The organism is Compostibacillus humi, assembly GCF_014637175.1.
GTDB lineage: Bacteria > Bacillota > Bacilli > Bacillales > Amphibacillaceae > Oceanobacillus > Oceanobacillus humi.
Genome location: NZ_BMEV01000026.1, coordinates 1 through 41,061, shown reverse-complemented (window position 1 = coordinate 41,061; position 41,061 = coordinate 1). Strand labels below are relative to the sequence as shown.

Below are 41,061 nucleotides of genomic sequence, written 5' to 3'. Positions count from 1 at the left end.
TCCGCTAGATATGAAATTTTGCGTCATACATAATCTGGAACCGCCGTATACGGAACCGTACGTACGGTGGTGTGAGAGGGACGGAGGTTAGTCACCTCCCCCTATCTCAATTACAATCAGCGGATGTCCTAGGAAATCTGAAAAGCAATTTTTATGAACCCCGCCATTTATCCATTACGAATGATTTAGCAAGTACATAAAATAAATGCAGATAAGAGCACGAAAACAATACTTTAGAACCTTTGCAGCGTCAATTGTTGAGGATTTACGGAAAGGAGGGATCGTGCGTGTTTCCCCATCGGCCACATCCGCTTTTTCCCTCACGGTCTCCACGCAGAACACATCCGGCAGAAACATTTTTTACACCGTTTCAAAATGCGAACGGAGAATGGGATATGGGAAAAATATTAAAAACGATTGATCAAGTTAATGGAATCGTAAAACAGATTCGACCTATATTATCCGAATGGAAGAAATAAAAATTTGCATTTCTGCTGGCATCTTTTGCCGGCTTTTTTCTTTTTTCGGCAAAATCGAACAAAAAAGTGTCCGAGACATGTAAACAATAGAAACCTATGTATAATGGAAAGAGAAGATATTTTGTATAGATGAACGGAAAAATAGGAGGATAAATATGAAGGCAGAAATCAATGGGAATACGCTTGAGTTGAAGGTTGGCGATATTACGAAAGAGACAACGGAAGCGATTGTAAATGCCGCCAATGGGACGTTAATGGGCGGTGGCGGGGTCGATGGAGCGATTCATCGGGCAGCCGGTGAGGAACTTTTGGAAGAATGTAAGATGATTCGGAAAGAAAAACTTCATGGAGATTATTTGCCTACTGGGGAGGCCGTCATCACGAAAGGTTATAACTTGCCGGCAAAATATGTCATCCACACAGTCGGACCGATTTGGACGGGAAAGTCTGAAACGGAGGAAATGAAACTGCGAAATTGTTATGACAATGCGTTACAGCTGGCGAAGGAACGAGGAATTACGAGCATTTCTTTTCCGTCCATTTCTACCGGCGTATATCGTTACCCGGTCAAGCTGGCCTCCGTCGTTGCGCTAACAACAATCATCGAATTTTTAAAGCGTGAATCTTTCGGAAAAGTTGTCATGACCTTATTTTCTGAAGGGGATTATGACGTTTATAAAGCAGCGCTGGAGCGATTGCTTCAGGAAGAGAAAATGAATAAGTAAAAGGGGTTTTAACTAGAATGGCAAAAATAGACGGAAAAACTTATCCTTTCATCGAAGAAAATATTAAGCAACTGAAAAAGCTTTTTCCTGAAGCGGTAACAGAAAACAAAATAGATTTTGCGAAACTGCGTCTGCTTTTAGGGGATGAGGTAGAAACAGAAGAGGAACGGTATGAGTTTACATGGAAGGGGAAAACAGAAGCAATCCGGTTGGCACAAAAGCAAACAACCGGTACCCTCAGACCGAAAAAAGGTGACAGCGTTGATTGGGATCGGACGGAAAATTTATACATAGAAGGCGATAATTTAGAAGTGCTCCGGGTGCTGCAAACGTCATACCGAAACAAAATTAAAATGATCTACATTGACCCGCCCTATAACACAGGGAACGACTTTATTTACCGGGACGATTTCCGCGATAACATTTCCAACTATAAAGAAAAAATGCAAGAAAGCTATAAATCAAATGCGGAAACGAGCGGCCGTTTCCACACCGACTGGCTGAACATGATGTATCCGAGAATTAAATTGGCAAAAAATTTGCTGACGGAAGACGGAGTCATGTTTATTAGCATCGACGACAATGAACAGCCAAATTTACGAAAAATTTGTGATGAAATATTTGGCGAAGAATGTTTCGTCACAACCTTACACGTGGAAATGTCTGCAACCCAGGGGATGAAAGTGAAAGCAGCGCAAAAGGGCAATATCGTCAAAAATACCGAGTATATTCTCGTCTATTCAAAAAACGGTAGGAAGGATATAGCTGAAACGATCCTTTACGATTACCGGGAAAAATACGATACCCACTACTCCAAAATATTAACGGAAGACGGAGAAATCGAAAACCTTGTGCCGTACATGTTCAAAAAAGAACCGGCGATTGAGAAAGAAATTGAAGCTTTAAGCAAGCAGTTAAACAAACGGTTGAATCTGCAAGATATGTATGACTACTCCATCCTTTTCCGAAAGTTTATAGATGATTATAAGGGGCGGATTTTCCGTTTTGATAAAGTAACAGGGTTTACGTCAGAAGATGTGCCGGAAGGAGAAATCCGGGAAGTGACCCGGGACGGAAAAACGTATCTTCTTTGCAATAAACAAGGTCGAATTGAACAGTTGCTGCTGCTGAAAGATTCCTTCGGTTATTGTGATGACTTCAATCAGAGCTATGGGTTAAGAAAGATTCGCGGGGATTGGTGGAAAGAATTTTATAAAGATATGGGGAACGTCTCCAAAGAAGGAGATATGAAGTTCGAGAACGGGAAAAAGCCTGTGCGCCTCATTAAACAGCTAATTAAAATGACGACGAAACCAAACGATTATGTTCTTGACTTCTTCTCCGGATCGGCAACAACGGCCCATGCCGTAATGGAATTAAATATGGAGGAAGAAACGAAACGGAAATTTATCCTTGTCCAATTGCCGGAAGAACTGGATGAAAAGGACAGCAAGCAAAAGGATGCGGTCCAGCTTCTGAAAAAGCTTGGCAGACCGCTCAATATTTGTGAAATCGGCAAAGAAAGGATTCGCCGGGCTAGAAAACAGCTGCTGAAAAACTTTGGCGAAGCATCCGAAGGGAAAGCCGACCTCGGTTTTAAAGTGTTTTTCCTGGATTCTACCAACTTCCATCATTGGGACGAGGAGACGGAAAATGTGGAACGGGACTTATGGCAGCAGCTGGAAATCGTAAAAAACAATCGGACGAGTGATGATGTATTATTTGAGATTTTACTTAAGACAGGAATAGAACTAACAGTACCGATTGGTGAAAAGGAGATGGACGGAAAGAGGATTTACTCCGTCGGGCAAGATATCGTTATTTGCCTGGAACGGGATCTGACATTAGATTTTATGGAAAAATTGCTCCATCACTATCCAGACCGAAAACGGTTTATTTTTTATGATGAAGGATTTGCAAACGATACGGTCCGGATAAATGGGGAACAGCTATTTCATCGACATGGAGCTAAACAACTGCTAGTTATTTAAGGAGCTGGAAAGATGGAAAAAATAGACGGAAAAACGTATAACCTTACTGAGGAAAAAAAAAGGCAGCTGATGGAACTGTTTCCGGAAGCGGTATCGGAAGGAAAGATTAATGTAGAGCGGCTCCTTTTGGCGATCGGTGAGGACCGGGCATCCGAGGAGGAAAAATTTGAATTCCGCTGGAAGGGAAAGAAGGAAGCCATTCAGCTGGCACAAAAGCAGACGACTGGCACGTTACGCCCAGTGAAAGAAGAGAGCGTCAATTGGGATTCCACGAATCATTTATACATTGAAGGGGACAATCTGGAAGTGCTGCGGGTCTTGCAGCAAAGTTATCGCAATAAGATAAAAGTCATCTATATTGATCCGCCTTACAATACAGGGAAGGATTTTGTCTATAAAGATAATTTTCATGATAACGTAGAAAACTATAAGGAACGGCTGAAGGAAAGCTATAAATCCAATGCGGAGACGAGCGGAAGATATCATACGGATTGGCTCAACATGATGTACCCGCGGCTGATGCTTGCGAAAAGCTTTCTCACCGATGACGGCGTCATCTTTATTAGTATCGATGACCATGAAGTGTTTAATTTAAAAAAAATTTGTGATGAAATATTCGGGGAAAATAATTTCATCGAAATGTTCAGCTGGAAAAAAACGTCCACGCCGGCCAACCTGTCGAATAAAACAAAAAAGTCGCTGGAATACATTCTTTTATATCAAAAGAGAGATGCGAAAGAATTAAAAGGACTGACGAAATTCAGCAAAAGCACCAATGGTCTGATGAACCAGACGAACCGGGTAAGCGAACTTATTTTTCCGAAATATATAACGGAAACCTCTTTAAAAGACGGCGTATATCCGGCGGGGAAATATGGCACCAGTGCCTACGATATTGAATTGCTTGCGGATACGGAAGTGAAGGACGGCAAATTTATTAAAGATGTTTATCTTCGGGGGAAATTTAAGTGGAGCCAAAATTATTTGGACGAACAAATTAAAGCGGGAGTAAAAGTGTACATTAAAACCGCTGCTTTTTCCCCTTCTTACGAAAAGGATGAATACGAGCCGGAAAAGCCGTGGAACATCATCGACGCTTCCTTCAATGTCGGAACGAATGAAAATGCCTCCGATGAACTGGACCGGATTATGGGTCCGAATTTTTCCGACGGATTGTACCCGAAACCGACATCCTTGATTAAATATTTAATTAATATGGCGGCTGGTCCGGAAGATTATATTATGGATTTCTTTTCCGGATCGGCTACGACAGGGCATGCGGTGATGGAATTAAATGCGGAAGATGGTGGGAAACGGAAATTTATCCTTGTCCAGCTTCCAGAAGAAACAAATCAAAAATCCGAAGCCTTTCGGGCAGGATATAAAAAAATTACGGAAATCGGAAAAGAACGGCTTCGCCGGGCAGGAGCGCAGCTGAAAGAAAAAACCGATTATCCGATCGACATCGGCTTTAAAGTATTTCATCTGGACACGACGAATATAAAACAGTGGGACGAACAGGAAGAAGATTTGGAAGCTTCCTTGCTCGACCAAATCCAGCCATTAAAAGACGGAAGAAACGAAGAAGATGTGGTGTATGAAATCCTGCTTAAATATGGGCTGGAACTGACAGTTCCGGTGGAAAAGAAAACGTGGGAGAAGAAAAATTATTATTCTGTCGGCCACGGAGAAATTCTTATCGCCCTGGACAAGGATATTCAGCAGAATTTTGTGGAACACCTGGCGCAAGAACATCACCATTGTAGAATTATCGTATTTTTTGATGAAGGGTTCCATGATGACACTATGCGTTTAAACGTGGAACAACTGCTAAAACAATACGGAATTACGAATATTCATGTCATATAAAAAGACTTCAATAGTCTGGAGAGGAACGGACGAATGGAACGGATAGACGGAAAAACAGCGAATATCGTAGAAGAAAATATCAGGAAGATGAAACAATGGTTTCCGGAAGTATTTTCGGAAGGAAAAATTGACCCGGAAAAATTGCTGCTCGTTTTGGGAAAGCACATTGAAGCGGAAGCGGAAAAGTACGATTTTACGTGGCATGGGAAGACCGAGGCGATGCAGCTTGCCCAAAAGCAGTCTACTGCCACGTTAAGGCCGTGCAAAGAAGAAAGTGTTGATTGGGAAAAGACGAAGAACTTGTATATTGAAGGGGATAACCTGGAAGTTTTGCGTCTCCTGCAAACGCCTTACCGCAATAAGATTAAGGCGATTTATATCGATCCGCCATATAATACCGGCATGGATTTTATTTATGAGGACGATTTTGAAGACAATGTCAAAAATTATAAAGAAAAGATTCAGGAAAAGATGAAATCTAATGCGGAGACGTCCGGCAGGTATCATACGAACTGGCTAAACTTTATGTATCCGAGACTGAAATTGGCGAGAAATTTGCTCACCGATGACGGGATGATTTTTATTAGCATCAGTGATAAAGAACTGTATAATCTGAAAAAAATGTGTGATGAAATTTTTGGCGAAGACAATTTTGTCACCACATTTATTTGGGAGAAAAAGAAAAAGCCGTCTTTCCTTGACCGGAACGTCGGCGGAGTGACCGAATATATTGTCACTTATTCTAAAAACAATGAAAAGACCCACGCGCTTTCCATTGAACGGACGGAAAAAGGAAAAAAATATCCGTTTAATAATGCGGGAAACGGGGTCCGGATTCTTACCTTTCCCGAAGGTTCGGTTTCCTTTCAGATGGAGGACGGAACAATACCGGCGCAAGATATGTCCGGCGGGAATATTATTACCGAGCTGTTGGATGATGTCACCATTAAAGACGGAAAAAATGCCAATTCTTTTCGGCTTAAAGGGGAGTGGCGTTATTCCCAGGAAAAACTGGATGAAATTATTGCCAATAAAGAGGAAATTGTCATCAGCAAAGTACCTTTCCGCCCAAATCATATAAAGACTGGCGGGGAGATCAAGAAAATCAAAAATCTATTTTCCATCCATGGTTACGGTTTCCCGACCTATGAAGACGCGGATAAAGAGATGATTCAGCTGTTCGGCAGGAAAATCTTTGACTATTCCAAACCGGAAAAGCTGATTCGCCGCCTTCTGCAGTCCCTGCTTTATAACGATGAAGAAGCAATAATCCTCGATTTCTTCTCCGGTTCCGGAACGACCGGAGAAGCGGTGTGGAAATTAAATCAAGAATTCGGAAAAGATTATCGGTTTATTTTAGTTCAGCTACCGGAACCGCTGGAGGAGAAGTCAGAAGGGTATAAGCTCGGCTTTAAAACGATTTCCGACATTGGCAAGGAGCGGCTCCGCCGGGCAAGAAAACAATTGCTGGAGGAAAAAACAAATTACGATATCGGGTTTAAAGTGTTTCAGCTGGACGACAGCAATTTGAAAAAATGGGATGACCGGGCAGAAGAACTGGAAGAGCAGCTGCTTGAGTATTTGAATCCGTTAAAGGAAGGGCGGACCGAGGAGGATATTGTTTATGAAATTTTGCTGAAATATGGAATCGACATTACAGCTCCAATCGAAAAGAAACAGCTGGAAAACAAGAATGTGTATGTGTTAGAGAACGGGACTTTCTTGCTTTGTTTTGACCGGAATTTAAACTTATCTTTTATCGAGGCATTGCTGAAGGAATTCCCGGACTTGAAGCGGGCCGTCTTTTTTGATGAAGGCTTCCTCAATGATACGGAAAAACTAAATGCAGAGCAGCTGTTTAAACAATATGGAGTTACGGATATACGCGTCATCTAAGGGGGAAAGAAAATGAAAATTGAATTCGATGAAATGCAGTATCAGCTTGATGCGGTCAAAGCCATCACCGATATTTTTGAAGGGCAGGCGAAGCGTGTATCCCGTTTTTCTGTCAGCATGGGAGAAATTATCGGCCAGGAAGTGACGGAAACCGGTATCGGAAACAAGCTGGAATTGACGGATGAAGAACTGCTGGAAAATGTGCAAAAGATTCAAATGCGCCATCATTTGCCAAAATCGACAGATATTCAGGATCGTAATTTCACTGTAGAAATGGAAACAGGAACGGGAAAAACATACGTCTATACGAGGACTATTTTTGAATTGAACAAACAATACGGTTTTTCCAAATTTATTATTGTCGTGCCAAGTGTTGCCATTCGGGAAGGGGTTTATAAATCGCTGCAGATGACCGAAACCCATTTTCAAGAGGAATTCCCTGGCCAATATTGTCATTTCTTTAAGTATGATTCATCGAAACTTGAACAGGTGCGGGATTTTGCTACAAGCACGAATATTGAAGTTATGATTATTAATATTGACGCATTCCGGAAAAGCTTTGAAGATCCGGAAAAGGAAAGCAAAGCCAATTTAATTCACCGGGAAAGGGATTCCCTCAATGGAAAAAAGCCGATAGAATTCATTCAGGATACGAATCCAATCGTTATCATCGACGAACCCCAAAGCGTCGACAATACGGAAAAGGCAAAGGAAGCGATCGCTTCTTTAAACCCGATGTGCAAATTGCGCTATTCGGCCACCCACCGAGAGCATTATAACTTAATGTATAAATTGGATCCGGTAGATGCTTACGAAAAGAAATTGGTGAAAAAAATTGAAGTTTTATCGATTCAGTCGGAAGAAAACTTTAATGATCCGTATATTAAATTGATTAAGGTGACGAGTAAAAACGGCTATAAAGCTACGATTGAGCTGGATGAAAAAAAGAAAAACGGCATTGTGAAACGGGTGAAAAAGCAGGCTGACCCGCGACGGAATAATGATTTATATGAGCTTTCGGGCGGAAGGGATATTTATCGCGGCTATGTAATTGCAGGGATTGACGCTACTCCGGGCAACGAATCGATTGAATTTGAAAGCGGAAGAATCCTTCACGTTGGGGACGTGATCGGAGGCATGGATGACGACACATTAAAACGGGTGCAAATCCGGGAAGCAATCCGCACCCATTTGGACAAAGAACTGAAACTCATTCCTTTAGGCATTAAAGTATTAACGTTGTTCTTCATCGACAAAGTGGAAAACTACCGTATTTATCCGAAAGAAGGAGACTGGCAAAAAGGGAAATACGCTCTCATGTTTGAGGAGGAATATGACAAGCTCATCAAACTGGAGAAATATCGGCCATTGCTGGAAGTTTCCTATATCGGCGAACAAAATGCGGAGACAGTGCACGACGGCTATTTTGCAAAGGATAGAAAAGGGAAGTTTAAAGATAGCCGGGTGACAAAAGACGGCCGACTGCGTTCAACGAAAGATGACGAATCTACCTTTAAGCTGATTATGCAGGAAAAGGAAAAGCTGCTCAGCTTTTCTCATCCGCTGCGCTTTATATTCTCCCATTCCGCATTGAAAGAAGGATGGGATAATCCGAACGTCTTCCAAATTTGTACCTTGGTTGAGACGAAAGATATTTTAACAAAACGGCAAAAAATTGGCCGGGGCCTGCGCCTTGCGGTAAACCAGAAAGGAAAGCGGGTTTATGATGAAAATGTGAACATACTTACCGTCGTAGCCAACGAATCTTATGAAGAATTTGCCGCAACACTGCAATCGGAAATGGAAGAAGAAACCGGAGTTAAATTCGGTTATCTGGAAGAACATTTCTTTGCAGAAATTTGGCAAGACACCGATGAAGATCAAGATATCGGATACGAAAAATCAGCACAGTTGTTCCAATTCTTGAAAGAGGAAAAATATATTGACGGAACCGGGAAAGTAGCGGAAAAGCTGAAGGAAGCAATCGCTGAAAATAAACTGGTACTTCCGGAAGATTTTGCTGAAGAGCAAAAGGAAATTGAAAGCTTTATTAAGCGGGTCATCAAGAAACTGCCCGTGTTTAATAAAAAGGATAAAGTTCATGTCAAACTTAATAAACAAGTGCTTTTAAGTCCAGAATTTGAACAGTTATGGAACCAAATTAAGTTTAAAACGACGTATTCAGTCGAGCTGGATAGCGAAACGCTGATTAAGCGATCAATTAAAGGCATTCAACAATTGCCGCCTTTTAAGCCAAGAAGGGTTGTGCGGGAAAATGCGTTAGTAAAAATGGACCGTTCCGGTGTCACCGGAGAAGGTAAGACGTTCCGCACCCATGAAGTGGAAGAGGAGCAAAGCAGACTGCCGGATATATTACGCTATTTGCAAGACCATACGAAATTAAAACGCCGCACTCTTGTGGAAATTCTGATCGGTTCCAAGCGGCTGGACGATTTCAAGAAAAATCCGCAGCGGTTTATGGAAGAAGTAATGAAAATCATTAACCGGGAGAAGCGGAAACTTATTGTCGATGGAATAAAATATGAACGAATTGGTGACCACGAATATTATGAACAGTCTCTGTTTGAACAGGAAGAGCTTGTCGGTTATATGAAGGCGAACGCCGTGAAAGTATCCGAAGAAAAATCTGTCTTTGATCATATCCGTTACGATTCAAAGGTAGAGAGGGAATTTGCTGAGAAACTGAATAACGACGAAGATGTGAAATTATTTGTGAAGCTCCCGTCTTCTTTCTCTATCGATACACCTCTTGGCAATTACAATCCGGATTGGGCTATTTTAATGAAAAAAGACAACGAAGAGAAATTATATTTTGTTGTGGAAACGAAAGGCAGCACAGACAAGGAAGACCTTCGGGAAGTGGAGCAGGATAAGATTGAATGCGGCAAGAAGCATTTTGAAGCATTGAACACAAAGGCAAAATATAAACTCGCCAATTCTTTTGAGAAATTAAAAGAGGAAGTCTATTAATCCTTCCAATCAAACTCTGTTCTGCTATCCGGCTTATTTCACTTAAGTGAATAATTCATATCATGAATTCCCCCCTTGTGACATACATTGTTGCTAGGGGGGATGTCCATGGCTGGAAGAATATGGTTAGGACTGATTTTCCTGTTCTTTGGAATCGGTTTGCTTTTACATCAAATGGAAATCATTCATCTTGGGCAAGTTTTGTCGAACTGGTGGCCGGTAATCTTCATTATAATTGGCGTTATCCAGTTTAATCATCGCACATCATTATCTGCGATTACCGGAGTCATCTTTGTGTTAATTGGCCTATTCTTCTTTGCACAACAATGGTTTAACATGAATTTGATTGCCTATTTCTGGCCGATTATTTTCATTGTTTTCGGATTTTCATTAATATTGACGCGGGTAAAACAAAAGCCGTCAACCCATCGGAAGGGGAAATTAAACTCTTTTGTCCTCTTTTCTGGAACGGATGTAAAAAGTTATTCCCAGCCCTTTCCAGGGGGTAATGTGACGGCTGTATTCGGCCATGCAGAGATTGACCTGCGAGATGCGGTGATTGCTGAAGGTGCAGTGCTGGATGTTTCAATCATCTTTGGCGGGGTTACGGTACGTGTTCCCAAAAATGTTCGCGTCGAAATAATGGGCACTCCCATTTTTGGCGGGTGGGAAGATAGTACCGAAATCTCAAGTAATGACGGGGAGATTCCCGTGCTAAAAATTAATTGTCTTACTATTTTTGGCGGGGCAGAGATTAAAAATTAGCAATTTCTAATAGCAGATAAAAAGGCATTTGCATTTTAAGCAGTTCCATATTTCCATAGGAACTGCTTATTATTTTTTATATTACAGAGGTAAATAATAAAATATTTACAAATATGTCGTTAAATGATAAAATGAAAAAGCTGCTTGCTGAATCTTTTTTGGCTGTAAAGCCTTATATATAAAGAGCGGGGGACCCAAGGTTGATGCGGATATTTCCGCTATAGGTGAATTCGTAATAGAAGGGGCTGTTTAGTTTCCCATAGTCCTAACCTGAAAGCTAACCTCGTAAGCTATTGAAGTGGAAACGGAGAATAAAAGCAAATATAGTGAGAGCAGTTTCAAAAGAAACAACTCAGTCCAAAACTAAGGCATTTGTCATGAAAGGCTAGCCTTAGTTTTCTATTGGCCAAAATATTCTTCATGTTTCCCTTGCCTGAGAACTGCATAAAAAATTTTCATCAGAAGGTGAGGAAATAAGATGAAAAGATTTAAGTTAAGTTTGGCTAGCCAAATCTTTATCGGTTTAATTTTAGGTATTATCGTCGGCGGTATATTCTACGGAAATGAAACGGCTCAAAGTGTTTTACAGCCGTTTGGGGACTTGTTTATCCGCTTAATTAAAATGATTGTTGTGCCAATTGTCCTTTCTAGTATCATTGTTGCCATTGCCGGCGTCGGCGATCTGAAATCTGTCGGCAAGTTAGGCGGAAAATCGTTATCCTATTTTATTGGCATGACGATGGTTGCCGTATTTGTCGGGTTGGTTTCGGCAAATGTTTTTCAGCCTGGCGCTGGTTTAAATATGGACGAGCTTCAGCAAAGCGATATTTCTACTTACGTTGAAACGAATGAAGAACAGGAAGGAAAAACATTAGTCGATACACTTCTTCATATCGTTCCGACGAATCCATTGCAAGCGATGGTAGAAGGGGACATGCTGTCGATTATTTTCTTTGCTGTCGTATTCGGTCTCGGAATCGCAGCCATTGGAGAAAAGGGAAAAACGATTTTAAGGTTTTTCGAAGGTATGGCAAATGCCATGTTTTACGTGACAAATTTATTTATGAAATATGCACCGATAGGAGTATTTGCATTAATCGGTGTGACGATTTCCAAGTATGGTTTTGAATCGCTTATTCCGCTTGGGAAACTGGCAATAACCGTTTACGGAACGATGGTTTTCTTTGTAATTGTCGTATTAGGCTTAACGGCCAAGCTCGTCGGTTTCAGCATTTTTAAATTATTAAAGATGATTAAAGAGGAGTTAATTTTAGCTTTTTCCACTTCCAGCTCGGAAACAGTCCTTCCAAGAATTATGGACAAAATGGAAAAAGCAGGCAGCCCGAAACATATTGCATCCTTTGTTATTCCAACGGGCTATTCCTTTAATTTGGACGGTTCAATTCTTTATCAGGCAATTGCCGCCATGTTCGTTGCACAAATGTATGGCATCGATTTGAGCATCGGGCAGCAGATTATGCTTATGCTAGTATTAATGGTGACATCAAAAGGAATGGCAGGAGTTCCAGGTGTATCCTTTGTCGTCCTGCTGGCTACGTTTAGCACGATTGGACTTCCTGCTGCGGGGCTGGCATTTATCGCCGGAATTGACCGGATTCTCGATATGGGGCGGACGGCTGTAAACGTAGTCGGCAACTCCTTAGCTGCCATCATTATTGCCAAATGGGAAGGACAGTTTCAGCCTCCAGCTGAAAATGACGGTAAACAACTTGTCATTGAACCCGTCTACGAGAAACAGATGGAAAAACAATATGAAACATTATCATAGTGTGAAAGCACATTTCTGTCACAGGAATGTGCTTTTTATTTTAGTAGTATATTACCGTTTTAAATGATTAAAAACTATGCTTAAAATTTAAAATTTACCTTGACATAACTTTCAATTTTCGTTAAATTATAAATAATTAAATATTGGAAAAGCTGCTTAATCTAATTGACTCTATTGATGAAGTAGAGCAAGTTCTTAGATTAAAACCAGTATAAATGCCAGGAGATTTATTCCCTGTATGCTAATGGCTTCTCCTGGTAGTTGTGCTGGTTTTTTAATTTATTTCAAACAGGAGGTATTGGAAATGAACATGGAAAAGCTTATTGAACTGGACAAAAAACATTTTATCCACCCGACTTCATCGATTCAGCAGCAGCAGGAACAAGGTCCAAAAATGATTGTTGAAAAAGGGGAAGGCATCTATCTTACTGATACAAATGGAAACGTTTACATCGATGCTATGTCCTCCCTTTGGAACGTCAATATCGGCCATGGCCGGGAAGAACTTGCTGAAGTAGCTGCAGAACAAATGAAAAAACTTGCCTTTAGCTCGACATTCTCTACTTTCAGTCATAAACCGGCGATTCTGTTAGCAGAGAAAATTGCTTCCCTTGCTCCAGAAGGGTTAAATGCCGTCTTCTTTACTTCTGGCGGGTCTGAGTCAAATGATACAGCGATTAAGCTGGTGAGACACTATTGGAGAATTCAAGGAAAACCAGAAAAACGGAAAATAATCGGTCTTGGCCGGGCGTATCACGGGGTTGCAGCTGCTTCTACCAGTGCGACCGGTATTCCGGAATTTTGGAATATGGCAGGAAAAATGATGGTAGACATATATCATGCGGATAATCCTTATGGCAACGGGAAAGAGAAAGCGATTGCTTCTTTGCGGGCTGTCATTGAAAGGGAAGGACCGGAAACAGTTGCTGCCTTTATCGCCGAGCCAATTCAAGGAGCGGGCGGTGTGCTGATTCCGCCAAAAGAATATTTGCAGGAAGTACGAGCCATTTGTGACGAATACGGAATTTTATACATTGCCGACGAGGTAATCACCGGGTTTGGACGAACAGGCAAATGGTTTGGTATAGAAAACTTTGGGGTCACACCAGATGTCATTTCCTTTGCAAAAGGAGTAACGAGCGGCTATATCCAGCTTGGCGGCGTAATTGTGTCTGACGAAATCCATAACGTGTTAAAAGAAAAATCAAAAGGAACCCTTTTCCACGGGTATACTTATAGCGGCCATCCGACAGCAACAGCGGTAGGACTTAAGAATATAGAAATTATGGAAAAAGAGGGCCTCGTCGAAAACTCAAGAAAAATGGGCGAAGTAATGCTGGAAGGGTTTAAGAAAATCAAAAAAGAATTGGACATCGTCGGTGAGGTAAGGGCATTAGGGCTGCTTGGAGCGGTAGAGCTTGTTGCGGATCCGGAAACAAATAAACGGTTTGCACCTGAGCTGCAAGTTGCACCAAAAGTTATTGAAGCGCTCCATCAGCGGGGAGTAATTTGCCGGGCCGTTACGTATGAAGGAACAGATATTATTTGCTTTGCTCCGCCATTAATCATGAATGAAGAACAAGTAAATACAATGGTAGAACGGCTCCATGACGCAATAAAAGAAGTCAGGGAGAGCTTGTCCCGCGTTCTGCAGTAGCAAAAGTTAGGAATCCAATCAGCAAATGGATACTGATTGGATTCCTGTCCCTAAAATAGACGGAATTTTTAAAAAAGGAGGAAAAGTGATGAACAAAGACCAAAATTTACTGAAAGTCCTTGGGAACAAAGACGTCCTAGCTTTAGCCTTTGGGGCAATGATCGGCTGGGGCTGGGTAGTTACTACCGGCATTTGGATTACGGAAGCCGGTTCGCTAGGAGCTATCTTAGCTTTCTTAATAGGCGGCATTTTAGTTGTGTTTGTCGGTTTAACTTATTCTGAATTGGCTGCAGCCATGCCCCTTGTCGGCGGAGAGTTTGTCTATACATATAAGGCAATGGGAAGAGTTGTTTCCTTTATTACGACGTGGGCGATTATTTTTGGCTATGTATCCGTTGTCGCATTTGAAGCCGTTGCGCTGCCGACGGTATTTGAATATTTAGTTCCGAATTTCAGCCAAGGCTACTTGTACACGATTCAAGGCTGGGACGTCACGATTACCTGGGCTGGAACCGGTATTATCGGTTCAATCATTATTGCCTGGATTAACTACCGCGGAATCAAATTGACATCCGTTATCAACATAATTTTAACATTACTAATTATTGTTGCAGGTATATTATTAATTACAGGTACGACCATCTCCGGTTCATCGGAAAATATGCAGCCTCTTTTTGAAAATGGAATGGCAGGACTGTTAACCGTTGTTATTATGACTCCGTTTATGTTTGTTGGATTTGACGTCATTCCGCAAGCATCAGAAGAAATTAACTTGCCAAAAAGACGGATTGGGCAGCTGCTTATCTTTTCTGTCATTTTGGCAGTTGTTTGGTACGTTTCGATTATTTTGGGAGTTTCTTTAATGATGACACCTTCAGAGTTAAGCGCTTCCAACTTGGTAACCGCAGATGCGATGGGCAAAGCCTTTGGAGGAAGCCAAATCATGGCCAATGTTCTTGTACTTGGAGGAATTGGCGGGATCTTAACGAGCTGGCTTGGATTCTATGTCGGCGGAAGCAGGGCTATTTATGCTCTGGCTAAGGCAGGAATGCTGCCAAAATTTTTAGGGGAGCTCCATCCGAAATACCGGACACCCCATAGAGCAATTATCCTTATCGCCATACTGTCTACGTTAGCTCCGTTATTAGGCCGGCCAGCCCTCGTCTGGTTCGTTAACTCCGGCGGTCTCGGACTTGTAATTGGATGGACAATGGTAGCTGTTTCCTTCATAATTTTGCGGAAAAAGGCACCAGATATGGAACGGCCGTTTAAACTTCCGGGTGGAACGCTCCTCGGCTGGATTGCTGCAATTTTAGCCATCGGGATAACATTCCTATATTTTCCTGGAATGCCTTCCGCATTAACTTTGCCTGAGTGGATTATTGCCGGTTTCTGGTTCTTGTTGGGCGCGTTATTCTATAACTATTCTATGAAGAAGTATGGCAAAGCGTATGCGGATGAACATATGAAGAAGGAAATTGACCGGATTGCATAAATGTTAAATAGACATGCAGCAGCTTAGCGAAAGGCTAGGCTGCTTTTCTTTTGCATTCGCCTCCATACTCGTTTCCTCTTGATTAGCCCTATTTCTCTCCCTATAAAACGATGAAAAAGTTTGCGTTTTTGTTTACTTGATAAGCATATTCTATTATCCCTCCCATATATTGTACTAACAATTAAATCCAAATCATCAGGCAGAAATAAACAAGATGCCTATTTGAATTTTGTGGATTGAAAAAAATCAAAAAGGATGTGAGTGGATGTTTCAAAATTTTGACGGAAGGACGGTTGTCGTTACTGGTGGAAGTATCGGTATCGGGAAAGGAATTGCAAGGGTGTTTGCCAAATCCGGTGCGAATGTAGCAATTATAGCGAGAAATAAAGAAACGGCTGAGCAATGTGCGGAAGAAATCAGCTCTTTTCCTGGACAAGCAAAAGCATTTCCCGCAGATGTAACGGATTTGCCGTCAATGGAAAGGGCGATGGAGAATATAGCGGAACAATTTGGCGGAATTGACGTCGTTTGTGCCAATGCAGGGATATTTCCGTCGGCAACGTTAGAGGAAATGACGGATGAAAAATGGGATCACGTTCTTAATACGAATACAAAGGGAACATATCATACCGTCAAGGCAAGTCTTCCATATTTAAAGAAGGCTGATGCAGGGCGGATTATTATCACTTCATCCATTACCGGTCCGGTAACCGGATATGCAGGCTGGTCCCATTATGCCGCAAGCAAAGCAGCACAGCTTGGTTTTATGCGCTCGGCAGCATTGGAATTGGCCGATCAAGGGATAACCGTTAATGCAGTATTGCCAGGCAATATTTTAACTGAAGGACTGGAAGGCATGGGAGAAGATTACTTGCAAGCGATGGCAAACGCCATTCCGACGAAAAAATTAGGCACGGTGGAAGATATTGGCTACGCCGCCCTCTTTCTTGCATCGAAAGAAGCAGGCTTTATTACCGGTCAAACAATCATTGTCGATGGAGGACAAACCTTGCCGGAAGATTAATTCGTAATGCTCATTTTATTTTAGGTGGTTAGTTTATGTCGCTGTCTTTTGAAAAACGGAAAATAAAAATATTAGCAATGCTAAAACAGGAAGGAAGGGTTCAAGTACGAGCCATTGCAAAGGAACTGCAAGTTTCCGACGAAACGGTTCGCCGTGATTTGGAACGTCTCGATAAAGAAGGCCAACTGAAGAAAGTGTATGGCGGAGCGGTGAAAATTGAAGCAAAAACCTTTGAGTTGCCCTTTGAAGAGAAAAGAATGATGAATACAAAGGAAAAGCGGGCAATTTGCAAACAGGCTGCTGAACTCGTACAAGAGGATGACATTATTTTCATTGGCAATGGGACAACGCCATTGGAAATTGTCCGTTTTTTAGGCAATAAACCGAAAATTACTGTCATTACCCCTTCCCTTCCAGTTCTTCTTTTAGCATTGGATCATTTTCCAGGAAAAATCATCTTTATCGGGGGAGAAATCGACAATAACCAAAAATATACGAGCGGTCCCCTGTCAGAAAACATGATTCGCCAATTAAAGGCAAATAAAGCTTTTATTGCTGCCGGAGGCATTTCCGACGTGAACGGTGTGACGGATTATGATATTAACGGTTCCAGCATTTCAAGGAAAATGATGGAACGTTCCGATGAGGTCATCATTTTGGCGGATCATAGCAAATTCGGAGAAACAGCTTTCTCTTACATGTGTGAATTAACCGATGCAACGAAGCTGATCACAGATAAACACTGTCCAAAAGAATGGAGAAACATCGTGTTAAAAAAGGGAATTCAATTGTATATTGCCGAGTAAATGGGATGATTATTGAACGATGTAAAGTGAGGAGAAATTCATGTTAAAAAGAAAAAGGAAAGAAACAGTTCTCGAACAATCGATAAAATGGTGGAATCCGGGAAAGACACGGCAATGGCAGGAAGACGGCATTGATTTAGTCATCGGCGAGCGGTCCGGGTATTATTTTTACGATATGAACGGGAAGAAACTGATGGATGTTCATTTGAATGGCGGAACGTATAACTTAGGTCATCGGAATCCGGAACTGATCGCTGCCCTCAAGGAGGCGATGGAATATTTCGATATAGGCAATCATCATTTTCCTGCCATTACAAGAGCCCAGCTTGCAGAAGATTTAGCCCGCTCTACACCGGAGAACTTACGATACTCTATTTTTTCCAGCGGGGGAAGTGAAGCGGTTGACGTCGCCGTTAAATGTGCGAGATATGCGACAAAACGGAAAAAAGTCGTCTCCATTATTAACGGCTATCATGGCCATTCCGGAATTGCCGTTGCTCTAGGGAATGAAAGGTATTCCCGTCCGTTCCTCAGCGAAGGGAGTAAAGAAGAATTTGTTCACGTCCCCTTTAATGATCTGGAAGCAATGGAGAAGGCATTAAGAGAGGAAGATGTTGCTGCGGTTGTCATTGAAACGGTTCCGGCAACTTATGGTTTTCCATTGCCTGAAAAAGGATATTTATCCGATGTAAAAAAATTGTGCGAAATGTACGGGACATTATATATTGCCGATGAAGTTCAGACAGGGCTGATGCGTACAGGCAAGCTTTGGGGCTTTGAACATTATGGTATAAAGCCGGATATTTTAGTGACGTCAAAAGGGTTTGGAGGAGGAATTTATCCGATTGCAGCTACCGTCGTCAGCGAAGAAGCGGGAGCATGGATGAACGAAGACGGGTTTGCTCATATCTCAACTTTTGGTGGTTCCGAATTAGGATGTATCGTGGCGATGAAAGTGCTGGAAATTTCCCAGCGCGAAGAAGTAAGACAAAATGTAGAGTTTGTTGCTCGTTATTTGCGGACAGGCCTGGAAGAAATTAAAGAAAAGTATCCTGACTTTTTTACCGGCATTCGCCAATTAGGGGTTGTCATGGGGCTGGAATTCAACCATCCGGAAGGTGCTAAATTTGTTATGCGTTCCCTGTATAAGAACGGAGTTTGGGCGATTTATTCCATGCTCGATCCGAAAGTTTTGCAATTTAAACCAGGTTTACTTTGTGATAAATCCTACTGCGACGAATTGCTTTCTCGCTGTGAGGAGAGCATTCGGGAAGCGGCAAGAAAAGTAAGTTACCAATACATTTAAAAGAAAGGAGCAGAAAAATGGTGAATCCATGGCAAGAACAGCTGGATAAATTTCAGAATATTGCCAATATCGGGCTGCGATATTATTCATTTTTATCCCCTGCGTCGCTAAAACTTCTTAATTATTCGGAAAATGCAACGTATCTCGTGTATGACAGAGAGCAAAAGGAAAAATTTATTTTGCGGGTATGCAGGCCGGGATATCATACGAAAAAAGAAATTGAAAGTGAATTAATTTGGATGGATTCCATCGCAAAAAACTCAGATCTTATCGTTCCTTTATCTATAAAAGGAGATAACGGAGAAGCGATTCAAGAAGTAAATTTTGCAGGGAATATGTACTACTGTACTGTATTTGAGTTTTTGGAAGGCGATGCTCCAGATGAAGATAAGGAAGAAGAGTTAATTGAACAGTTCGAAACCCTTGGAGAAATTACGGCCCGGCTGCACGAACATAGTATTAGCCATCGAGATGAGCTGAACAGTTTGCCAAGGCTTTCTTGGGATTTTGCCGCGATACTTGGCGAAAAGCCAAAATGGGCCAGATGGCAGGATGGGGTTGGCTTGACCCCGGAAAGGAAACAATTGCTTCAGCGAGTTTCCGACAAAATCGAAGAAAGATTGGAAGCTTTTGGCAAAGGGCCAGAAAGATACGGATTGATTCATGGAGATTTAAGATTAGCTAATTTGCTCGTTGACGGAAAGACTATAAAAATTATCGATTTCGATGATTGCGGATTCGGCTGGTATTTATATGATCTTGCCACGGCCTTAAGTTTTATTGAGCATAAAGACTATGTACCCGAATTAGTCGAAAAATGGGTGAAAGGCTATCGGAAAGTCCGGCCGTTATCGGAAGAAGAGGAGCAGGAAATCCCTACTTTTATCATGATGCGGAGATTACAATTAATATCCTGGATCGGCAGCCGGGACAATGAAACATCGAGGGCGATGGGAGCACAATATTCGATCGATACGGATCCGTTAGCAAAGGCATATTTGGAAAAATTTTAGGCAGGTGTTTTCATGGATGCCCATTTAATAGAAAAGATTACAAGACTGGTAATGGCCAAATTAGAAGAAGAAAAGAAAACTATTTATGACTGCTCAAAAACAGAGTGGGAACGGGTGCCGCTAACCGATAAGGAGTTAATGCAGTGGGAAAGAATCACGAACAGTTTAATGTACATGGACGACTCAAATCAACAGACGATTGGTTTTGAGCCATTGTCTGAAGAGGAAATAAGGAAATGGAAACAATTAAGCAGCAGATTGAATACCGAGACAAAGAGTAAAGTGACGTTTCGTTCCTATTACTAGAATTATAAATAGTAAGCGTACAAGGGTAATTGTGATAATGCGTTAATGTTCTTAAGGTAAGATATTGCGGTAGCGGTTTGGCAAAGATACGAGATTCATAGAAAAACTGGTCAAATCAACAGAAGTAGGGGGAAAGAAAAATGACAAATGAAGTAAACGGGGCCCTGGGAATGATCGAAACACGCGGACTTGTTGCGTCTTTAGAAGCGGCAGATGCGATGGTGAAGGCAGCGAACGTGAATATTATAGGCAAAGTTCATGTCGGCGGGGGGATTGTGACGGTATTAGTTACCGGTGATGTTGGTGCAGTAAAAGCAGCTACCGATGCCGGAAGTGCTGCAGCACAAAGGGTGGGAGAACTGCTCTCAGTCCATGTCATTCCACGGCCCCATCAAGAATTAAACCTGATTATGCCAAAGTTTGATGTTTAAACTAAATTGGTTAACAAAGACGGCAGCCAACCTATTAGTGCGGGCTCTTAAGTTTTCTCCAGGATGCTGGGAGATTTTCCTGTTGATGCAGTACGTTGGAATCATGGATATATTTGCAAAGAAGGTGGATAGGGGATGGGGAACGCCTGGGGCTTTATCGAAACAAGAGGGCTGGCAGCATCTCTGGAAATTACGGATCGCATGTTAAAGTGTGCACCGGTAATGATAAAAATGAAGACAAGCGGAGATTCGGCATTGACAACAATAATTATTGAAGGAGAAACTGCAGCAGTACAAATGGCAATCACCGAAGGAATTAAACAGGCAAAAATGAAGGAGAATATCGTCGCTTATACGGTAATGCATCGTCCCGTCCTGGAAGAAACCGGATTGTTAAAGTAACATGTTCTTGCGAAAAGGAGAACCTTGAGCTAAACTAAGAACTGCTTCATCAACGTAGTAAAAGAGAAAAATTTTCCGCAATGCATTTTTATAAAGAAAGTTCGCTTCCGTTTAGGGAACGCAAATAGATGCATACCATTACAGAATGTAATATTAGTGGAGGAATTACATCAATTTCTCCAACAAGTAAAATAGCATATATACAGTAAGCCCTTTTATAGGGTCGCGGAAGAGGGGGCGACGGACTCCGAAGCTCAACATCGGCAGGATTCCGAGTTTGATGCGGGAAGGATTGTGGACTATTAATGGAAGTAAATATGCATCGTTTTTTGCCATCTACAAATTCGGAAGGTCCTGGATTGAGAGCCTGCATATGGGTGCAAGGCTGCCCTATCCATTGTAAAGGCTGCGGTGTCCCATGGACGTGGAATCCAAACAAAGGAAATGTGACTTCCGTTGGACCGGTACCGATACTTGGAAGGGAAATTTGCCGAAATTCCTGACCGGCTGGAAATTTACATAAACTCTGACGGAACGTTAGAAGCAAATGGAATGGTCCCGTCGGATATATGGAAACGGCTATTTAAGAAACTGTAGCAGTACCCCGGTGCCAGGCAGCCGCAATGCTTCGACGCAATTCGATAAGTGTATGGTACAGGTGGAAAAAAATATGTTATACTTGTGTTGTGTGGGGGAACCAGTGTTGCTGGTTGAGATAGTATCCGTAAGATACTGACTCCTTGAACCTGATCTGGCTAAGACCAGCGTAGGGAACATACACATAGTTTATAATGTGTTCATGTGCCCTAGGCTTGTGCCTGGGGCATTTATTATATGTGTATACATACAGGTTTCAAGCCCCAAATAAAAACTAAAGGGGAGAATACAGGATGAAAAAAATTATTTTCATAGCTTTGTTCGTTATGTTGCTTAGCGCATGTGGGAATGACAGCAGTGAGAACAGCGGAGAAAATGGAGCAGAAGAAGCAAACGGTACAGAAAATGAGGATATTACGGTAGTCTTAGATTGGACACCAAATACGAACCATACCGGGCTTTATGTTGCAAGGGATAAAGGATACTTTGAAGAAGAAGGGCTAAATGTGGAAATTGTGATGCCTGGGGAAGCCGGAGCAGATCAAATGGTTGCTTCTGGCCAGGCTGATTTTGGCGTAAGTTACCAGGAAGGGATTACGGAAGCCCGTATTCAAGGAGTACCAATTGTATCTATAGCTGCGATTATTCAACATAATACTTCCGGATTTGCTTCGCTCAAAGAGAAGGACATTACATCGCCGAAAGATTTTGAAGGAAAAAGCTATGGCGGATGGGGCGCTCCATTGGAAAAAGCCGTGCTCGATTCTTTAATGCAGCAGGAAAATGCTGACGTAGAAAAAGTAGAAATCGTTAACATTGGCGATACCGACTTTTTCACCGCAATGCATCAAGGAATTGATTTTGCCTGGATTTACTATGGATGGACGGGAGTGGAAGCGGAACTCCGGAATGAAGAATTAAACATCGTGTATTTGACGGATTATAGCGAGAAACTGGATTATTATACTCCAGTATTATCCACTAATGAAAAGATGATTGAAGAAAACCCGGAAACGATTGAAAAATTCCTTCGGGCAGTGTCGAAAGGCTATGAACTGGCGATAAACGAGCCGGAACAAGCAGCAAATATTTTAATTGAAGCGGTACCGGATTTAGATCCGGACTTAGTAAAGGCAAGTCAGGAATGGCTCGCTCCGAAATACAAGGATGATGCACCGCGCTGGGGCGAGCAAAAGCTGGAAGTTTGGGAAAACTATGCCGAATGGATGTATGAAAATGGGTTATTAGAAGAAAAGCTTGATGCTGAAAAAGCCTTTACAAATGAATTTTTGCCTGAATAATTTTCGAGGAGGAACTTGAATATGGCCAATGCTTTAGTCAGTGTACAAATCATTCCAAAAACACGACATGGCGAGGATACGATTCCCTTTGTCGATGAAGCCATTTCTGTCATTGAAGCGTCCGGGGTAAAATTTGAAGTACATCCACTGGAAACGACGATGGAAGGGGATTTGTCCGAACTGCTTCAAATTATAGAAAAAATGAATGAAAAAATGGTGGAGAAGGGCTGCCCTAGTGTCATTTCGCAAGTAAAAATCTTCTATAAGCCGGACGGTGCCAGCATGGAGCAATTAACGGAGAAGTATCGTCCATGAATGTTGTGTTGAAAGGATGGAGACCAATTCTGGTCCTCATCCTTCTTATCATTGCTTGGGAAATAAGCTGCCGTCTGTGTAACATTCCAGGCTGGCTTTTACCGGCACCGACAGAAATAGTCCAGGAAATGGTTTCTGGCTGGTCCAATTATAATGGTCACCTATTGGCGACGATAAAGCTAATTATTATTGGCTTTCTTATCGGGAGCAGTGTCGGCATTTTCATCGCCGTCTGCCTCCACCTTGTCCCTTTTTTGCGGCAAGCCTTTTATCCGATATTGATTATTTCGCAAAACATACCGATTATTGTCCTTGCCCCATTGCTTGTCATTTGGTTCGGTTTTGGCATGTTGCCGAAAATTATCGTCATTACCCTTGTTTGCTTTTTCCCTATTACCGTTTCCCTGTTGGACGGTTTCCGGCAGACGGACCGGGATTTATTGCATTACATGCAAATGGCCGGGGCAACAAAAAGGCAAATTTTTTGGAAATTGGAGTGGCCGTACGCCTTGCCTTCGCTGTTTTCCGGACTTAAAATTTCCGCCACGTATAGCGTCATGGGGGCGGTTATATCCGAATGGCTTGGTGCCAGCAAAGGAATTGGCGTGTATATGACCCTTGCTTCCTCCTCCTTCCGAACGGACCGGGTTTTTGTCGCCATTATGGTCATTATTATATTAAGTTTGCTGTTCTTTTTGTTCATTTTGTTTTTGGAAAAACGCATCATCCGCTGGAAACCTGGGGAAGAAGGAAATGCCTATGAATCAGCTTGAAATTCATAACCTTGCAAAATTTTACGGAACGAAAAAAGTGTTAAAAGATATTTCTTTTACTGTCCGTGACGGGGAGTTTGTCTCAATTCTTGGCCCGTCTGGAAGCGGGAAGAGCACCCTTTTTCAAATGATCGGCGGTATTACGAAACCGAGTTCCGGCACAATTTATTTAAATGGTAAAAACATTAACGGCAAGCGGGGGCACATTAGTTACACGCCCCAATCTGCTTCGCTTCTTCCTTGGCGGACAGTATTAGAAAATGTCGTATTAGGTCAGGAAATTGCGGGAAAGAAAGACTTGGAAAAGGCGAGGAAAATGATCAAAAGGGCTGGACTGGAAGGGTTTGAAGAAGCCTATCCCCACGAATTATCCGGCGGTATGAAACAGAGGGTTTCTTTTATCCGAAGCATGATGAGTCCCCAGTCGCTTATTTTGCTGGACGAACCATTTTCAGCCCTTGATGAATTTACCCGTCTCGATATGCAGCAATGGCTTCTCTCCATTTGGGAAGAACATAAAAAATCTATATTGTTTGTTACTCACAATATTGAGGAAGCTTTATTTTTATCTGATCGGATTATCGTCTTTTCCTCAAGTCCGACAACGATAAAGCAGGAATTTTCCCTTCCATTTCCGCGGCCGCGGGACAGAAAAATATTGCTGACAGATGAATTTTTGCATTGGAAGAGGAAAATTTACCAAAGTTTAAGCGGAGATGAGAGTGAACAATTGTCTAAATAGAAAAGGGGAAATAACTTGCAGAGGAATATTATCGATGCCCATATTCATTTCGATCATTATAAAGAAAACGAGCAGCAGATGATCGTACAGTCGATGGACCGATGGAACATTAAAGGGCTGATTACCGTTTCCCAAGATTTACCGTCGGCTGAGAAAAATTTGCTGCTGGCAAAAACTTACAGCGGGATTTACCCTGCATTTGGCTATCATCCAGAGCAATCTTTGCCGGATGAAACGGAATTGGCTGCATTTTTCGATTGGATTGCGGAGCACGAAAAAGAGATGGTGGCCATAGGGGAAGTTGGTTTGCCGTATTATATGCGCCGGGATAATAAACAGATAAAGCTGGAGAAGTATATCGAATTATTGGAGCAATTTATTTTGCTGGCAAAACGGTACGATAAACCGATTATTCTTCATGCTGTTTATGAAGATACATCGATCGTCTGTGACCTTCTGGAAAAACATTCCGTACGAAAAGCCCATTTTCATTGGTTTAAAGGGGACGAAAAAACGGTAGAGCGAATGCTGGAAAACGGCTACTATATTTCCTTTACGCCGGATATCGTCTATGAAAAGGAAATTCAAGCTTTAGCTGCCCGCTATCCGCTGGAGCAAATCATGGTTGAAACCGATGGTCCATGGCCTTTTGCAGGACTTTTTGAGGGAAAATTGACCGAGCCGAAAATGATTCATGAATCATTGAAGATGATTGCTTTAATAAAGAAGATGGAATTGCAGCAAGTTTATCATGAAATATACGAAAACACGTTGACGTTTTTTAAACTTAAACTGAAATAGGGACCGGAATAGCCGGTCCCTTTTATTTATAATTTTGCAACTGCATTTTTGATTGTTTCGACAACCATCTGCAATTCGTCCTTACTGATCGAAAGCGGCGGGGAGAGTGTAATTATGTTGTTATAGCCGTTAACCGTGTCACTCGTTTTTCCGACGATTACACCGTTTTCTTTGCAGTCTGCGACGATTTGCGCCACTTTTCCTTCTTCCAACGGTTCTTTCGATTCTTTATCCTTCACAAATTCAATGCCTGCAAGCAATCCTTTTCCGCGCACATCCCCGACATTCGGATGGGCGAGCAGCTGCTTCAGCTCCTCGAATAGCCATTCTCCCAAGTTCCGTGAGTTATCAATTAATTTTTCTTCTTCCATAATTTCCAAATTGCGAATTGCCAAGGCACAGGCAGCAGGATTTCCGCCAAAGGTGTTAACATGCCGGAAATGGCCGTATGTTTCCTCAGATTTAAAGGCTTCGTAGATTTCCCGTTTTACAGCGGTTGCGGATAATGGCAGATAGCCGCTCGTAATTCCCTTCGCCATCGTAATAATATCCGGCTGTACATCGTAATTCATAAAGCCAAAAGGTTTCCCGGTCCGGCCAAAACCGTTGATTACTTCGTCGGAAATCAATAAAACTCCATGCTTTTGACAAATTTCCTGAACTTTTTTCATATAGTTGTCATGGGGCACTAAAATACCGCCGCCGGTAATAATCGGTTCCATAATGACCGCAGCAACCGTTTCCGGAATTTCCCAATTGATGAGGCGGTCAAATTCTGCTGCCGCTTCCTCGCAACACGTACCATCATCAGGAAAAGGGCTGCGGTAACAGTCTGGAGGCGAAACGTGCAAAAAGCCGGTTGCCAACGGTTCATATTTGTAGGAGCGCTGATTTTGTCCTCCTGCCGCCATCGTTGCTATCGTGCTGCCATGATAAGCCCGGTAGCGGGAAATAATTTTGTAGCGATTTGGCTCGCCAATTTGCTGATAGTACTGTCTGGCGATTTTAAAGGCTGTTTCATTTGCTTCCGATCCGCTGTTGGAATAAAAAATAACGTAATCTCCGCCAAGCCATTCATTCAGCTTTTCACTTAACTCGATGGCGGGAATATGGCTATGGCTTAATGGATAATACGGCATTTCCATCAGCTGTTTGTAGGCGATTTCCGCCAATTCCTTCCGTCCGTACCCTGCATTTACACACCATAAACCTGCCTGCCCATCAATATATTTTTTCCCGTCAATGTCCGTAATCCACACCCCATCCGCTTTCTCCGTAATCATCGTTGCATCCGGATTATACTTTCTCATCGCATGCCAAACGTATTTTTCATCCTTTTCTTTCAAAGAAGACGTTACATTTGTCGTCAATTTACTATCTCCCTTCCAAATAATTAATGTCGTTTGTCGACAATATCAAGTTATACTTATTAAACATGAAAAATAACGATAAGTCAATATATTATAAATAAACAGAAAAATAATGTAACAAAATGGTGATAGAATTTAGTTCATTGTCCTTGTGAGTTTAAAGTAATCCCATTTTTTGCTTAAATATAATTAAAAAGATACAAAAAACAATTGACATTAAATATATTCTGAATTATTATTTTATTAAATAAATGCCGACAATCGACAGCAAGACAAGTTGTAAAAATAAATTTTGACGGGAGGGATGCCTAAAAGTCATGTAAACGTTATCAAAACCCTTCATCAATTAATATACTAGTAAACCATACATAAAATCATTCGGCAAGAGACATAGCATTTGTTCAGAAATCATCTTTAAAATTTTGATTGTAAAAAAGAAAGGGAGGGTCCAAATGGCGGTTTTTCCCAATTCGGAGTACATGGAGAGGTTGATTAAGACAAAGGAGCGCATGGCCCAGGAAGGAATAGATGTACTGTTAGTAACTGATCCTGCAAACATGAATTATTTGAGCGGCTATGACGCATGGAGCTTTTACGTACATCAGCTGTTAATAATTTTTATTGATGAAGACCAGCCTTACTGGATTGGCCGCGGCCAGGACCGAAATGCGGCATTGCATACAACATGGCTGGACCAAGAACATTTATATGCTTATTCCGATGACTATGTTCAATCGGAAGTCAAACATCCGATGGATTATGTAAGTGATTTTATCAAAGCGAAGAAAAGGGATAAAGCAACAATTGGAGCAGAATTCGATGCTTATTATTTTTCTGCTAAAAACTATATTCAACTGACAAAAAATCTGCCGAATGCAACATTTAAAGATGCGACTAATTTAGTGAATTGGATAAGGATTATTAAATCGGATAAAGAAATTGAATTTATTAAAAAGGCAGGAAAAATTGCCGAAAAAGCGATGCAAGCTGCCTTTGACAATATTGAAGTCGGGGTAAAACAGTCAGATGCCGTTGCAGCAATCGCCCACACGCAAATCGCTGGGACGGACGACTTTGGCGGAGATTATCCGGCAATTGTTCCGCTGCTTCCGACTGGAGAAAAAACTTCAGCCTGTCATCTGACATGGACCGACGATACATTCAAACAAGGAGATCCGGTCATTATTGAGCTTGCCGGCTGCTATCAACGATATCATTCTCCGCTTGCAAGAACGATTATTTTAGGTATCCCTGATGAGAAAACCCAATACATTGCGGATGTCGTAATAGAAGGAATCAATACTACTTTACAGTCAATAAAACCGGGGATAACTTGTGAAGAGGTGGAATTAACCTGGAGAAAAGTTATCGAGAAAAGCGGCATTAAAAAAGAACATCGCATCGGCTATTCCATGGGGCTGAATTACCCGCCGGATTGGGGAGAGCATACTGCGAGCCTCAGACCAGGAGATAAGACAGTACTGCAGCCAAATATGACATTTCATATGATTCCAGGAATTTGGCTTGACAATATGGGGGTAGAAATCAGTGAATCTTTTGTCGTTACGGAATCGGGATGTGAAATTTTAGCTGAATTTCCGCGGGAGCTGCTTGTTAAACCGAATATCCGATTAGCTTAGAAATAGCTCCAGCGCACAAAGGCCGTGGTAAGCTTTCAATTTTTATAAAGATGATAAACAGCAAGGGGTGACACAAGGAATAAAGGGAGGGAAAATATTATTGAAAAAAATTTTCGTATTGTTGGTAGTGGGATTTGCAATTCTCTTAGCAGCATGCGGTTCCGGCAGTGATGATGAGGGAAGCAGTAATGGAGGAGAAAGCAGTGAAGGCGGCGGCAAGCTGGCAGAACTGCAGGAGAAAGGTTCAGTTACAATTGGCTTTGCCAATGAAAAACCTTATGCCTACGAAGAAAATGGCGAGATTAAAGGTGCGGCTGTTGATATTGCCATTGCAGTATTTAAAGAATTGGGAATTGAAAAGGTGGAATCGAAGTTAGCAGATTTTAGCCAATTAATCCCAGGCGTTCAAGCAGGTCAATTTGATGTCATTACTGCGGGAATGGCAATTTTGCCAGAACGATGCGAAAATGCACTATTTGCAGAGCCGGAAATGAAGTACGGGGAAGGCTTAATTGTGCCAGCAGGAAACCCATTGGGATTGGAAAGCTATAAAGATATAGCCGCCAATCCGGATGTTACGGTAGTTGTAATGGAAGGTACGACAGAAATTGGGTTTTTAGAAGAAGAAGGAGTAAGTCCTGATCAGATTGTAACTGCCCCTGATATTCCTGCAACGTTCTCTGCGGTTCAGTCTGGCCGTGCCGACGCTACAACAGGTACAGAAATGACTGTAAAAATGGCGCTGGAATCCCTTGGAACCGATGATTTGGAATTTGTGGAAACTTTTGAGCAGCCGGATGTAGAAGGGGTACCTAGTTATGGCGCTGCGGCATTCAATTTGGAACATGAAGATTTAAGAGACGCTTATAACGAAGTGTTGGAAAAGTTAAAAGAAGATGGTACAGTGGCAGAACTGTTGGAGAAAAATAGTTTTAGTGCTGAACGAAATATGGTGGAAATTGGCGAGGTAACGACAGAACAGCTATGTAATGGGGAATTATGATGTTTACGGGTCACCTGCATCTTTAAACCGTATACTTGCAAATAGAAATGGGTCCGGTTCCACCCAGGAGCCTGACCCTTTTTCAATAAAAAGGAGTGATTAAAATTAGTGCGATTGCAGAAATATTCCCCCAATTAATGCGGGGTTTCAATATAACGATTACAGTACTAATCGCATCTGCCATTTTTTCTTATCTGTTTGCATTTATTGCAGGGTTATGTCGGATTTCAGAAAATCCGATTATTCGGCATGTAACAGCGGTATATGTTGAAGTATTCCGGGGTACTTCCTTAATTGTTCAGCTGTTTTGGCTATATTATGCGATTCCTATGTTATTCGGGATTCAACTTGGAAGCAATTGGTGGACAGGCGTTATTGCCATCGCACTTAATTATGGAGCATACATGTCGGAAGTAGTACGCGGGTCCATTTTAGCTATTTCAAAAGGACAAACAGAAGCTGCCATTGCACTTAATATGTCTAAATTTCAACGGATGAGACTTATCATCTTGCCGCAAGCAGTCCGCATGATGCTGCCGGAATTTGGCAATTATACGATTCAAATGCTGAAAGCAACTTCATTAGTTTCGCTGATTGGAATGACCGATATTTTATATTACGGAGATATTATACGAAGTTCCAATTTGTCTCAAGCCCCTATTGTCTACTTTTTGGTACTGATTTTCTATTTCCTTCTTGCTCTACCTTTAATATGGTTAACGAGAAAAGCGGAAAGCATTTCTAAGAAAGGGGTGGCTAGCGGATGAAATGGAATTGGGAAACTTTCTTCGATGCTTTGCCGTTTATCCTTCCAGGTCTCGGTGTTACCGTAGGATTAACTTTCGCCTGCTACCTTTTTGCATTAGTATTTGGGTTTTTTTGGACATTTTTAAGAAGAATACCAATTCGAACTATTAATTGGACTGTGACTTGGGTAATGGAATTTATTCGTTCCACCCCGCCGCTTGTGCAATTATTTTTCATCTATTATGCATGGCCGATGATTCCGGGAATTGGTGTCGCTTTAAGCCCTTTTACAAGTGCAATTTTAGGTTTAGGAATCCATTTTAGTACGTACATTGGTGAAATCTACCGTTCCGGAATTGAAAGTGTAGAGAAGGGTCAGTGGGAGGCAGCAAAAGCACTTAACTTTTCTACTGTCGACAAATGGAGAAAAATTATTTTGCCTCAAGCAATCCCTCCGACAATTCCGATGTTAGGAAACTATTTAATTATTATGTTTAAGGAAGTGCCGTTAGCTTCAACGATTGGGGTTGCGGGAATATTGCTAATGGCAAATACTTATGGGGCCAGGAATTGGGCTTATTTAGAACCTTTAACGATTGTCGGCATTATTTTCCTTTTGCTGAGCTATCCGTCTGCCATTTTAATCAACAAGCTTGAAAAAAGGATGAATCGTCGTTTCGATAAAGAGATGGCCTTTGTAAAAGAAGAAGTGAAAAATGCGTAGGAGGTTGAAAAATGGAAGAAGTCGCAGTGAAGAAAACTTCGGAAATAGAGGAAAAGGAAGATCCGATCGTCGTCTATAAAGATGTTCACAAATCGTTTGGAGATATAGAAGTATTGAAAGGGATCAATTTGGAGATTAAACCAGCGGAAAAGCTGGCATTAATTGGCCCGAGTGGATCTGGTAAAACAACAATTATCCGTCTATTAATGACATTGGAAGAGCCAACTTCAGGAGACATCATCGTTAACGGGAAAAATTTATGGAAAATGGAGAAAAACGGGAAGCTTGTTCGGGCAAATGAACATCATTTAAGAAATGTCCGCGGGGAGATCGGCATGGTTTTTCAGCATTTTAATTTATTCCCGCATATGACGATTTTGGAAAACTGTACTGTCGCCCCAATTCATGTCAAAAAGGAAAGTAAAGAGAAAGCTAGAGAAAGGGCCATTGAAATGCTGGAAAGGGTTGGCCTTAAGGATAAATTGCATAATTACCCTAGTCAATTATCCGGCGGACAGAAGCAGCGGGTAGCGATGGCCAGAGCGTTAGTGATGCAGCCGAAAATTATGCTTTTTGATGAAGTTACTTCTGCCCTTGACCCGGAACTTGTCGGGGAAGTGCTGGAAGTGATTCGTGATATTGCCAATACAGGGAAAACAGCGATGGTACTCGTTACCCATGAAATGGACTTTGCAAAAGACGTAGCTGACCGAGTGTTATTTTTAGATAAAGGAGTTATTGCTGAAGAAGGAACACCGGAGGAAGTTTTGCAAAACTCAAAAAACGAACGTTTACAATCATTCTTGCGCCGCTTCAGAGGTTAAGAAGCCAAAATAAATAATGGCAGTTCATAAACTGCCATTATTTATTATGCAACCAGTATCCTTTTATTTTGCCGTTTCCCACACGGAAGGATTAATTAAGTTTTTCGGTCGCTGACCATTTAGTGCAGCTTCTAAGTTTTCCGCAGCAAGCCGGGACATGGCAAGCTCGGTTTCGTAAGTGGAAGAACCGATATGTGGCAAGGTGACGACATTAGGCAAGTCCAATAACTCGTTGTCTGGCTCAATAGGTTCCTTTGTAAATACATCGAGTCCGGCGGCTTTAATTTGTCCTTCCTTTAATGCGGCAATCAAATCAGATTCGACAACGGTTTTCCCGCGGGACGCATTGATAAAAATTGCCGAAGGCTTCATTAATTGGAATTCTCTTTTTCCAATCATTCCTTCCGTTTCTTTCGTTAATGGGGTGATTAAACAAACAAAATCAGACTGCTGCAAGAGCTCGTCTAACGTACAATAGGTTGCATCATATTTTGCTTCTGCTTCCGGTTTTGGCGTCCTGCTATGGTAAAGGATTTCCATATCAAATCCAAACCGTGCGCGTTGGGCGATTGCCTGACCGATTCTGCCCATACCGATTATGCCTAACACTTTATGGTGAACATCGGTTCCGTATTGCTCTTCCGTTAACGACTGGGTCCATTGCCGGCTTTTTACAAATTGATCCAATTCGGGTATTCGCCGCGCCACAGCAAGCATCAATCCCATCGCCATGTCGGCGACAGTATCGGTCAATACTCCCGGGGTGTTGGTTGCCATAATGTTGCGTTTTGTCAGCTCTTCAATGTCAAGATTGTTATAGCCGACAGATACGTTGCTGACTACTTTTAAATTCGGCGCATGATCGAGCAATGTTTTATTTACTTCTAATTCGAGCCCGATAATTCCATCGGCTTCTTGCAGGAAGCTGACGAATTCCCGATTGGATAACGGGTTCGGGTCATTAAAAAAACGCACATCATATTTTATCTGCAGCTCTTGCAAAACCGGTCTTTCCAACCGCTGGTAGACAAGTATTTTTTTCATCATTTCTCCTCCATTCTAAAGATATTGTCGGCAGTCGACTGTTTTACATTAAACATAACGATTAATAAAAAGGAAGTCAAGAAAAATTATAAATTTTAGATAATTCATTAGTTATTGACAATTAAAATAACATTAATTAAAATAAGGATAAGTTAGTTGTCGATTGTCGACAACTAACTATAGTAAAGGAGTGTCACAAGTTGAACGATAATGATCAATTATTAATAAAACCGTTGGGAGAGCTAATTGCCGATAAGTTAAAAGAAGATATTTATCAAAGGAAAATAAAATTTGGCAGCCGCCTGATTGAAACGGATTTAGCCGTTCGGTTTGATGTGAGCCGAAGTACGATACGGGAAGCTTTAAGAATACTGGAACAGGAAGAGCTCGTCATTAGCAAAGCGCGAAAAGGGACATTCGTCGCCAAGTTTACGAATAAAGATTTAAAAGAGCTGACGGAAGTGCGAAAGTTAATCGAAGTAAAAGCTTTCCTCAATGCTTTGGATCATTTGCAAAAAAATCATTATGAAGATTTGCAGCATATTCTTTTTCAGATGGAACAAGCAGCGAAAGATAATGACTGGAACACGTTAGTTGAATTAGATATGTCTTTCCATCAATACGTAATTCAATTATGCGGCAATTCGCGAATTATAAAAATATATGAATCGATTCAAACCCAAGTTCGGGTATATATGGCCCATTTGGATCAGTATTATTCCAGTCCGACGTCTTATTATAGGGAACATAAGGATCTCTATGACATTTTACTGCAAAAAGATCGGGAGCTTGTGAAAAAACAGCTGGAAAATCATATTGAATATGTGGAAGAAAGGGTATTGCATTTGCCCGATGACGAGGAATTCCAGTAAATTTGCTGGTTTTCCGTCAAGTTAACACCGGAGTCAGACATCATCACATGTTAGCAATCTCAAAATCTATATAATTTAAATATTACGAAAGGAGAATTTGTGATGAAAGAAAAAATTGTTACGAATCTGGCACCGGAGGCTACGGGTCCATATTCCCAAGGGATTAAAATGGGACCGTTTGTCTTTGTCTCAGGGCAGGATGGGGTTCATCCGAATGGGGAAATCGCCGGAGAAACATTGGAGGAACAGACGGAAGCATGTCTGAAAAATATCGAAAATATATTAAAAGCTGCAGGGGCTACATTGGAAAATATCGTTTATGTTACGGCACATCTTGCGGATTTAAGCGAAGAAAACGTGAAGGCATTTAATTCCGCTTATGCAGAGTATTTCCGGGATGTCGATGCCAAACCGGCCAGGATTACTGTTGGCAGCCAGCTCATGGAGACGGATGTAGAAATTAGTGCCATCGCTTATATTCCATCCTAGGAGGTGGAAGGATTGCTTGCAAAGGCATTAACGATTCAAGAAAAGTTGAAAGAATGGCGCCGGCATTTGCATATGCATCCTGAACTGAGTTTTCAGGAAGCGGAGACGGCGAAATATGTCGAAAGTATTTTGCGAAACTATAAAAATGTGAAAGTGGAAAAAGGTGTCGGATATCCAACGGCAATCGTTGCTTCTATCCATGCAGGTAACGGTCCTGTATTTGCCATCCGGGCAGATATGGATGCGCTGCCAATCCAAGAAGAAAATGAAGTAGATTATAAATCAATAGTTCCGGGTGTCATGCACGCCTGTGGCCATGATGCCCATACCGCAATTTTGCTTGGAGCTGTTCATCTTTTAAGTGAATATTTTGAGCAAAACCAAATCCAGGGAACGGTTAAATTTCTTTTTCAGCCAGCGGAAGAACACGTGGATGAACACGGTTTAAGCGGTGCGGCTTATATGGTTCGCGCCGGTGTCTTAGATGATAGCGACGGAGTAATTGCACTGCACATGAATCCGGAAAGTCCCTATGGAGAAGTATGGATTCATGACGGGTATTCCATGTCCAACGTCGACGTATTCCGCGGAGAAATTAAAGCGTCCGGCGGCCATGGTGCGTATCCGCATTTAGGGACCGATCCGATTTATATGCTCAGCCTAGTGCTGCAGCATATTTACAGTTTAACAGGAAGACGTCTTTCACCGTTAGATGCTGGTGTAGTCAGTGTCGGGAAAATTCAGTCAGGCGCTACAAGCAATGTCATCCCATCTTCAGTCAACATTGAAGGGACAATCAGAAGCTTTAAGCCGGAAGTAAGGAAAAAATTGTTTTCGGAAGTGGAGAACGCTTTTTCAATCGTAAAAAACTTCGGAGGAGAATATGATCTTCAATTTATCCAGGAAGATCCAGCCTTATACAACGATCCGGAAATAAACCGTTTGTTAAAAGAGGTTATTCATTCGCTCCAGCCCGACATTGACATAACCGATAAACCTTTTGGTCTGGGCGGTGAAGATTTTGCCCATATGACGAGAAAGAAGCCTGGGGCAATGTTTTTCCTTGGGTGTTCCCTAATGGACGATAAGGTGCGAAATTTGCATACGCCTCACTTTAATATTGATGAACGGGTGCTACCCCTCGGGGCAGCAATCTTTGCTGAGACGGCGATTCGCTTTTTAACACGGAAAAATGCGGAAAATAGGGGGGGAGTTGGTTGCGCAGCATCACAGTCCAACAAGTTTGGAAAGCACGAAAACGGATTGATTCCATCGCTAGGAAGACACCGCTAATCTATTCGGAGGAATTATCAGAAGCTGCAAGGAGAAACGTTTATTTAAAGCTGGAAAATTTAAATACGACAAACTCTTTCAAAATTAGAGGTGCGGCGAATAAAATTTTAAGTTTAACTGAGGAGGAAAAGAATAGGGGAATCACCACTTTTTCTACCGGAAATTTTGGCAGGAGTGTTGCCTATGTCGCCAAACGATTAGGTATAAAAGCAGTTATTTGTATTTCCAATCGGGTCCCGCAGGCAAAAGTCGATGCATTAACGCGTTTAGGAGCAACGGTAGAGATCGTCGGGATGTCGCAAGACGATGCCGAAAAGCGCAGCTATCAATTACAGGAGGAAGAAGGTTTAGCCGTCATTCATCCTTTTGATGATGCGGATGTCATTGCCGGGCAAGGGACAATCGCCTTAGAAATTTTAGAACAGCTGCCGGAAACCGATACCGTGTTGACTGGTTTATCGGGGGGAGGGCTTGCATCAGGACTTGGGGTTGTATTTAAGCAGACGAATCCAGACATAAAAGTATACGGATTATCGACGGAAAAGGGTGCGGCAATGTATGAAAGCATCCAAGCACAAAAAATCGTTACCGTAGAGGAACAGGATACCCTAGCAGACAGCTTGCTCGGCGGAATTGGCATGAACAACCAATATACTTTTCAACTTGTACAGCGGTATGTGGATGACATTATTCTGTTAAAAGAAAATGAATTTGCCGCCGGGATGCTGTTTATGCTGGACCATCACCGAATGATTATTGAAGGAGCGGCTGCCGGCGGGATTGGCGCCTTATTGTCTGAAAGGTTTTCTGAATTAGGGGAAAATATTGTCATTATTATTAGCGGGGCCAGTGTTGATCCGCAGACAGTTTATAACTTAAAAAAGGAGTATGCAATTGCTTCGGGGAATAATGAACCTTCGCAGTTTCAAGGGGGAAGCTTAGGATGAAAATGTTATTAAATGACTCGATGATTGAGAGAACGAATATCGTTGACATCGAGGATCGGGGTTATCAGTTTGGTGATGGAATTTATGAAGTAATCGGTGTTTATGAAGGAAGAACCTTTTTATTGGATGAACATTTGCAAAGACTCCAGCGCAGCGCATCGGAATTGCGAATTTCCCTGCCATATACTTTAGAAAATTTAAAGGCAAAATTAAATGAATTAGTAAAGGTCAATGAATTAAATGAAGGGGTTATTTACTTGCAAGTTACAAGAGGCACAGCAGAGAGGTGGCACCAATTTCCTGAGAATACAAGACCAAATCTCGTTGCTTATACAAAAGAAGAAGAAGTTATGACGGAATTAGAGGAGTCGGGAGCAAAGGCGGTTTTAACGGAAGATATTCGCTGGCTCCGCTGTGATATTAAAACGTTGAATTTATTGCCAAATGTGCTTGCAAAACAAAAGGCGATAGAGAATGGAGCGGTTGAAGCAATTATGCACCGCGGAAATATTGTTACCGAAGGCAGCGCCTCCAATGTATTTATCGTAAAGGACGGAACCGTTTATACCCATCCGGCAAACAATTATATTTTAAATGGCATAACAAGGCAAAAAGTTTTGGAAATTTGCAGGAAAAACAAAATTGCCGTTCATGAAGAAACTTTTACAGTGGATGATTTATTCCAGGCCGATGAAGTGTTCATTACCGCAACAAAGTTAGATATTATTCCAATCATTCAAGTGAATGAACGAATAATAGGCAATGGGAAACGAGGTAAAGTTGCAGAAACCTTACTCCAGGATTTCCGGGCATCCATTCATCATCTTGTTGAAAACTAGTTTAGTTTGAGAGCAAATTTATTTATGGAGGTGGGGATTGTGATAGTGAATAGAGGAATCGTTACAGATAATCCAACTGTTGCCGAAATCCACCTCCCTTCCTTTCGGGAAAATGTGCGAAAGATCAAATCCCAAATCGGGAAATGCCGGCTGCTTGCGGTTATCAAAACAAATGCCTATGGCCATGGAACCGGAAAAATGGCAATGGAAGCAGTAAAAGCTGGGGCAGACCGGCTTGGTGTGACAACGGTGCAAGAAGGAATTCATCTTCGCCAGCAAGGCATAACATTACCGATTCATATTTTAAGTTCCGTACCGATAGAACAAGCAGATTTAATCGTAAAATATGATTTCATTCCTTCCGTAAGCACAGCATCGTTTGTCATTGCCCTCGATGATGCTGCAAGAAATCAAAGGAAGAAAGTTATTGTACATGCGAAGTTAAATACTGGGTTAAACCGATTCGGGATAGAACCAAAAGATGCATTATCTTTTTTTCAAGCTTACTATCATTTGCCGCATATCGAATGGGAAGGGATCTATACCCATTTTTCTCATGCCGATGAAGGTGACTGGAAAAGAACAGAGGACCAATTCAATTTGTTTATTGATACTGTAAACAACCTGGAAACAAACGGTTTTTTCTTTCCCCTTAAACATGCAGGAGCATCAACGATTACGCTGGAAAGACCGGATATGTATTTGGATATGGTCCGGCCGGGAATTGCCTTATTCGGATACACTCCGGACGAAAGGCAAGAAAGGATTTTCCCTTTGCAGCCGGTGCTGACCTTAAAAACCAAATTAACGCTTATAAGAAATATCCCACCAGGAAGTCCGGTCGGTTACGGGGGAAAATATGTATCTGCCAAAAATGAAAAAATCGGAATTTTGCCGATTGGCCATGGAGACGGATTTAAGAGAAGCTTGTCCAATCGGGGAGAGGTTTTGATTCATGGGAAAAGGGCACCGATTATCGGAACGATTGCCTTAGATCAAACCTTTGTCAATATAACCGACATCATCGGAGCGAAAGAAGGCGATGAGGTCATCTTAATCGGTTCACAAGGAAAAGAAAGGATAACTGCAAGAGAATTGGCGAACAGTATAGGTTCCAATGTAGATGAAGTATTAGCAAGCCTTATGCAGCGTATACCAAGAAAATACATACTTAATTAGGAGGAGAAGATGAAAACCTTTCATATTGCACTAATTCCAGGAGACGGAATTGGACCGGAAGTTGTCGCTCAAGGGGTAAAAGTATTTAAAGCCATTGAAAAAATGGATGACAGCGTATCCTTTACCTTCGAGGAGTTTCCGTGGGGATGCGAATACTATTTGCAGCACGGGAAGATGATGGATGAAGATGGAATGGAACAGCTGAAACAATTTGATGCTATCTATTTAGGGGCGGTTGGATACCCGGGAGTTCCAGACCATATTTCATTACGCGAATTACTGATAAAAATCCGCCGGGGGTTTGATCAGTATGTCAATTTGCGGCCTGTCACCTTATTGCATCGAAAACTTACCCCGCTAAAAAATAAAACAGAAAAAGACATTGATATGCTCGTCATTCGGGAAAATAGCGAAGGGGAATATGCTGGGGCCGGCGAATGGCTATTTAAAGGAAAGCCGGAAGAAGTCGTACTGCAAACCGGAGTTTTTTCCAGGAAGGGGACGGAAAGAATTATACGCTATGCTTATGAGGAAGCACGGCGGACAAATAGAACGTTAACGAGCATCAGTAAAGGAAACGCTCTCAATTATTCCATGGTATTCTGGGATCAAGTATTCGAAGAAGTAGGAAGGGAATTTCCTGATGTAAACACTTATTCCTATCTTGTTGATGCAGCAAGCTTATATTTTGTGGAGCAGCCAGAGCGATTTGAAGTGGTTGTGACGTCCAACTTGTTTGGCGATATAGTTACCGATATCGGTGCAGCAATTACAGGCGGAATGGGTCTGGCAACAGGAGCGAATATTAACCCGGAAAAAACATATCCTTCCATGTTTGAACCGGTTCATGGCTCTGCCCCGGATATAGCCGGGAAAGGAATTGCTAATCCCCTTGCAGCCATCTGGTCCGTAAGTCAAATGCTGGATTTCTTTGGTTTGGAAGAATGGGGGAAGCGGGTATTTTGCACGATCAAAGAAATTATCAATCATGAAGAACATTTAACGCCGGATTTAGGCGGAAAAGCTTCAACAGAAGAAGTGGGAGATTATTTTGTAAATTTATTGATGCAAACAAAGGAGCTTGACGTGTAAGCTCCTTTTTATATTTTCAATGAAAGGTGAACAACGAAAGAATAATATTCATTTCATTGTATAATGGAAGCGGAAGGAGGAATTTCATTGCAATTGCCGATATATCAAGTAGATGCCTTTACAGATCAGCTTTTTAAAGGAAACCCGGCTGCGGTTGTTCCGCTGAAAACGTGGCTCGATGATGCCACAATGCAAAAAATTGCCAGTGAAAATAATTTATCGGAAACAGCTTTTTTCGCAGAAAAAGAAGGCATGTATGAATTACGCTGGTTTACACCGGCAGAAGAAGTAGATTTATGCGGCCATGCAACGCTGGCAGCGGCATTTGTTATTCATCATTTTATTAATCACGGGCAAAGGAATATAGAGTTCCAAACGAGAAGCGGAGTATTAAGCGTTACAGCAGAAAATGGCCTATTTACTTTAACCTTCCCCGCAAAGAAAGCGGTGAAAACGGAATGTCCGGATGTGCTGGCGAAAGGTTTAGGAAAAATTCCGCTGGAAGTATATAAAGCAGATGATTATTTAGCTGTATTTGAAACAGAAGAGGATATTCGGTCCTTAATGCCGAATTTTGAGGTGCTTAAGAAAGTGGACAGCCGTGGCGTTATTGTTACATCAGCAGGGAAAGATGCAGATTTTGTCTCCCGTTTTTTTGCGCCGAATATTGGCATTCCCGAAGATTCTGTTACAGGTTCTGCCCATTGCACTTTAGTACCCTTTTGGTGCGAGAAACTAAATAAAAAAGAATTGCTTGCCAAGCAATTATCCGCAAGAGGGGGGACCCTTTATTGCACCGATATGGGAAGAAAAGTAAACATTGCAGGGAAAGCAGTTCTATATTTTGAAGGAAAAATCTATTTAAAATGTGGGATTCCATCTTTAAATATCTCCCTGACCCGTTAGGATGGCTCTGTACCTTTTTAGCATTTTTTATTCCTTATATAACGTATAAAATTAATCAGAACATACATAAAAATATGATCCGCCATGGAAAAAGGAAGAGGAAAAAGGTACTGCAAAAGGGAAGCAATAAATGAAATGAGCAAAATCAAACATTTGTCATTAGAGGAGGAAAAACGCCATTACGATAACTGATATGCTCCCAATACAGTAGACAGAGAAATAATAAAAATTCTCTATTACTGTATGGGGGGCTTTTTCTATGTCGAAAAGGAGTAGTAAACATACTTTAAATGAAAGGATAGAGGTAGTATTACGTGTCATGGAGGGGAGCGCATCTGTAAGCAGGATTGCTGAAGAATACGCTGTTGACAGGACGACGATTAACTTATGGGTTCGTAAGTATAAAGCAGATGGGGTCGATGGTTTAAAGGATTCGAGGGCATGGAAGGGGTATTCCAGCGAGCTGAAAAGGGAAGCTGTTGAATATTATTTAAATGGAGAAGGTAGTTTAAGAACGACTTGTGAAAAGTTCAATATTTCATCTCATTCGGTTTTACGTCACTGGATAAATCAGTATACTAGTGGGAAGAAGATAAAATCTACTAGTAAAGGAAGAGG

At 41.8% G+C, this 41,061-nt stretch carries 40 protein-coding genes and 2 riboswitches; of the genes, 38 read left to right on the top strand and 2 right to left on the bottom strand.

All coding sequences use genetic code 11. The features are described 5' to 3' along the window. Nucleotides 1–287: 287 nt before the first annotated feature. The 24 genes from IEV18_RS17580 to IEV18_RS08305 all read left to right on the top strand — a co-directional run bounded on the left by IEV18_RS17580 (nucleotide 288) and on the right by IEV18_RS08305 (nucleotide 25,474). Complete coding sequence (locus IEV18_RS17580) at nucleotides 288–479, top strand: YppG family protein (protein ID WP_188391944.1); 192 nt, start codon at nucleotides 288–290, stop codon at nucleotides 477–479. Nucleotides 480–634: 155 nt separating this feature from the next. After that, the gene (locus IEV18_RS08415; protein WP_188391943.1) at nucleotides 635–1,204 is read left to right on the top strand and encodes an O-acetyl-ADP-ribose deacetylase; all 570 of its coding nucleotides are present in this window, start codon (nucleotides 635–637) and stop codon (nucleotides 1,202–1,204) included. Between the two features lie 17 nt (nucleotides 1,205–1,221). After that, nucleotides 1,222–3,195, top strand: coding sequence for a site-specific DNA-methyltransferase (locus IEV18_RS08410; protein WP_188391942.1), 1,974 nt, complete (start codon nucleotides 1,222–1,224; stop codon nucleotides 3,193–3,195). A 12-nt stretch (nucleotides 3,196–3,207) separates the two neighbouring features. After that, nucleotides 3,208–5,064, top strand: coding sequence for a site-specific DNA-methyltransferase (locus IEV18_RS08405; protein ID WP_188391941.1), 1,857 nt, complete (start codon nucleotides 3,208–3,210; stop codon nucleotides 5,062–5,064). A gap of 33 nt (nucleotides 5,065–5,097) precedes the next feature. Next, nucleotides 5,098–6,960, top strand: a complete 1,863-nt coding sequence (locus IEV18_RS08400) for a site-specific DNA-methyltransferase (RefSeq protein WP_188391940.1) — start codon at nucleotides 5,098–5,100, stop codon at nucleotides 6,958–6,960. 12 nt (nucleotides 6,961–6,972) lie between these two features. Further along, nucleotides 6,973–9,951, top strand: a complete 2,979-nt coding sequence (locus tag IEV18_RS08395; protein ID WP_188391939.1) for a type III restriction-modification system endonuclease — start codon at nucleotides 6,973–6,975, stop codon at nucleotides 9,949–9,951. Between the two features lie 108 nt (nucleotides 9,952–10,059). Beyond that, nucleotides 10,060–10,716, top strand: coding sequence for a LiaF transmembrane domain-containing protein (locus IEV18_RS08390; protein WP_188391938.1), 657 nt, complete (start codon nucleotides 10,060–10,062; stop codon nucleotides 10,714–10,716). A 135-nt stretch (nucleotides 10,717–10,851) separates the two neighbouring features. Continuing rightward, nucleotides 10,852–11,023, top strand: a riboswitch (cyclic di-AMP (ydaO/yuaA leader). 171 nt (nucleotides 11,024–11,194) lie between these two features. Continuing rightward, the gene (locus IEV18_RS08385; protein ID WP_188391937.1) at nucleotides 11,195–12,505 is read left to right on the top strand and encodes a cation:dicarboxylate symporter family transporter; all 1,311 of its coding nucleotides are present in this window, start codon (nucleotides 11,195–11,197) and stop codon (nucleotides 12,503–12,505) included. Between the two features lie 310 nt (nucleotides 12,506–12,815). After that, a complete protein-coding gene (locus IEV18_RS08380; RefSeq protein WP_188391948.1) occupies nucleotides 12,816–14,162 on the top strand; it encodes an aminotransferase family protein in 1,347 nt (448 codons plus the stop codon). A gap of 88 nt (nucleotides 14,163–14,250) precedes the next feature. Further along, nucleotides 14,251–15,657, top strand: a complete 1,407-nt coding sequence (locus tag IEV18_RS08375; protein WP_188391936.1) for an APC family permease — start codon at nucleotides 14,251–14,253, stop codon at nucleotides 15,655–15,657. Nucleotides 15,658–15,922: 265 nt separating this feature from the next. Next, the gene (gene fabG / locus IEV18_RS08370; RefSeq protein ID WP_188391935.1) at nucleotides 15,923–16,681 is read left to right on the top strand and encodes a 3-oxoacyl-ACP reductase FabG; all 759 of its coding nucleotides are present in this window, start codon (nucleotides 15,923–15,925) and stop codon (nucleotides 16,679–16,681) included. 35 nt (nucleotides 16,682–16,716) lie between these two features. Next, entirely contained in the window at nucleotides 16,717–17,487 is a 771-nt protein-coding gene (locus IEV18_RS08365; protein ID WP_188391934.1) for a DeoR/GlpR family DNA-binding transcription regulator, read from the top strand. Nucleotides 17,488–17,527: 40 nt separating this feature from the next. Then, nucleotides 17,528–18,793: a class-III pyridoxal-phosphate-dependent aminotransferase gene (locus IEV18_RS08360; protein WP_188391933.1), complete on the top strand. Its 1,266-nt coding sequence runs from the start codon at nucleotides 17,528–17,530 to the stop codon at nucleotides 18,791–18,793. A gap of 17 nt (nucleotides 18,794–18,810) precedes the next feature. Beyond that, nucleotides 18,811–19,806 carry a phosphotransferase enzyme family protein gene (locus tag IEV18_RS08355; protein ID WP_188391932.1) on the top strand — a complete coding sequence of 332 codons (996 nt, stop codon included), beginning with the start codon at nucleotides 18,811–18,813 and terminating at the stop codon, nucleotides 19,804–19,806. 12 nt (nucleotides 19,807–19,818) lie between these two features. Further along, nucleotides 19,819–20,112 (top strand): hypothetical protein, encoded by a 294-nt coding sequence (locus IEV18_RS08350; protein WP_188391931.1) that lies wholly within the window; start codon nucleotides 19,819–19,821, stop codon nucleotides 20,110–20,112. Nucleotides 20,113–20,252: 140 nt separating this feature from the next. Next, nucleotides 20,253–20,543, top strand: a complete 291-nt coding sequence (locus IEV18_RS08345; protein ID WP_188391930.1) for a BMC domain-containing protein — start codon at nucleotides 20,253–20,255, stop codon at nucleotides 20,541–20,543. A 135-nt stretch (nucleotides 20,544–20,678) separates the two neighbouring features. Then, nucleotides 20,679–20,945: a BMC domain-containing protein gene (locus tag IEV18_RS08340; protein ID WP_188391929.1), complete on the top strand. Its 267-nt coding sequence runs from the start codon at nucleotides 20,679–20,681 to the stop codon at nucleotides 20,943–20,945. A gap of 305 nt (nucleotides 20,946–21,250) precedes the next feature. Next, on the top strand, nucleotides 21,251–21,448 hold the full coding sequence (locus IEV18_RS08335) for a 4Fe-4S cluster-binding domain-containing protein (RefSeq protein ID WP_188391928.1): 198 nt from the start codon (nucleotides 21,251–21,253) through the stop codon (nucleotides 21,446–21,448). Next, nucleotides 21,402–21,542, top strand: a complete 141-nt coding sequence (locus tag IEV18_RS08330; RefSeq protein WP_188391949.1) for a hypothetical protein — start codon at nucleotides 21,402–21,404, stop codon at nucleotides 21,540–21,542. Before IEV18_RS08335 ends, IEV18_RS08330 begins: the two co-directional genes overlap by 47 nt. A gap of 83 nt (nucleotides 21,543–21,625) precedes the next feature. After that, nucleotides 21,626–21,735: riboswitch (TPP riboswitch) on the top strand. Nucleotides 21,736–21,835: 100 nt separating this feature from the next. Then, nucleotides 21,836–22,843 (top strand): ABC transporter substrate-binding protein, encoded by a 1,008-nt coding sequence (locus IEV18_RS08325; protein ID WP_188391927.1) that lies wholly within the window; start codon nucleotides 21,836–21,838, stop codon nucleotides 22,841–22,843. A 21-nt stretch (nucleotides 22,844–22,864) separates the two neighbouring features. Beyond that, complete coding sequence (locus IEV18_RS08320; RefSeq protein WP_188391926.1) at nucleotides 22,865–23,158, top strand: thiamine-binding protein; 294 nt, start codon at nucleotides 22,865–22,867, stop codon at nucleotides 23,156–23,158. After that, a complete protein-coding gene (locus tag IEV18_RS08315) occupies nucleotides 23,155–23,931 on the top strand; it encodes an ABC transporter permease (protein WP_188391925.1) in 777 nt (258 codons plus the stop codon). The genes IEV18_RS08320 and IEV18_RS08315 overlap by 4 nt, the downstream gene beginning before the upstream one ends. Beyond that, nucleotides 23,918–24,673, top strand: a complete 756-nt coding sequence (locus tag IEV18_RS08310; RefSeq protein ID WP_188391924.1) for an ABC transporter ATP-binding protein — start codon at nucleotides 23,918–23,920, stop codon at nucleotides 24,671–24,673. Before IEV18_RS08315 ends, IEV18_RS08310 begins: the two co-directional genes overlap by 14 nt. 15 nt (nucleotides 24,674–24,688) lie before the next feature. Then, nucleotides 24,689–25,474, top strand: a complete 786-nt coding sequence (locus IEV18_RS08305) for a TatD family hydrolase (RefSeq protein ID WP_188391923.1) — start codon at nucleotides 24,689–24,691, stop codon at nucleotides 25,472–25,474. A gap of 26 nt (nucleotides 25,475–25,500) precedes the next feature. On the opposite strand, the gene IEV18_RS08300 is transcribed toward IEV18_RS08305, so the two are convergent. Then, nucleotides 25,501–26,844, bottom strand: coding sequence for an aspartate aminotransferase family protein (locus IEV18_RS08300; protein ID WP_188391922.1), 1,344 nt, complete (start codon nucleotides 26,842–26,844; stop codon nucleotides 25,501–25,503). A 452-nt stretch (nucleotides 26,845–27,296) separates the two neighbouring features. Between IEV18_RS08300 and IEV18_RS08295 the strand changes: the two genes are divergently transcribed. From IEV18_RS08295 to ehuA, 5 genes are all read left to right on the top strand, one after another. Continuing rightward, entirely contained in the window at nucleotides 27,297–28,484 is a 1,188-nt protein-coding gene (locus IEV18_RS08295) for a M24 family metallopeptidase (protein WP_188391921.1), read from the top strand. 100 nt (nucleotides 28,485–28,584) lie between these two features. Beyond that, nucleotides 28,585–29,487, top strand: coding sequence for an ectoine/hydroxyectoine ABC transporter substrate-binding protein EhuB (ehuB, locus tag IEV18_RS08290; RefSeq protein WP_188391920.1), 903 nt, complete (start codon nucleotides 28,585–28,587; stop codon nucleotides 29,485–29,487). Nucleotides 29,488–29,591: 104 nt separating this feature from the next. Next, entirely contained in the window at nucleotides 29,592–30,254 is a 663-nt protein-coding gene (ehuC, locus tag IEV18_RS08285; protein WP_188391947.1) for an ectoine/hydroxyectoine ABC transporter permease subunit EhuC, read from the top strand. Next, the gene (gene ehuD, locus IEV18_RS08280; protein WP_188391919.1) at nucleotides 30,251–30,958 is read left to right on the top strand and encodes an ectoine/hydroxyectoine ABC transporter permease subunit EhuD; all 708 of its coding nucleotides are present in this window, start codon (nucleotides 30,251–30,253) and stop codon (nucleotides 30,956–30,958) included. The genes ehuC and ehuD overlap by 4 nt, the downstream gene beginning before the upstream one ends. An 11-nt stretch (nucleotides 30,959–30,969) precedes the next feature. Beyond that, the gene (gene ehuA, locus IEV18_RS08275; RefSeq protein WP_188391918.1) at nucleotides 30,970–31,782 is read left to right on the top strand and encodes an ectoine/hydroxyectoine ABC transporter ATP-binding protein EhuA; all 813 of its coding nucleotides are present in this window, start codon (nucleotides 30,970–30,972) and stop codon (nucleotides 31,780–31,782) included. Between the two features lie 63 nt (nucleotides 31,783–31,845). On the opposite strand, the gene IEV18_RS08270 is transcribed toward ehuA, so the two are convergent. After that, nucleotides 31,846–32,829: a 2-hydroxyacid dehydrogenase gene (locus IEV18_RS08270; RefSeq protein ID WP_188391917.1), complete on the bottom strand. Its 984-nt coding sequence runs from the start codon at nucleotides 32,827–32,829 to the stop codon at nucleotides 31,846–31,848. 197 nt (nucleotides 32,830–33,026) lie between these two features. On the opposite strand from IEV18_RS08270, the gene IEV18_RS08265 reads away from it, so the two are divergent. The 9 genes from IEV18_RS08265 to IEV18_RS08225 all read left to right on the top strand — a co-directional run. Next, nucleotides 33,027–33,698 (top strand): GntR family transcriptional regulator, encoded by a 672-nt coding sequence (locus IEV18_RS08265; RefSeq protein ID WP_188391916.1) that lies wholly within the window; start codon nucleotides 33,027–33,029, stop codon nucleotides 33,696–33,698. Between the two features lie 102 nt (nucleotides 33,699–33,800). After that, nucleotides 33,801–34,187: a RidA family protein gene (locus IEV18_RS08260; protein ID WP_188391915.1), complete on the top strand. Its 387-nt coding sequence runs from the start codon at nucleotides 33,801–33,803 to the stop codon at nucleotides 34,185–34,187. 3 nt (nucleotides 34,188–34,190) lie between these two features. Next, nucleotides 34,191–35,480 carry a M20 metallopeptidase family protein gene (locus IEV18_RS08255; protein WP_373281899.1) on the top strand — a complete coding sequence of 430 codons (1,290 nt, stop codon included), beginning with the start codon at nucleotides 34,191–34,193 and terminating at the stop codon, nucleotides 35,478–35,480. Next, the gene (gene eutB, locus IEV18_RS08250) at nucleotides 35,405–36,427 is read left to right on the top strand and encodes a hydroxyectoine utilization dehydratase EutB (RefSeq protein WP_188391914.1); all 1,023 of its coding nucleotides are present in this window, start codon (nucleotides 35,405–35,407) and stop codon (nucleotides 36,425–36,427) included. The genes IEV18_RS08255 and eutB overlap by 76 nt, the downstream gene beginning before the upstream one ends. Then, nucleotides 36,424–37,266 (top strand): D-amino-acid transaminase, encoded by an 843-nt coding sequence (gene dat, locus IEV18_RS08245; RefSeq protein ID WP_188391913.1) that lies wholly within the window; start codon nucleotides 36,424–36,426, stop codon nucleotides 37,264–37,266. The genes eutB and dat overlap by 4 nt, the downstream gene beginning before the upstream one ends. A gap of 39 nt (nucleotides 37,267–37,305) precedes the next feature. Further along, nucleotides 37,306–38,445, top strand: coding sequence for an alanine racemase (gene alr, locus IEV18_RS08240; RefSeq protein WP_229733598.1), 1,140 nt, complete (start codon nucleotides 37,306–37,308; stop codon nucleotides 38,443–38,445). Between the two features lie 9 nt (nucleotides 38,446–38,454). Beyond that, entirely contained in the window at nucleotides 38,455–39,537 is a 1,083-nt protein-coding gene (locus tag IEV18_RS08235) for a tartrate dehydrogenase (RefSeq protein ID WP_188391912.1), read from the top strand. 87 nt (nucleotides 39,538–39,624) lie between these two features. Beyond that, nucleotides 39,625–40,443 carry a PhzF family phenazine biosynthesis protein gene (locus IEV18_RS08230; RefSeq protein WP_188391911.1) on the top strand — a complete coding sequence of 273 codons (819 nt, stop codon included), beginning with the start codon at nucleotides 39,625–39,627 and terminating at the stop codon, nucleotides 40,441–40,443. A gap of 259 nt (nucleotides 40,444–40,702) precedes the next feature. Continuing rightward, the coding region (locus IEV18_RS08225) for a helix-turn-helix domain-containing protein (protein ID WP_188391910.1) at nucleotides 40,703–41,061 on the top strand (359 nt) is incomplete at its 3' end.

Coding starts and splice junctions, on each gene's coding strand:
- IEV18_RS08415 (WP_188391943.1), top strand. CDS start 635: ATGAAGGCAGAAATCAATGGGAATACGCTTGAGTTGAAGGTTGGCGAT.
- IEV18_RS08410 (WP_188391942.1), top strand. CDS start 1,222: ATGGCAAAAATAGACGGAAAAACTTATCCTTTCATCGAAGAAAATATT.
- IEV18_RS08405 (WP_188391941.1), top strand. CDS start 3,208: ATGGAAAAAATAGACGGAAAAACGTATAACCTTACTGAGGAAAAAAAA.
- IEV18_RS08400 (WP_188391940.1), top strand. CDS start 5,098: ATGGAACGGATAGACGGAAAAACAGCGAATATCGTAGAAGAAAATATC.
- IEV18_RS08395 (WP_188391939.1), top strand. CDS start 6,973: ATGAAAATTGAATTCGATGAAATGCAGTATCAGCTTGATGCGGTCAAA.
- IEV18_RS08390 (WP_188391938.1), top strand. CDS start 10,060: ATGGCTGGAAGAATATGGTTAGGACTGATTTTCCTGTTCTTTGGAATC.
- IEV18_RS08385 (WP_188391937.1), top strand. CDS start 11,195: ATGAAAAGATTTAAGTTAAGTTTGGCTAGCCAAATCTTTATCGGTTTA.
- IEV18_RS08380 (WP_188391948.1), top strand. CDS start 12,816: ATGGAAAAGCTTATTGAACTGGACAAAAAACATTTTATCCACCCGACT.
- IEV18_RS08375 (WP_188391936.1), top strand. CDS start 14,251: ATGAACAAAGACCAAAATTTACTGAAAGTCCTTGGGAACAAAGACGTC.
- fabG (WP_188391935.1), top strand. CDS start 15,923: ATGTTTCAAAATTTTGACGGAAGGACGGTTGTCGTTACTGGTGGAAGT.
- IEV18_RS08365 (WP_188391934.1), top strand. CDS start 16,717: ATGTCGCTGTCTTTTGAAAAACGGAAAATAAAAATATTAGCAATGCTA.
- IEV18_RS08360 (WP_188391933.1), top strand. CDS start 17,528: ATGTTAAAAAGAAAAAGGAAAGAAACAGTTCTCGAACAATCGATAAAA.
- IEV18_RS08355 (WP_188391932.1), top strand. CDS start 18,811: ATGGTGAATCCATGGCAAGAACAGCTGGATAAATTTCAGAATATTGCC.
- IEV18_RS08350 (WP_188391931.1), top strand. CDS start 19,819: ATGGATGCCCATTTAATAGAAAAGATTACAAGACTGGTAATGGCCAAA.
- IEV18_RS08345 (WP_188391930.1), top strand. CDS start 20,253: ATGACAAATGAAGTAAACGGGGCCCTGGGAATGATCGAAACACGCGGA.
- IEV18_RS08340 (WP_188391929.1), top strand. CDS start 20,679: ATGGGGAACGCCTGGGGCTTTATCGAAACAAGAGGGCTGGCAGCATCT.
- IEV18_RS08335 (WP_188391928.1), top strand. CDS start 21,251: ATGGAAGTAAATATGCATCGTTTTTTGCCATCTACAAATTCGGAAGGT.
- IEV18_RS08325 (WP_188391927.1), top strand. CDS start 21,836: ATGAAAAAAATTATTTTCATAGCTTTGTTCGTTATGTTGCTTAGCGCA.
- IEV18_RS08320 (WP_188391926.1), top strand. CDS start 22,865: ATGGCCAATGCTTTAGTCAGTGTACAAATCATTCCAAAAACACGACAT.
- IEV18_RS08315 (WP_188391925.1), top strand. CDS start 23,155: ATGAATGTTGTGTTGAAAGGATGGAGACCAATTCTGGTCCTCATCCTT.
- IEV18_RS08310 (WP_188391924.1), top strand. CDS start 23,918: ATGAATCAGCTTGAAATTCATAACCTTGCAAAATTTTACGGAACGAAA.
- IEV18_RS08295 (WP_188391921.1), top strand. CDS start 27,297: ATGGCGGTTTTTCCCAATTCGGAGTACATGGAGAGGTTGATTAAGACA.
- ehuD (WP_188391919.1), top strand. CDS start 30,251: ATGAAATGGAATTGGGAAACTTTCTTCGATGCTTTGCCGTTTATCCTT.
- ehuA (WP_188391918.1), top strand. CDS start 30,970: ATGGAAGAAGTCGCAGTGAAGAAAACTTCGGAAATAGAGGAAAAGGAA.
- IEV18_RS08270 (WP_188391917.1), bottom strand. CDS start 32,829: ATGATGAAAAAAATACTTGTCTACCAGCGGTTGGAAAGACCGGTTTTG.
- IEV18_RS08260 (WP_188391915.1), top strand. CDS start 33,801: ATGAAAGAAAAAATTGTTACGAATCTGGCACCGGAGGCTACGGGTCCA.
- dat (WP_188391913.1), top strand. CDS start 36,424: ATGAAAATGTTATTAAATGACTCGATGATTGAGAGAACGAATATCGTT.
- IEV18_RS08235 (WP_188391912.1), top strand. CDS start 38,455: ATGAAAACCTTTCATATTGCACTAATTCCAGGAGACGGAATTGGACCG.